The 57,671-nt window shown below is 32.7% G+C and carries 48 protein-coding genes (1 of these 48 running past the window's edge); 20 read left to right on the plus strand and 28 right to left on the minus strand.

All coding sequences use genetic code 11. The annotated features are described in order from the left end of the window. Positions 1-123 precede the first annotated feature (123 nt). The 7 genes from BOW55_RS03895 to BOW55_RS03925 form a co-directional block, all read right to left on the minus strand. Entirely contained in the window at positions 124-870 is a 747-nt protein-coding gene (locus BOW55_RS03895) for a LytTR family DNA-binding domain-containing protein (RefSeq protein ID WP_129023057.1), read from the minus strand. A gap of 1 nt (position 871) precedes the next feature. After that, positions 872-2,599 carry an ATP-binding protein gene (locus BOW55_RS03900; protein ID WP_129023058.1) on the minus strand — a complete coding sequence of 576 codons (1,728 nt, stop codon included), beginning with the start codon at positions 2,597-2,599 and terminating at the stop codon, positions 872-874. A 74-nt stretch (positions 2,600-2,673) separates the two neighbouring features. Then, positions 2,674-3,066, minus strand: a complete 393-nt coding sequence (locus BOW55_RS03905) for a hypothetical protein (protein ID WP_129023059.1) — start codon at positions 3,064-3,066, stop codon at positions 2,674-2,676. Between the two features lie 256 nt (positions 3,067-3,322). After that, complete coding sequence (locus BOW55_RS03910; RefSeq protein ID WP_129023060.1) at positions 3,323-5,458, minus strand: polyribonucleotide nucleotidyltransferase; 2,136 nt, start codon at positions 5,456-5,458, stop codon at positions 3,323-3,325. Positions 5,459-5,635: 177 nt separating this feature from the next. Further along, complete coding sequence (gene rpsO, locus BOW55_RS03915) at positions 5,636-5,902, minus strand: 30S ribosomal protein S15 (RefSeq protein ID WP_007804772.1); 267 nt, start codon at positions 5,900-5,902, stop codon at positions 5,636-5,638. 165 nt (positions 5,903-6,067) lie between these two features. Beyond that, complete coding sequence (locus BOW55_RS03920; RefSeq protein WP_129023061.1) at positions 6,068-7,048, minus strand: energy transducer TonB; 981 nt, start codon at positions 7,046-7,048, stop codon at positions 6,068-6,070. A gap of 38 nt (positions 7,049-7,086) precedes the next feature. Further along, the gene (locus tag BOW55_RS03925; RefSeq protein WP_129023062.1) at positions 7,087-7,542 is read right to left on the minus strand and encodes a GAF domain-containing protein; all 456 of its coding nucleotides are present in this window, start codon (positions 7,540-7,542) and stop codon (positions 7,087-7,089) included. 71 nt (positions 7,543-7,613) lie between these two features. Between BOW55_RS03925 and xrtF the strand changes: the two genes are divergently transcribed. The 6 genes from xrtF to BOW55_RS03955 all read left to right on the plus strand — a co-directional run bounded on the left by xrtF (position 7,614) and on the right by BOW55_RS03955 (position 12,324). Then, the gene (xrtF, locus tag BOW55_RS03930; protein ID WP_129023063.1) at positions 7,614-8,150 is read left to right on the plus strand and encodes an exosortase family protein XrtF; all 537 of its coding nucleotides are present in this window, start codon (positions 7,614-7,616) and stop codon (positions 8,148-8,150) included. Further along, positions 8,140-8,586, plus strand: a complete 447-nt coding sequence (locus BOW55_RS03935; RefSeq protein WP_129023064.1) for an exosortase F system-associated protein — start codon at positions 8,140-8,142, stop codon at positions 8,584-8,586. The genes xrtF and BOW55_RS03935 overlap by 11 nt, the downstream gene beginning before the upstream one ends. 47 nt (positions 8,587-8,633) lie before the next feature. Continuing rightward, positions 8,634-9,032, plus strand: coding sequence for a hypothetical protein (locus tag BOW55_RS03940; RefSeq protein WP_129023065.1), 399 nt, complete (start codon positions 8,634-8,636; stop codon positions 9,030-9,032). A 104-nt stretch (positions 9,033-9,136) separates the two neighbouring features. Beyond that, complete coding sequence (locus BOW55_RS03945; RefSeq protein WP_129023066.1) at positions 9,137-11,143, plus strand: TonB-dependent siderophore receptor; 2,007 nt, start codon at positions 9,137-9,139, stop codon at positions 11,141-11,143. A 25-nt stretch (positions 11,144-11,168) separates the two neighbouring features. Then, positions 11,169-11,510 carry a heavy-metal-associated domain-containing protein gene (locus tag BOW55_RS03950; protein WP_129023067.1) on the plus strand — a complete coding sequence of 114 codons (342 nt, stop codon included), beginning with the start codon at positions 11,169-11,171 and terminating at the stop codon, positions 11,508-11,510. Positions 11,511-11,643: 133 nt separating this feature from the next. Continuing rightward, a complete protein-coding gene (locus tag BOW55_RS03955; protein ID WP_129023068.1) occupies positions 11,644-12,324 on the plus strand; it encodes a DedA family protein in 681 nt (226 codons plus the stop codon). Between the two features lie 421 nt (positions 12,325-12,745). Here the strand turns inward: BOW55_RS03955 and rodA are convergent, their stop codons facing one another. The 6 genes from rodA to purH all read right to left on the minus strand — a co-directional run bounded on the left by rodA (position 12,746) and on the right by purH (position 20,008). Continuing rightward, positions 12,746-13,981, minus strand: coding sequence for a rod shape-determining protein RodA (gene rodA, locus BOW55_RS03960; protein WP_129023069.1), 1,236 nt, complete (start codon positions 13,979-13,981; stop codon positions 12,746-12,748). A gap of 15 nt (positions 13,982-13,996) precedes the next feature. After that, positions 13,997-15,961 carry a penicillin-binding protein 2 gene (gene mrdA, locus BOW55_RS03965; protein ID WP_129023070.1) on the minus strand — a complete coding sequence of 655 codons (1,965 nt, stop codon included), beginning with the start codon at positions 15,959-15,961 and terminating at the stop codon, positions 13,997-13,999. Continuing rightward, positions 15,958-16,464: a rod shape-determining protein MreD gene (locus tag BOW55_RS03970; RefSeq protein ID WP_089052546.1), complete on the minus strand. Its 507-nt coding sequence runs from the start codon at positions 16,462-16,464 to the stop codon at positions 15,958-15,960. The genes mrdA and BOW55_RS03970 overlap by 4 nt, the downstream gene beginning before the upstream one ends. After that, positions 16,457-17,287 carry a rod shape-determining protein MreC gene (mreC, locus tag BOW55_RS03975; protein ID WP_089057432.1) on the minus strand — a complete coding sequence of 277 codons (831 nt, stop codon included), beginning with the start codon at positions 17,285-17,287 and terminating at the stop codon, positions 16,457-16,459. Before mreC ends, BOW55_RS03970 begins: the two co-directional genes overlap by 8 nt. Positions 17,288-17,396: 109 nt before the next feature. After that, positions 17,397-18,425 carry a rod shape-determining protein gene (locus BOW55_RS03980; RefSeq protein ID WP_008466528.1) on the minus strand — a complete coding sequence of 343 codons (1,029 nt, stop codon included), beginning with the start codon at positions 18,423-18,425 and terminating at the stop codon, positions 17,397-17,399. A gap of 56 nt (positions 18,426-18,481) precedes the next feature. Then, the gene (gene purH / locus BOW55_RS03985; protein WP_129023071.1) at positions 18,482-20,008 is read right to left on the minus strand and encodes a bifunctional phosphoribosylaminoimidazolecarboxamide formyltransferase/IMP cyclohydrolase; all 1,527 of its coding nucleotides are present in this window, start codon (positions 20,006-20,008) and stop codon (positions 18,482-18,484) included. Positions 20,009-20,174: 166 nt separating this feature from the next. On the opposite strand from purH, the gene BOW55_RS03990 reads away from it, so the two are divergent. Further along, complete coding sequence (locus BOW55_RS03990) at positions 20,175-21,422, plus strand: ABC transporter permease (protein WP_129023072.1); 1,248 nt, start codon at positions 20,175-20,177, stop codon at positions 21,420-21,422. A 186-nt stretch (positions 21,423-21,608) separates the two neighbouring features. Here the strand turns inward: BOW55_RS03990 and accD are convergent, their stop codons facing one another. The 3 genes from accD to BOW55_RS04005 all read right to left on the minus strand — a co-directional run bounded on the left by accD (position 21,609) and on the right by BOW55_RS04005 (position 26,269). Then, positions 21,609-22,463: an acetyl-CoA carboxylase, carboxyltransferase subunit beta gene (gene accD / locus BOW55_RS03995; RefSeq protein WP_089052550.1), complete on the minus strand. Its 855-nt coding sequence runs from the start codon at positions 22,461-22,463 to the stop codon at positions 21,609-21,611. 104 nt (positions 22,464-22,567) lie between these two features. Further along, on the minus strand, positions 22,568-23,635 hold the full coding sequence (gene fbaA / locus BOW55_RS04000; RefSeq protein ID WP_089052551.1) for a class II fructose-bisphosphate aldolase: 1,068 nt from the start codon (positions 23,633-23,635) through the stop codon (positions 22,568-22,570). 60 nt (positions 23,636-23,695) lie between these two features. Next, positions 23,696-26,269 carry a BamA/TamA family outer membrane protein gene (locus tag BOW55_RS04005; protein WP_129023073.1) on the minus strand — a complete coding sequence of 858 codons (2,574 nt, stop codon included), beginning with the start codon at positions 26,267-26,269 and terminating at the stop codon, positions 23,696-23,698. Positions 26,270-26,306: 37 nt separating this feature from the next. On the opposite strand from BOW55_RS04005, the gene BOW55_RS04010 reads away from it, so the two are divergent. Next, entirely contained in the window at positions 26,307-27,035 is a 729-nt protein-coding gene (locus BOW55_RS04010) for an RNA methyltransferase (protein WP_129023074.1), read from the plus strand. Between the two features lie 9 nt (positions 27,036-27,044). On the opposite strand, the gene BOW55_RS04015 is transcribed toward BOW55_RS04010, so the two are convergent. The 4 genes from BOW55_RS04015 to BOW55_RS04030 all read right to left on the minus strand — a co-directional run bounded on the left by BOW55_RS04015 (position 27,045) and on the right by BOW55_RS04030 (position 29,898). Beyond that, entirely contained in the window at positions 27,045-27,752 is a 708-nt protein-coding gene (locus BOW55_RS04015) for a porin family protein (RefSeq protein ID WP_089052554.1), read from the minus strand. A gap of 1 nt (position 27,753) precedes the next feature. After that, complete coding sequence (ubiE, locus tag BOW55_RS04020; protein WP_089057440.1) at positions 27,754-28,485, minus strand: bifunctional demethylmenaquinone methyltransferase/2-methoxy-6-polyprenyl-1,4-benzoquinol methylase UbiE; 732 nt, start codon at positions 28,483-28,485, stop codon at positions 27,754-27,756. Between the two features lie 573 nt (positions 28,486-29,058). After that, a complete protein-coding gene (locus BOW55_RS04025; protein ID WP_129023075.1) occupies positions 29,059-29,541 on the minus strand; it encodes a dihydrofolate reductase in 483 nt (160 codons plus the stop codon). Positions 29,542-29,553: 12 nt separating this feature from the next. Beyond that, a complete protein-coding gene (locus tag BOW55_RS04030) occupies positions 29,554-29,898 on the minus strand; it encodes a 2TM domain-containing protein (protein ID WP_089052557.1) in 345 nt (114 codons plus the stop codon). 240 nt (positions 29,899-30,138) lie between these two features. Between BOW55_RS04030 and BOW55_RS04035 the strand changes: the two genes are divergently transcribed. Then, entirely contained in the window at positions 30,139-30,435 is a 297-nt protein-coding gene (locus BOW55_RS04035) for an isoamylase early set domain-containing protein (protein WP_089052558.1), read from the plus strand. A gap of 41 nt (positions 30,436-30,476) precedes the next feature. On the opposite strand, the gene BOW55_RS04040 is transcribed toward BOW55_RS04035, so the two are convergent. The 5 genes from BOW55_RS04040 to BOW55_RS04060 all read right to left on the minus strand — a co-directional run bounded on the left by BOW55_RS04040 (position 30,477) and on the right by BOW55_RS04060 (position 34,891). Beyond that, positions 30,477-31,328, minus strand: a complete 852-nt coding sequence (locus BOW55_RS04040) for a thymidylate synthase (protein ID WP_129023076.1) — start codon at positions 31,326-31,328, stop codon at positions 30,477-30,479. A 118-nt stretch (positions 31,329-31,446) separates the two neighbouring features. Beyond that, positions 31,447-32,070, minus strand: coding sequence for a bifunctional nuclease family protein (locus tag BOW55_RS04045; RefSeq protein ID WP_129023077.1), 624 nt, complete (start codon positions 32,068-32,070; stop codon positions 31,447-31,449). A gap of 165 nt (positions 32,071-32,235) precedes the next feature. Beyond that, positions 32,236-33,204, minus strand: coding sequence for an electron transfer flavoprotein subunit alpha/FixB family protein (locus BOW55_RS04050; protein ID WP_129023078.1), 969 nt, complete (start codon positions 33,202-33,204; stop codon positions 32,236-32,238). Between the two features lie 67 nt (positions 33,205-33,271). After that, on the minus strand, positions 33,272-34,018 hold the full coding sequence (locus BOW55_RS04055; protein WP_129023079.1) for an electron transfer flavoprotein subunit beta/FixA family protein: 747 nt from the start codon (positions 34,016-34,018) through the stop codon (positions 33,272-33,274). Between the two features lie 186 nt (positions 34,019-34,204). Next, positions 34,205-34,891, minus strand: a complete 687-nt coding sequence (locus BOW55_RS04060) for a GLPGLI family protein (RefSeq protein WP_164974998.1) — start codon at positions 34,889-34,891, stop codon at positions 34,205-34,207. 365 nt (positions 34,892-35,256) lie between these two features. Here BOW55_RS04060 and BOW55_RS04065 point away from each other — a divergent pair, with 365 nt between their 5' ends. The 5 genes from BOW55_RS04065 to BOW55_RS04085 all read left to right on the plus strand — a co-directional run bounded on the left by BOW55_RS04065 (position 35,257) and on the right by BOW55_RS04085 (position 42,964). Beyond that, entirely contained in the window at positions 35,257-36,234 is a 978-nt protein-coding gene (locus tag BOW55_RS04065) for a pyruvate dehydrogenase complex E1 component subunit beta (protein WP_089052563.1), read from the plus strand. An 84-nt stretch (positions 36,235-36,318) separates the two neighbouring features. Further along, positions 36,319-38,820: a DUF5686 and carboxypeptidase-like regulatory domain-containing protein gene (locus tag BOW55_RS04070; protein ID WP_129023081.1), complete on the plus strand. Its 2,502-nt coding sequence runs from the start codon at positions 36,319-36,321 to the stop codon at positions 38,818-38,820. A 241-nt stretch (positions 38,821-39,061) separates the two neighbouring features. Continuing rightward, entirely contained in the window at positions 39,062-39,661 is a 600-nt protein-coding gene (locus tag BOW55_RS04075) for a DNA-3-methyladenine glycosylase (RefSeq protein WP_129023082.1), read from the plus strand. Between the two features lie 111 nt (positions 39,662-39,772). Continuing rightward, the gene (locus BOW55_RS04080) at positions 39,773-40,303 is read left to right on the plus strand and encodes an inorganic diphosphatase (RefSeq protein ID WP_129023083.1); all 531 of its coding nucleotides are present in this window, start codon (positions 39,773-39,775) and stop codon (positions 40,301-40,303) included. A 114-nt stretch (positions 40,304-40,417) separates the two neighbouring features. Next, positions 40,418-42,964 carry a sodium-translocating pyrophosphatase gene (locus BOW55_RS04085; protein ID WP_129023084.1) on the plus strand — a complete coding sequence of 849 codons (2,547 nt, stop codon included), beginning with the start codon at positions 40,418-40,420 and terminating at the stop codon, positions 42,962-42,964. Between the two features lie 104 nt (positions 42,965-43,068). Here BOW55_RS04085 and BOW55_RS04090 read toward each other — a convergent pair whose 3' ends face one another. Together BOW55_RS04090 and BOW55_RS04095 are read right to left on the minus strand one after the other, a co-directional pair. Continuing rightward, the gene (locus BOW55_RS04090) at positions 43,069-43,683 is read right to left on the minus strand and encodes a deoxynucleoside kinase (protein WP_089052568.1); all 615 of its coding nucleotides are present in this window, start codon (positions 43,681-43,683) and stop codon (positions 43,069-43,071) included. Then, positions 43,683-44,498 (minus strand): hypothetical protein, encoded by an 816-nt coding sequence (locus tag BOW55_RS04095; RefSeq protein ID WP_129023085.1) that lies wholly within the window; start codon positions 44,496-44,498, stop codon positions 43,683-43,685. Before BOW55_RS04095 ends, BOW55_RS04090 begins: the two co-directional genes overlap by 1 nt. A 232-nt stretch (positions 44,499-44,730) precedes the next feature. Between BOW55_RS04095 and BOW55_RS04100 the strand changes: the two genes are divergently transcribed. The 4 genes from BOW55_RS04100 to BOW55_RS04115 all read left to right on the plus strand — a co-directional run bounded on the left by BOW55_RS04100 (position 44,731) and on the right by BOW55_RS04115 (position 52,297). After that, positions 44,731-45,633: a GLPGLI family protein gene (locus BOW55_RS04100; RefSeq protein ID WP_129023086.1), complete on the plus strand. Its 903-nt coding sequence runs from the start codon at positions 44,731-44,733 to the stop codon at positions 45,631-45,633. 39 nt (positions 45,634-45,672) lie between these two features. Continuing rightward, entirely contained in the window at positions 45,673-48,360 is a 2,688-nt protein-coding gene (locus tag BOW55_RS04105; protein ID WP_129023087.1) for a carboxypeptidase-like regulatory domain-containing protein, read from the plus strand. A 92-nt stretch (positions 48,361-48,452) separates the two neighbouring features. Beyond that, a complete protein-coding gene (locus BOW55_RS04110; RefSeq protein WP_129023088.1) occupies positions 48,453-50,687 on the plus strand; it encodes a hypothetical protein in 2,235 nt (744 codons plus the stop codon). 143 nt (positions 50,688-50,830) lie between these two features. After that, positions 50,831-52,297, plus strand: coding sequence for a M28 family metallopeptidase (locus BOW55_RS04115; RefSeq protein ID WP_129023089.1), 1,467 nt, complete (start codon positions 50,831-50,833; stop codon positions 52,295-52,297). Positions 52,298-52,558: 261 nt separating this feature from the next. Here the strand turns inward: BOW55_RS04115 and metK are convergent, their stop codons facing one another. Further along, on the minus strand, positions 52,559-53,809 hold the full coding sequence (gene metK, locus BOW55_RS04120; protein WP_089052574.1) for a methionine adenosyltransferase: 1,251 nt from the start codon (positions 53,807-53,809) through the stop codon (positions 52,559-52,561). Between the two features lie 530 nt (positions 53,810-54,339). Between metK and BOW55_RS04125 the strand changes: the two genes are divergently transcribed. Continuing rightward, on the plus strand, positions 54,340-57,186 hold the full coding sequence (locus tag BOW55_RS04125) for a TonB-dependent siderophore receptor (protein WP_129023090.1): 2,847 nt from the start codon (positions 54,340-54,342) through the stop codon (positions 57,184-57,186). 452 nt (positions 57,187-57,638) lie between these two features. Continuing rightward, positions 57,639-57,671: the 5' portion of a hypothetical protein gene (locus BOW55_RS04130; RefSeq protein ID WP_089057458.1), read on the plus strand. The gene runs 150 nt beyond the window's last position; the window shows 33 of its 183 coding nt (coding positions 1-33); its start codon is at positions 57,639-57,641; the stop codon falls past the right edge of the window.

Below are 57,671 nucleotides of genomic sequence, written 5' to 3' on the forward strand. Positions count from 1 at the left end.
CCGTTTTTCTTGTCATGAAAAGTATAGTATTTGCTTTCGAAGGAATAATAGGCAGTAAAAACGAAAAAATCCCCTTGAAATAAAGAGGATTTTGGAGAGGTATATTTATTTTAAAGTTTTTAATTATGATAAAACGTTCATCTTTTTTATGAAATCTTTATAGGTGTCACTCAAGGTTATTTTGTGGTTTCCTTTTAAAATAATCAAATTATCGGCAAGAATGATTTCTTCTATTTTTTCTGAATTTACAATTGTGTTGCGATGCGTTTTTATGAATTTGTTTTTATCTAATAAATCACTGATTTTGGTAAGCGAAATCAGGATTACAAATTTCTCCTTTTCGGTTATAATATTACAATAACGTTCTTCAACTTCTATATAGAGAATATCAGTTAAAGCAACTTTTTTCAAAGTGTTCTTTTTCTTGATAAACAAAAAGTCGTTACTGATTACTGTGTCTTGTTCTTCGCTCAAAAAAACATTCGTTTGTTCGTAAAACTTTTCAACCGCCATTTCTATAGCATATAGAATTTCCAACTCATTAAAAGGTTTCATTAAAAAACTAAAAGGTTTTGTGAGTTTAGCTCTTTCAAAAATCTGTCGGTCTTGAGAGCTTGTTAAAAACACAAATGGCTTCGATGCATTTGGAATTATATTAATTGATTCTGCAAAAGTAATTCCGTCTGGTTTTCCGTCTAGAAAAACATCAATCACAATAATGTCAACTGTTTTTTCGTAAAAAAGCTGTAGAGCATCTGTAAAATTTCTTGCCACTCCCGCAATTGTATAATTATTTTCAAGCAGTACTTTTATTAAAGCATCACTTTGTTCCGGAGTGTCTTCTATAATTAAAACATTAATATTATCCATACTATTTTGCTTTAGGTAATCTCATTATCATTTTAGTTCCTTTGTTGATTTCGCTTTCAATAAAAAATGTACCGTCATTTTTTTTGATCATTTGTTTACATAATTGTAAACCTAATCCAGTTCCAATAATTTCGGAGTTCTCTTTTTTTGATAATAAGTCAGTATCTTGAAGTAATTCATCAATGCTGTTTTGACTCATTCCAATTCCAGTGTCCTCAATTATAATCTCGCAAAAATCGGAATCTATTTCTTTAGTATAAAATTTAATTTGACCATTTTGATTGCTAAACTTAATGGCATTGTCTAGTAAGTTTCTGAATACAATTTTTAATGAGTCAAGATCTACAAATAAGAAGATGCTTTTTGAAGCCAAATTTTCAAATGTTATTGCTTTGTCAAAAAGTAAAGGTTTGTAGTTATATTCGATTTGTTGTATTATTGAGTGCAAATGAACCGATTCTTTGTGAAAGTACAATTGTTTGGTTTGCAATAATGCCCAGTGTAATAAATTATCTAATAAACTGTAAGTACCGTTTGCGATGCTGCTGTTTTGGATAATTAATTGATTTAATTCGTCGTAATTTTTAGTCTCTAATGTCGCAGATAATTTAGAATTACTGGTTTTTAATGCATTTACAGATGAACGCAAGTCGTGACTGACGATTGAAAATAGTTGATCCTTTGCCGCGTTTAATTCATCAAGTTTGTTTTTTTGTAATAAAATGATTTTGCTGTTTTTTACTTTTTGGGCATAGAGATAAACTCCTCCGGTTATAATTAGCAGCAGACCAATTGCAGAGAAAAACAAACCATTACGCTGTGAGTTTTTTAGTTTGTTTTCTATCTCGAGTACTTTTATTTGTTTTTGTTTTTCAGCAACGGCGAATTTTTTTTCATAATTTGCCAGTGCCCATACTTTATTTTGATTATTGAGAGAATCTTTCCATTGTTCGGATTCTTTTCTGTACTCTAAAGCTTTTTTAAAATTGCCTCTATTTTCTTCTACCATCGCCATGTTGAATGCCGTGTATTCTTTTTGATCGAAATCTTTTGTTTTTTTCGAAAGAACATATGCTTTTTCAAAATATGGAATAGCTTTTTTGTCTTGATATTGAACGTAATATAAATTAGCAATATTCATGTACAGTCCAATTAAAGAAAGAAGATCATCCTCTTTTTCTTTTAACTTAAGACTTTTAAAAAAGTATTCTTCAGCTTCAGAAAATTGTTCGAGATGCAAATAACAAATTCCTAAATTAGAATAAATTGCACTGATTTTGTAATCTTCTTTTGGTAAAGCTGATTTTTGAACTTCTTTAAAGTAATATATTGCTTTTTTGTAATCTTTTAATTGCAGCGAAATCTGCCCGAGAGTTTTGTTGACTAATGGGTAAAATAAAAAGTCTTTAGAAATTAAATGAAGTTCAGTTTGTGCTTCTTTAAATAATGATAGTTTGCTGTATCCGCATCCTCTAAAAAAGCGACAATAATTTGTCAGTTCTTTATTACTGCCTAAACTAATTTGTTTTATGGAGTAAATTATGGTGGAGTCCCATTCTTTTTTAATAAAAAAATGTTGTGCTTTATTGAAATTAATTTCGCTTTTAAAATGAGCTGCTTTTTTTTTAAGGATATCATTTAAGGCATCATTTGTAGATTGCACTTGAGATGAAAGTGAGGAAAAGCTTAAAATAAATAAAAGGACAAGTACGAAATGAGATTTTGACATTACTTTATTTATTTAAAAAAAGACATCCTTTGATAAGATCTAAAGATGTCCTTTGTTTGGTTTTTTTGTATTAATTAGTCATCCACTTTTGTTTTGGTACCTCTAGAAGTTTCAGGGTCAAGATCTTTTAAGTAGGAAACAACTTCGGTAATATTTTTAACAGTATCTGAAGTATAATCTAATTCAACGTACCAAACATCGCAGCTTTCTGGTGTTTCTTCAGAAAAGTCATAATCAAAATAGATTTGCAATGTATCTTCCAATTCGGTTGGTTCCTCTACAGTTGGGTTGTTAGGGTCTAGAGAATTAATGTATAATGTAGCTCTAATTTTTAATGTTGGTACTCCGTTGGGCTCGTACAATTTTACCGAAACTAATGGTTTTACAGGATAGGTAACAGTGTCGGGGTGTAAGAAAATAAAATCATTGGTATTAATTCTAGTGTTTTGTAGAACTTGATAGGCCATAATTATGGTTTTAGGATTAATTATTTGTTATTGGTAGTTAAAGATATTTTTTTTATTTCAATATAGTGAGAAAAAAGAGGTGTTTTTTTTAGTTTGTTTTTGCTTTTTGGTCATTAAAATATTGAAATGCTTGGCTTTTTTATTGAAAAGACAATAATGAAGTTTGAGGGGGTTTGAGATAAAAAACGAAAAACCCCAATTCAACTAAATGAATCGGGGTTTTCTATGAATAAACCTTTAGTAAACTAAGATCTGATTACTCTTTTTTCTCCTCACGTGGAGGTCTTGGAACAAGCGCTTTTTTAGACACTTTTTCTTTTTTAGTTTTAGGGTCAACTCCTAAGTATTTTACTTGGAAAACATCTCCCATTTTAACTACATCAGCAACGTTTTCGGTACGTTCCCAAGCTAGTTCAGATACGTGAAGCAATACTTCATTTCCTGGTGCAGCAGTATATTCTACAACAGCTCCAAAATCAAGCATTTTGATTACTTTAACTTCGTAAGCTTCTCCCATTTGAGGTTTGAAAGTGATAGATTGGATTTTTGCCAATACCGCTTCAATTCCAGCAGGATCTGTACCTAAAATTTCGATAACACCTTGCTCATCAACTTCGTTGATTACAATAGTTGTTCCAGTAGCTTTTTGTAATTCTTGAATTACTTTTCCACCAGGTCCAATTAAAGCTCCAATAAAGTTTCCAGGAATAGTTCTGGTAATGATTTTTGGTGCGTGAGCTTTTACGTCAGCTCTTGGTGCAGCAATAGTTTCAGTTAATTTTCCTAAGATATGTAAACGTCCATCACGAGCTTGAGCTAAAGCTTGCTCCATAATGTCATAACGTAAACCATCAATTTTGATGTCCATTTGACAAGCTGTAATACCGTCAGCAGTTCCAGTTACTTTAAAGTCCATATCTCCTAAGTGATCTTCATCTCCTAAAATATCAGACAATACAGCAAATTTCTCACCGTCAGTAATTAATCCCATAGCAATACCAGAAACTGGTTTTACCATTTGAACTCCAGCATCCATCAAAGCCATTGTTCCGGCACAAACCGTTGCCATAGAAGAAGAACCGTTAGATTCTAAAACCTCAGAAACAACACGAATTGTATAAGGACAATCAGCAGGAATCATATTTTTTAATGCTCTTTGAGCTAAGTTACCGTGACCAACTTCTCTTCGTGAAGTTCCTCTTAGTGGTTTTGCTTCACCAGTTGAGAAAGGAGGGAAGTTATAGTGTAAGTAGAATTTCTCTTCACCTTGTTCAGATGGAGAATCGATTTGGTTTGCTTCTCTAGAAGTTCCTAAAGTTACTGTAGCCAAAGCTTGAGTTTCTCCACGTGTAAATAAAGAGGATCCGTGAACTCTTGGTAAATAATCAGTTTCACACCAGATTGGTCTGATATCTGTAGTTTTTCTACCATCTAAACGAACACCTAATTCTAAAACTACATTACGAACAGCTTCTTTGTTTGTTTTGTAGAAATATTTAGAAACTAAATCACCATCAGCAGCTAATTCTTCTTCAGTAAATAAAGCTTTTACTTCTTCTTTTACTTCAGCAAATGCAGCACCTCTTTCGTGTTTAGCTGAACCAACTTTTGCAATTGCATAGATTTTATCGTATGCTGCAGCTTTTACTTTTTTGTAAATTTCTTCGTTTTCTTTCTCACCTTCGTAAGTACGAATTTCTTTTTTACCAAAAGCTTCTTGTAAACGGTATTGAGCTTGAATTTGAACTTTAATAGCTTCGTGAGCAAATTTAATAGCTTCGATCATTTCAGCTTCTGAAATTTCTTTCATCTCACCTTCAACCATTGCTACAGAATCCATAGAAGCTCCGATCATCATGTCGATGTCTGATTTTTCTAATTCTTCTCTGCTTGGGTTGATAACTAATTTTCCGTCAATACGTGCAACACGTACTTCAGAAATTAAGTTATAAAATGGAATATCTGAAACTGCTAATGCTGCAGAAGCAGCTAAACCAGCTAATGCATCTGGCATAACAGTTTCGTCATGAGACATTAATTGAATCATAACTTGAGTTTCAGCATGGTAATCGTCTGGGAAAAGTGGACGCAAAACACGGTCAACTAATCTCATTGTCAATACTTCGCTGTCGCTTGGACGTGCTTCTCTTTTAAAGAAACCTCCTGGGAAACGACCTGCTGCTGCAAATTTTTCGCGGTAATCTACCGTTAATGGTAAAAAATCAACGCCAGGGTTTGATGTGCGAGCTGAAACTGCTGTTGCAAGAATCATCGTGTCGCCCATTCTTACTACTACCGAACCGTCAGCTTGTTTTGCTAAACGACCCGTCTCGATTGTGATGCTTCTGCCATCACCTAAATCGATCTTTTCTACAAATAATTGTGGAATCATAATTTTTCCTTATTGGTTATACAATGGGTTTTAGTTGTGTTGTAGTTGTTGTTGTGTGTAGTTGTTGTTTCTAAAACCCAATGAAAAACCAAACTTTTTTTCTTATAAATGCTTGTAATTAAATACAATTCTGTAAAAAACAAAAAGAGGCACTCTCGCACCTCTTTTCTATATTGATTATTTTCTGATATTCAATACTTTGATAATCTCACGATATCTGTTGATCTCTTTCTTTTTCAAGTAGTCCAACAAAGCTCTTCTTTTACCTACTAATAGTACAAGAGAACGCTCAGTGTTGTAATCGTGACGATTTTTTTTCAAGTGTTCAGTTAAGTGTGAAATTCTGTAAGTGAACAATGCAATTTGACCTTCTGCGCTTCCAGTGTTTGTTGCGCCACCGTGTTGTGCGAAAATCTCTTCTTTCTTTTCTTTAGTTAAATACATTCCAATATTATTTAATGATTTTTATGTATGTCAATACAACTTTTGTAAGACGGGTGCAAAATTAGATTAAAAAAAGAAAAAAATCAAGCAAAAACAAAAGAATCTATAAAAGATTTCTCTTTCGAAGTTTTTGAGTAGTTAATCTTGATAATTACTTATTATTGTTTAATAATACTTAATCATATTTGTTCTTCCTGTTGATTGTATAGTTATTGGTAATGAGTATAAAACATCTGCAGGGATCCCTCTCATTTTTCCAGGAATCCATTTGCCATAACTAATGATTGTTTTAATAGCTTCTTCTCCGGTGCCGTAACCAACATCTCTTAATATTCTTAATTTGGTTGGATTTCCATCTTCATTTATTACAAAAGTAATGTATACTTTTCCTTTAAGTCCTTCTACTTTGGGTGTTTGATAATGTTTTCCAATAAACTTATAAAAGTGATCCATTCCTTTCGCTGGAATAGGTTTTTCAAGTACTGTTTTATATGTGAATTTGTTACTATTTTCATCGGTACTTGTTCCTGAAATAAAAATTCCTTCATTATAGAATTCTATAAAACTATATTTTCTTTTAAGATTTTTTCCTTCCCAGAGACCATGTTTTTCTCCATTTTTTATTTCTCCTTTTTCATAGAAATAATTATCTGTTTGTTCAATCTGACCATTTCCATTTATAACGGTCTGTTCTTTTTGTGGATTCCAGAAGTTGTTAGTTTTAACTTCGGTAATTTCGTCTTTTCCTTTTTTTACGTTAAAGTATTCCAATTCTGATTTTATCTCCCCATTTTCATACCAATTGAACTCGCGTCCTGTTTTTTTATTATCCGAATAATTAACAGTTGACTGTTTTTTGCCATTTTCGTAATAAGAAATGTATTGTCCATTTCTTTTTATGATATCTTTATTTAATGTGGTGCCTATAGATTTTATAGCTGTTGATTTGTAGTATTCTTTGAAAATATAGCTTTCTTTGCTTGAGAAATAATCTTCAACAAGTCTAGTATATTTATAATTGTCTGGTGTGCCTTCCGCCCAAGTTGAGTCCAGATAAATTAATTTACTAACAGGAGCAGAGGTTTGAGAGAATAGTTTAATTGAAATTAAAAGGAAAAACAATAATAGACGTAAAGCTGATTTCATAGTTTGGTTATGATAATAGGTACGCTAAAGTAATATTTTTAATACAATTTAGCTACTTCTTGATTTACAAATTCTAAAAATCTTTCGTCAGCCTCGGTAAATGGATCGATTACGTGACTGTCAATGTCGATTTGTCCAATATTAATTCCATTTACAAACAACGGAACAACAATTTCTGATTTTACTGTAAAACTACACGCAATATAATTATCCTGTGCTTTTACATCAGGTACAACAAAATTGGCATTACTTTCAGCAACTTGTCCGCAGATTCCTTTTCCAAAAGGAATTACAGTGTGGTCAGTTTCAGCTCCTACATATGGACCTAAATGCAGTGTTTTGTTTTCGTGATTTGCAAAATAAAAACCTACCCAGTTGTAGTATTCTATATTTTCATTTAATAATTGGCAGATTGCTAGTAGTTTTTCATCTCTAACAAGTTTGTTGTCAGATACTATAGCGCTTATTTTTGGTTGTAATTCTTGAAAAGTCATAATTTGAAAATTTTATACAAAAGTATTTAAAGCTGAACTCAAAAAAGATATAAATTTGAAAAAAAAATCTGTTGAAAAAATATTTAATTCAGTTCAAGCCTTTTCTAGTTTTTTTGAGCACTTTTTTTTCGGTTTATATTCTATTGACATTATTGTACAAAGTGTATTTGAATGAGTTTAAAACTTATGAAGTTGACGGAATTACCAGTTTTGTCGGCCGAAATGTTGAACAATTATTACGAGGGTTTAGCTATAATGCTAAAGTTTTGAAAAATTCTTCAGGTTCTTGGTTGGAAGTTTTTTTAAATAATGAAGATGTAGTTCGTATTATTGAAGGTTGTAATGCCGTAAGTATTATGATTCTTTTTATTTCCTTTATAATTGCATTTTCAGGAAAATTTAAGGCTACAGTGCTTTATACTTTGTTTGGAGTTGTATTAATTTACATTTTGAATGTTTTGCGAATTGCAGTATTGACTGTTTTGTTGTTTTATTTTTCTCAGTACGCTCATTTTTTACACGGAGTTCTCTTTCCGTTGATTATCTATAGTTCTGTTTTTATCTTATGGTTTGTTTGGGTCAACAAGTTTTCTAAGTATGCTAAATAGATTTAAAGAACATCAATCTAAAATATTGGCTGCTGTTGTTATAGTGATATGTTTTGTGCTGATAAGAGCTTTTGAAACATCGTTGTTTTATGATCCTTTTTTGCAGTATTTTGAGTCTGATTTTAGCAGCGCTCCATTGCCTGATGTTGATGCTTTTAAACTTTTTTACAATCTTTTGTTTCGTTTTGCTTTAAATACAGTTTTATCTCTAGTGCTTATTTATATACTGTTTAAGGATCTAGAAATTCTAAAATTTACAACCTATTTGTATTTGTTTTTTTTCTTGATGCTTTTCTCGATGTTCTTTATAACTATCGAGTATTTTCAAGACTGCAGTTGGGTTTTATTTTATGTGCGAAGATTTATTATTCAGCCATTGTTAGTATTATTATTTATTCCTGCATTTTACTATCAGCTTCAAGATTTGAAAAAATAACATTTTATTAAGTTTTTAATCTGAGACTTTTTGGATACTTTTGCAGTATGAATTTAAAAAAGTGCACAGTGTTATTTTTAGCGTTCTTGTTGTTGGTTTCCAACGCAGGCTTTGCTTTTGATGTGCATTATTGTGGAGGAGAAGTAGCTTCAGTATCTTTAAATACTGCAGCTTCTGCAGCGCCGCAAAAGAAATGTTGTGAAACGAAAGAAGAAAAATCATCTTGCTGTAAAGATAAAGTTGTTCATTTTGAGAAAAAATCTGACAACGCAACTTTCAAAGTTTTCTTTTTTCAACTTATAGCTCCAGCTATAATTCAAGAGTATGACCCAGTCGTATTTTTGTCTATTCCAAATTTCAAAAGCAATCAGATTACTTCTTATTATTCTGATGCGAATGCACCCCCTTTATTTAAATTATACAATCAATATATTTTTTATTCCTGATTTTAATATTTAGAATCAAGCCTTTGCGGCTTGTTATGTGCTGTTTTGTTGTTTCGTATTGAAACTAAAACAGAAATTTCTAAATAATATTAAAATCTTTTTTTATGCAAAAAAATATCACGCTTTTTGTGATGTTGTTGCTTTCTGTTTCTGCTTTTTCGCAGGAAAATCTTGAGGAAGTAAAAATTACAAAAAAGCAAAAAGGACTTAAAAAGTCTTATACCCTTACCGCAAATACATCATTAATAACTAGTAAAGAACTTTTAAAAGCGGCTTGTTGTAATCTGGCAGAAAGTTTTGAAACTAACCCCTCAATTGATGTTAATTTCTCGGATGCTTTAACTGGAACTAAACAGATAAAAATGCTGGGCTTAACAAGTCCTTATTTGCTGATTACTGAGGAAAATGTTCCATCAGTTCGTGGTGCTTCTCAAGCTTACGGATTGTCTTTTACTCCAGGAACATGGATAGAAAGTGTTCAAATTACAAAAGGAGCAGGAAGCGTTGTAAATGGTTTTGAAAGTATTTCGGGACAAATAAATACCGAGCTTTTAAAACCGTTAAATGACGATCCTTTCTTTTTAAACTTTTACGGATCTACAGATGCGCGTTTTGAATTAAATACTCATTTTAATAAAAAAATATCTGATAAATGGGCAACAAGTTTGTTTGTTCATGGAAATGCCCGTGTAGCTAAAAATGATATGAATAACGATGGGTTTTTAGATAATCCGTTGGGAAAACAAATCAATGTTTTAAACCGTTATCAATATTTTAATCCAGAGAGCGGCTTCGTTAGTTTTATCAATTTTAGATACATGAATGATAAAAAACAAACTGGCGAATTGGATTTTGATAAGGATACAGATCGTGGTACAAAAAATCACTGGGGATCGGAAATCAACACAGAGCGTTTTGATGTTTCTACAAAGGTTGGATATGTTTTTAAAGATATGCCTTATCAAAGTATTGGTTTTCAAAATGCCTTCAATACTCATAATCAAAACTCTTACTTTGGTTTAAATCAGTATAATATTAAGCAGAATAGTTTTTATTCTAATTTAATTTTCAATTCGATTATCAGCAATACAATGCATAAGTTTGCAACGGGTTTAAATTTTACATACGATCAATATCAGGAGTTTGTAAATGTAAATGATTACAGTCGTATCGATAATTCTGTTGGAGCCTTCTTTGAATATACTTATGATAATACAGACAATTTTAGCTTGGTTTTAGGAGGAAGGGTCGATAATCATAACCGACTTGGTTTTTTCGTAACGCCAAGATTACATATGAGATATAATCCTTGGAAAAATGGAGTAGTTCGTTTTTCTGCTGGTAGAGGAAAACGTTCAGCTAATATTTTTGCGGAGAATCAGCAGCTTTTTGCAAGTTCAAGAACATTCTCGATTTTAGATAACGGAGGAAAAATCTACGGTTTAAATCCTGAAATTGCGTGGAATTATGGTGTTAGTTTCTCGCAAAAATTCCGTCTTTTCAATAAAAATGCAGAAGCTGGATTTGATATCTATCGTACCGACTTTAAGAATCAGGCAGTTGTTGACTTAATGCAGAGCCCGCAAGAAGTTTTGTTTTATGATTTAAAAGGAAGTTCATTTGCGAACAGCCTTCAGGTTGAGTTTAATTATGAGTTGATTCATAATTTGAATTTAAGAACGGCATATAAATATTATGACATTCAAACAGATTATTTGAGAGGAACATTTCAGCGTCCGCTTCAAGCCAAACATCGTTTCTTAGGGAATCTTGAATACGAAACTAATTTAAATAATAATAAGCAATGGAAATTCGATTACACTTTCAATTGGTCGGGTAAACAGCAATTACCTTATACAGCGTCAAATCCAACCGCAGATCAATTTCCTAATTACTCGCCTTCTTATGCAGTGATGAACGTTCAGGTAACAAGAGTTTTTTCTCCTGTATTTGAAGTGTATGTAGGTGGAGAAAACATTGGTAATTACAAACAGGAAAAAGCTATTCTTGGAGCCAATGATCCTTTTGGACCAAATTTTGATGCTTCTATTGCATATGCGCCAATTTTTGGGCAAATGTATTACGCAGGATTACGTTTTAGAATAAAATAAATTTTAATATAAAAATAAATAAAAAATGAGAAATATCGTATTAATCGCAATAATGGTTTTTTTAGGTTTTTCAGCTCAAGCGCAATCTAAAAAGAATAAAAATTTAAAATATAAAACGGAGGTAAACGGCAGTTGTGAACTTTGTAAAAAACGAATTGAAAAAGCGGCTTATAATGTTCCAGGTGTAAAAATGGCTACATGGGATATTGGCTCGCACGAGCTTGCAGTAATTTTAAATGAAGAGAAATCATCAACAGCAGACTTAAATGCAGCTATCGCAAAGGTTGGGCATGACACCAAAGAGGTAAAAGCGACTGATGCTGATTATGAGGCTTTGCATTCTTGTTGCAAGTATGTAAGAGAATAGTAGAATCTTTTAAGAGCCCAAGTAAATCTTGGGCTTTTAATAGTTAATTTATCTTTAAAATATGGCATTTAATTGTGGTTAAAACAATTTATTGTTAATTTCACGAACTTATAAGTATAACCAAATTCTTTTTATGAATAATTTTGATTGGACGCAGTTAATAAACCCTGAATTTTATATAACGTTAAATATTGGAGGTTTTGAAATTGGGTTATTTATTGTTCTGTTTATAGTTTATGCTGAAACAGGACTTTTTGCAGGCTTTTTTCTGCCAGGAGATAGTTTACTTTTTTTAGCAGGTATTTACAGCCGTGATTTAATTCAAAATGTGGCATATATTCCAGGCGATTTTTTAAATGTATTTTTGCTTGCATTGGGAGTTGCTGTAATGGGAGTTTTGGGTAATATGACAGGCTATTGGTTTGGTGCTAAAAGCGGTTACTATTTATTTAAAAAAGAAGATTCATTTTGGTTTAAAAAGAAATACTTGCTGCAGTCAAAAGATTTCTTTGAAAAATATGGTGGTAAAGCAATTATTTATGCTCGTTTCCTGCCAATTTTTAGAACTTTCGCGCCAATTGTAGCCGGGATAGTTTCTATGGATAAAAAGAAATTTATGTTTTACAATATTTTAAGTTCTTTCTTATGGTCGTTTATCTTGATTTTTGCAGGACATTATTTATACGGTGTCTTCTTGAAACAAGGAATTGATTTAAAACACCATATTGAATACATTATCATTATTATTGTTATCATTTCTACTTTCCCTGTTTTGGTTAAACTTTTAAAGAAAAGACCAGCTGAGAAAATCTAAAGAAAAATATATAATACAAAAAAGTCCGAAGCTTAAACTTCGGACTTTTTTTATATCTGCTATTTAGGTGTTAAAGTTTTTGTGAGTAGGCTCCAGCTTTAGCTGGAGTTTTTATAAAATCAATTATGAATGGCTTTAGCTAAAAACGTCAGATTTGGCTAAAGCCCTTATTGTTGCACGTATTAAGTATCTCCAGCTAAAGCTTGAGCCTATTCAATAAATTTAATATTAAAGAAAACTTAGCTTAATGACTTAATGGCATTGGGGTAAAGTCGATGGTAATGATAATAAGCTAAAGGAATAAAAAAAACTACAACTCAGTTTCAAAAAACCTGAGTTGTAGTTCTATATTAAATGTTTATCGTTGATGCAGAATACATTTCTGCAATTGGAATTTAGCTTTTGTAGTTTTAACCTACAACTACCATTCATTTACTTTATTAGCATCCATCTTTAAGAAAATGAACAACAAGATCGTGAATCCCCATAAACCAGAACCTCCATAAGAGAAGAAGGGTAATGGAACTCCAATGGTTGGAAATATACCAATAACCATGGCAATGTTTACAAAGAAATGGGTGAATAAAATTCCCGCAACACAATAGCCATAAACACGGCTGAATTTGGTTTTTTGCCTTTCAGCTAAATAAATTACTCTCAAAAATAAACCCACAAAAAGTAAAATAACGACCAAAGAACCTGCAAATCCCCATTCTTCACCTACAGTTGTAAAAATGTAATCGGTATGCTGCTCAGGAACGAATCCTCCTTTAGTTTGTGTGCCTTCTAAAAAGCCTTTTCCAATCCATCCTCCAGATCCAATTGCAATTTCAGATTGGTTGGTGTTATAACCAATACCTTTCATGTCTACAGTTTTTCCTAAAAGAATGTTGAAACGATCTCTATGGTGTTGTTTAAAAACGTTATCGAATACATAATCAACAGAAAGAACAAAACCTGAAATTATGACTAATAAAATTGCACTTAGAATAATGTTTCGGTCTACCGCTCGTCCTTTAAAATGGATAATGATAAGAACTCCTAAAGCTATCAAAATAACAGCGTAGGGTTCTAAAACGAGAGTTAATACAAATAAAAGAATAGTGATAAAACCTGTCCACACGTACCAAGAAGGCAATCCTTCTCTAAACAAAACAAGGATAAAGACGCTGTATATTAAAGCACTTCCTGGATCGGGTTGAGGCAGGATCAGCATTACAGGTAAAAAAACTATTGCTAGTGCCTGCAGTTGTCTATTGGTTTCTTTAAGGTTAATTTGTGTGTCGCTCAAATATTTAGCTAATGCTAATGACGTAGCTGCCTTTGCAAACTCAGATGGCTGTAAAGTAAAGCTTCCGATGGCATACCAGCATCTTTGTCCTGCAATCGTTTTTCCAAACAGAAATAAGCCTGCCAATGACAATAAGGATACACCAAATATTATACTGGCGTATTTTTCGTAAAATTTTCCATCAACAAAAAGCACAACAAAAATTAAAGGAATAGTACATCCAATAAAGATTAATTGCTTCTGGTATGTCCCGTCAGTTGATAATAGTGATGACGAATAAATATTCAGCCACCCTAATATTACCAATGCAATATAGATAAAGACACTTATCCAGTCGATGTTATTTTTTACACTTTGATTTTTCATTTGAAATAATCTTTCTTAGTTCTTTTTAGTAGTGTCTATTGTTGTTTTTTTAGTCTCTGTTTTTGGAGCGGTCGTTTTCGGAGCAATAATTTTAGCTTTTAAAAGAGAATCTTTTGGTGTAGATTCTATCGCACTCGCTTCGCTCATTCCTCCAAGTTTAGCATATTCGCTCGCCAAACTTTTATTTAAAACACGAATCTCTAAATCAGTTCTCGTTATTTTTTTTCTTAAATATTTTTCTATCATTAAACTCGCAATTGGACCTGCTACGGTAGCTCCAAAACCTCCATTTTCAATCATAATCGCAATCGCAATTTTGGGATTGTCTTTTGGTGCAAATGCCACAAAAATAGAGTGGTCTTTAAGCTGTGTTCTCTTGCCGTTAATTTTAGCAAAGTTTTCTGCTGTACCCGTTTTTCCGCAAATATCAATTCCTTCAACTCTTAAAGCATGTGCTGTACCTTTATTGTATACGTCAAACAAACCGCTTATAACTGGCGGAAAGTACTTTTGGTCAATTGAAGTAGTGTGTTTGGTTGTAAATTTTGAATCAATTTTTTCACCCTCAATTTTTTTAATGATATGAGGCGTGTAATAGTATCCTTGATTTGCAACAGTTGCCATCATATTAGCAAGCTGAATAGGTGTCATTAAAACCTCTCCCTGACCAATTGCATTCGATACAATTGTTGTGCTTCTCCAGCCTCCGTTAGGATAAATTCTTTTATAAGTTTTAGAGTTTGGGATATTACCTCTTTTTCCAGTTGGTAAATCATATCCCATAAATTGACCTAAACCAAAACTTCTCATATGATCACTCCAAACATCTACTGCTTTGCCTGGATTTGCATATTTGTTAATCGTTAACATATATGCTTGGGCAAAATAAGTGTTGCAAGAGTTGTAGATACCGTTATGTAATTGATGAGGTCCAAATCCGTGACATTTCATAAAGCGGCCGCGTCCATAACTAAATCCATGATGACACATAAAGGTTGTTTGCTCGTTGACAACACCTTCTTGCAGAGCCACTAAACCTGTTAAGATTTTAAAAGGAGAACCAGGAGGATACTCGGCTAAAAGTCCTCTGTCGTACAACGGTTTTGCAATCGAATCATGATACAAAAGAGTATAGTTTTTAGAACGTTGTCTTCCAACTAAAATTCCTGGGTCATACGATGGAGCGGTTACTAATGCTAAAATTTCACCAGATTTTGGTTCGATAGCAACAATTCCACCTCTTTTATTAATCATTAGCTCTTCGCCATACTTTTGAAGTTCAGCGTCGATTGTTAAATTGATGTCTTCACCAGCAACGGCAATCGTGTCGTATTTGCCTTCTTTATAAGAGCCAATTTCACGATTGTATTTATCTTTCTGAATGTATTTTACGCCTTTTATACCACGTAAAATTTCTTCATAACTTTCTTCAACTCCTTGTTTTCCAATTAAATCACCACTGTTGTAATAGGGGTTCTTTGCAATTTGTCGCTCGTTTACCTGCGTTATGAAACCAAAAATATTAGCGCCATAATCTACTTCGTAATCACGAAGTGAACGTTTCTGAAAATAAAAGCCTTCAAATTTTCTGATTTTTTCCTGAAAAGCAGCAAATTCATTTTTATTTAATTGAGATAAAAATACAGACGGTAATCGTGGACTGTAAACTTTTGCTTTAGCAACTCTTTTTTCGTAATCTTCGGGAGTAATATTTAGTAATGCGCAAAACTCTGGAATATTAAGATTCTCTTTAATATCTCTAGGAATTACCATGATATCGTAAGAAGCCTGATTGGCAACCAGTAATTTGCCATTTCGGTCATAGATGTATCCTCTTTCTGGATAATCGTAGACTTTTTTAATGGCATTATTTTCTGATTTCAATTTAAACGAATCATCAATGATCTGCAGATAAAATATCCGCATTACTAGCAAAGATGCTGCAATAATAATTAAAGAGGGCAGCAGAACTTTTCTCATCGTTTATTGGGCTTAATAAGATAAATTATTATAATTGAAGTGATTATTGTAAAAATGGTGCTGAACAAGGTTCGCAGTAAAATGTCTAGTATAAATTTAAATTGAAAAGCTTCTAATGTAAATAGTATAATATGATGCAATAAAACAGATACTAGAATAAATGAAAACCTTTCGGGTGTTAAAGATTCATTTAGTTTAATGGTTTGATATTCATAACTTAAACCAAATGAAAATTTAAAGATGTAAGGCCTGTAATAGGCTAGAATTACACAAGCTGTTGCGTGAATTCCGCCAGAATTACAAAACATATCCATTATCAATCCTAATAAAAAGCTAGAGATAATTAATCCCGCTCTATTACTGTTTACAGGATATAAGATAATATACAAGATATATGGGAAGGGACTTATGTACCCTAAAAAATTCATATTATTGAAAATAACAACCTGAATTGCTAGTAACATAATAAAACGAAGAATATTGACTAATAAAGCGCTATTCATCTTTTTCCTTGTTTTTGTTTTCTAAATTAATAAGTTCTTCTCTGTCCTTACTTTTGATAATATAAACGTGTCCTAGATTTGTCATATCGTTAAATAGTTTAACGTTTATAACATAGTAACTTGTATTCTTTTTAATGTAAATTTTATCTACAGTTCCAATGTTTATGCCTTCAGGGAAAATCACTGACTGTCCGCCTGTAACAATGGTATCGCCTTTTCTAATAGAAGCTAATCTTGGAACATCTTCAAGTTGAACAAAACCAGTACTTTTTCCGTCCCAAGTTAAAGAACCAAAGTGATTTGATTTTTTAATTTTAGCATTAATCTGAGATTTCATGTTCAAAATACTCACAACAGTCGAATATCTTGGAGATGTATTATCTACAACTCCAATAATTCCTAAACTGTTAATTACTCCCATATCTTGTTTAACTCCATCGTTTGCTCCAGAGTTTAAGGTGATATAGTTTTCGTGAGTATTATAAGAGTTGTGAATTACTTTTGACACAATAATATCTGCAGGTTTTACTCCTTTTATACTATCGGCCAAAGGTATTTTGGTAGTATCCTCTTTGTTGAATAAAAGACTTTTTAATCTTGCATTTTCAAGTACAAGTTCATCATTTTCAGATCTTAAATTCAAATATTCGTTGATGTGATTAATTCTTTCGTAAACGCCTCCGCTTAAAAAATTTGCGGAACTGATTACTCTGCTTCTGTGATAGGAGTGTGACTGAATTGTGAGCGTCAACGAAATACCTAAAAGCAGCAAAAACAGCAATCGATTACTGTTTCTTAAAATGAAATTAAAAATTTGCTGCATTTCTTGTTTGGTTATTTTGTTTCAGGATATGCTTTTGGTTTCAAATTTTATTAGAGTCAAATAGTGAAATTTGACTCTAATAAAAGTAAATTGATTACTATTTTGAATCTTATTTGATTAAGATACTTTTAAATTTTGCAATGTTTTTAAGTGCCATTCCAGTTCCACGAACAACAGCTCTTAAAGGATCTTCGGCAATATAAACAGGTAAATCTGTTTTTTGAGAAATACGTTTGTCAAGACCTCTTAACATAGATCCTCCACCAGCTAAATAAATACCTGTATTGTAAATATCAGCAGCTAATTCAGGAGGTGTTTGAGATAATGTTTCCATTACAGCATCTTCAATTCGTTGAATCGATTTGTCTAGTGCTTTTGCGATTTCGCGGTAAGAAACATCTACTTGTTTTGGTTTTCCCGTAAGTAAATCTCTACCTTGAACAGACATATCTTCTGGCGGCCCGTCTAAATCTTCGATAGCCGCTCCAATTTGAATTTTTATTTTTTCAGCAGTACTTTCACCTACAAAAAGGTTGTGTTGTGTACGCATATAATAAACGATATCATTTGTGAAAACGTCACCTGCAATTTTTACAGATTTATCGCAAACAATTCCGCCTAAAGCGATAACAGCAATTTCTGTTGTACCACCTCCAATATCAACAATCATGTTTCCTTTTGGCTGCATAATATCAATGCCAATACCAATTGCAGCAGCCATAGGCTCATGAATTAAGTAAACTTCTTTTCCGTTTACTCTTTCACAAGATTCTTTTACCGCTCTCATTTCAACCTCAGTAATACCAGAAGGAATACAAACCACCATTCGTAAAGCTGGAGTAAACATTCTTTTTTTCAATGCAGGAATGCTTTTAATGAACATATTGATCATTTTTTCCGAAGCATCAAAATCAGCAATTACACCATCTTTTAAAGGCCTTATGGTCTTGATGTTTTCATGCGTTTTACCTTGCATCATGTTGGCTTCTTTACCAACAGCAATGATTTTGCCTGATACTCTATCACGTGCAACTATAGATGGACTATCAATAACGACTTTATCATTATGTATGATTAAAGTGTTTGCGGTACCAAGGTCTATCGCAATATCCTCGGTCATGAAATCAAAAAATCCCATAAGTTTTTTAGGGGTTTAAAATGTTATAAATTATTTATCGAACAAAGTTAAACAAATTAATGTTTAAAATGACGAGTTCCTGTAAATACCATTGCAACATTATTTTCATTGCAATAATTTATACTTAATTCGTCTTTTATTGAGCCTCCTGGCTGAATTACAGCAGTTATTCCTGCTTTTTTGGCTAATTCTACACAATCCGGAAATGGAAAAAATGCATCACTTGCCATCGAAGCGCCGGTTAAATCAAATCCAAATGCTTTTGCTTTGTCAACAGCCTGCATTAAAGCATCAACTCTTGAAGTTTGACCTGTACCAGATGAAATTAAAGTTCCGTTTTTTGCAAAGACAATTGTATTTGATTTTGTGTTCTTGCAAATTTTTGATGCAAAAATCAAATCTTCTATCTCTTGAGCAGTAGGTTCTGTAATTGTAACGGTTTTTAAATGCTCTTTATTATCTGTAATATTATTTCTGTCCTGAATTAACAAACCATTAAGACATGTTCTTACTTGTCTTGAAGGTAATTCAACTTCATTTTGGACTAAAATAATTCTGTTTTTCTTTTCTTGTAAAACTGTAATTGCATCATCATCATAAGCTGGAGCAATAACTACCTCACAGAATAATTTGTTGATTTCTTGTGCAGTTTCCAAATCAATCTTAGTGTTTGAAATCAAAACTCCTCCAAATGCAGAAGTTGGGTCGCAAGCTAAAGCTGCTAAATAAGCTTCGCTGATTGTTTTTCTTGAAGCTAAACCACAAGCATTATTATGTTTTAGAATCGCAAATGTTGGTCCGTCAGTTTTGAATTCAGCAATTAAATTTACTGCAGCATCAACATCAAGCAAGTTGTTGTATGATAATTCTTTTCCGTGAACTTTATTGAACATCGCATCAAAATCACCAAAGAAAAAGCCTTTTTGATGTGGGTTTTCACCATATCTTAAAACTTGACCATTATCAATGCTTTCTTTGTAGATCGTTTCGTCTGTATTGAAATAATTAAAAATAGCTCCATCGTAATGAGAAGATACGTGGAAAGCTTTTGTAGCTAACAATCTTCTGTTTTCAATAGTTGTAGAACCATTTTGTTCTGTAATCATATCTAAAAGCAAACTGTATTCATTAACAGAAGCAACAATGACTGTATCTTTGAAGTTTTTTGCACCAGCGCGAATCAATGAAATTCCGCCAATGTCAATTTTCTCGATAATATCTTGCTCGCTTGCACCAGAAGCAACAGTTTTTTCAAAAGGATACAAATCAACAATTACTAAATCAATCTGAGGAATATCAAATTCCTTCATTTGTTGAACATCACTTTCGTTATCTTGACGGTTCAAGATTCCTCCAAAAATTTTTGGGTGTAAAGTTTTAACTCGCCCTCCAAGAATTTCAGGGAAAGAAGTAATATCTTCAACAGGAACTACCGGAATACCAAGATTTTTAATGAAATCTTCAGTTCCTCCAGTTGAGTAAAGTGTAACATTTTGTTCGTGTAATTTTCTAACGATTGGTTCTAATCCATCTTTAGAAAAAACAGAAATTAATGCCGATTGTATTTTTTTAGTTGTGCTCATTGTGTAGTTATGATTTTTGAGACTGCAAAAGTAGTTTTTTTATATATTATTTTAAAGAAAATTAATGTAACATTATGCTAAAAAAATCTACTGATGAGTAAGTTAACTTTTATTAGGTTTTTGTTTTTAAATTATTGAATTTTACTTTGTTGAAAAATACTACTATATGCTTCTTTATCTAAGATTATTAAAAGAAAGTTTAAGCTTTGCTATAAGCGCTTTGCGAAATAATAAACTGCGAACTTTATTGTCGCTTTTAGGTGTTACTATTGGTATTTTTTCAATTATCGCTGTTTTAGCTGCTGTTGATTCTTTGGATAGAAAAATTTCAAAAGATTTGAGCAGTTTAGATAAAAATACGATTTATTTAATGAAATACTGTTTTGGACCTTCTGAAATTCCACAATGGAAGAGAGAGCAGTTCCCAAATGTGAAGTATGATGAATATATTGCTTTAAAAAACTCACTTAATAATACAGATCAGGTTGCTTATCAGCTTTTTGTAAATCATGAAAGTTTGAAATACGATTCAAAAACCGTCAGCGATGTGAATATTGTGCCGTCGTCAAGCGAAATGGTCGATATTGACGGATTGAGTTTTGATAAAGGAAGGTTTTATAATGAATCTGAATCGAACTCAGGAACTGCAGTAATAGTTTTAGGATATGATATTGCCGAAGGGCTTTTTGGAAGCAGTGATCCTATTGGTAAAAATATACGACTTTATGGTCAGCGTTTTACTGTAATTGGTGTAATCGAAAAACAAGGTGCTGGTTTTTTTGGAGACAGCAACGATACTTCGGTTTATCTGCCAGCTAATTTTTTGCGTAGAATGTATGGTGACAGCGATGCAATGACACCTGTAATTGTATTGAAACCAGAAAAAGGTGTCGATATGGATGCTTATAAAGCTGAAGTTGCACAAAAACTTCGAGCAACTAGAGGAATGAAAGCAGGAGAGATTGATAATTTTTTTGTAAATGTTCTTTCTGGTTTTACAGATTTTATCGATGGAATTCTAGGTCAGATGAATGTTGTAGGCTGGATTATCAGCGGATTTTCTCTTTTAGTCGGTGGTTTTGGAATTGCGAATATTATGTTTGTTTCAGTAAAAGAAAGAACGAATTTAATTGGGATTCAAAAATCATTAGGAGCAAAAAACAGATTTATATTATTTCAGTTTTTGTTTGAAGCAATAATTCTTTCAGTAATTGGCGGAATTATTGGTTTATTGATGGTTTGGGGAATTGCGCTTATTTTGACAAAAGTTCTAGATTTTGAATTTGTTTTGAGCTTTGGGAACATTATGTTAGGAACAACTTTAGCAGCGCTTATTGGTTTGATTTCGGGAATTTTGCCAGCAATATCTGCTGCAAATTTAGATCCAGTTGAAGCAATTCGTACGGGGATGTAGGTTTTTTCTAAGGTTCAAAGGTTCAGAGAAGCAAAGGAGTAGAGGTTTTTTCTGCTTTAAAACTTTGTGCTATTCTTAAAAGCATAATAGATTTTTTAAATTCTTTATGGTATATTTTGACTGCGTGATATAAAAAAATCCCAAGAAGCAATTTCTTGGGATTTTCTATTTTAAGTAGTTTTAAAACTATCTAATAGTATTATTTTGAATCAAATCGATATATAAGTTGATCTTATCTTTCAATTCTTTTCTAGGCGTGATAAAGTCTAAGAAACCGTGTTCTAATAAGAACTCAGCAGTTTGGAAACCTTCTGGTAAATCTTTTCCTGTAGTGTCACGTACAACACGCGGTCCAGCAAAACCAATCAAAGCACCTGGCTCAGAGATATTGATGTCTCCTAACATAGCGTAAGATGCTGTTGTCCCTCCTGTTGTTGGGTCTGTACAAAGTGAGATATAAGGTAACTTAGCTTCTGCTAATTGAGCTAGTTTTACAGATGTTTTTGCTAATTGCATTAAAGAATAAGCAGCTTCCATCATACGAGCCCCGCCAGATTTAGAAATCATTACAAAAGGCAGTTTGTTTTTGATTGCGTGATCAATACCTCTTGCGATTTTTTCACCTACAACAGCTCCCATAGATCCACCAATAAAAGCGAAATCCATACAGCAAATTACAAGTTCTTTTCCTTTAGATTTCCCTACTCCCGTACGTACAGCGTCTTTAAGATGAGTTTTTTCCATTACATCTTTTAATCTTTCCGCATATTTTTTTGTATCAACAAAATGCAAAGGATCTTTTGATGTCATGTTTTTGTCTAACTCAACAAACTCGTTGTTGTCGAATAAAATTTCAAAATAGATTGCGCTTCCAATTCGAACATGAAAATCATCTTCAGGACTTACGAATAAGTTTCTTGCTAATTCGTCAGCATCAATAATTTTTCCAGTAGGAGATTTGTACCACAATCCTTTCGGAACGTCCATTTTGTCTTCTGTCGCGGTCGTAATTCCTTTTTCTTGTCTTTTAAACCAAGCCATTTCTTTAGTATTCAGTGTTCAGTAATAAAAATTTCAGTGTTCAGTGGTATTCAGTTTTAAGTACTCAGATATTGAATACTTAAAACTGTAAACTGAATACTTTTTTATAACGTGTTTACGTTATTCAAGTCAGCAAAAGCTTGTTCAAGTCTTGCGTTGAATGTTACTTCGCTCTCACGAACCCATTTTCTTGGGTCATAATATTTTTTGTTAGGAACATCAGCACCTTCTGGGTTACCAATTTGAGTTTTTAAATACTCAATATTGTTTACCATATAATCACGGATTCCTTCAGTATAAGCAAACTGTAAATCAGTATCGATGTTCATTTTGATAACTCCGTATCCAATAGCTTCTCTAATTTCTTCAAGTGTAGAACCTGAACCTCCGTGGAAAACGAAATCTACTGGATTGTGACCAGTTTTGAATTTGTCTTGAACGAAATCTTGAGAATTTTTTAAGATTTTTGGAGTTAATTTTACGTTTCCTGGTTTGTATACACCGTGAACGTTTCCAAAAGCAGCAGCAATTGTAAATTTAGGACTTACTTTAGATAATTCTTCGTAAGCGTAAGCTACCTCTTCTGGTTGAGTATATAATTTTGAGCTGTCTACGTCTGAGTTGTCAACGCCATCTTCTTCTCCACCTGTAATACCAAGTTCGATTTCTAATGTCATTCCCATTTTGCTCATTCTAGCTAAATATTCTTTGCAGATTTCGATGTTCTCTTCGATTGGCTCCTCAGACAAATCGATCATGTGAGAACTAAATAATGGTTTTCCTGTTTCTGCAAAATGTTTTTCAGAAGCATCTAATAAACCATCAATCCAAGGCAAAAGTTTTTTTGCACAGTGGTCAGTATGTAAAATTACAGTTGCTCCGTAAGCTTCTGCTAAAGTGTGAATGTGTTTTGCTCCTGCAATTCCTCCTGCAATAGCTGCTTTTTCACCTGCATTTGATAATCCTTTTCCAGCGTTGAATTGTGCTCCTCCGTTAGAAAATTGAATGATAACCGGTGCATTTAATTTAGCTGCAGTTTCTAGAACTCCATTAATTGTACTAGATCCTGTAACGTTTACAGCAGGTAAAGCAAATCCTTTTTCTTTCGCATAATTAAAAATCTCCTGTACTTGATCTCCTGTAGCTACTCCGGGTTTAATATTGTGTGCCATTGTAATTTTTTTTATAGTTGTTTTTAGTTTTTAGGTTGCAAAAATAAGAATTAATTAGCATTAGAACGGATAATTTATTCCAAAATTTAAAACCGAGTGCCCAAAATTGTACTCTTTAAACCAACGGTCACCCTTCTCATGCGCCGGATTATAGGTCTTAAAGCCTAAATCTAATCGAATAACAAAAAAGCTTAAATCGTATCGTAAACCAAATCCTGAACCTAAAGCGATTTCAGCTAAATCGTTTACGCCAGAAAATTTTGCCTTCTCATCGATGACATTATCGAGCACATTCCAGATATTTCCGGCATCTGCAAAGATGGCTCCTTTGACATCTCCAAATACTTTAAATCTATATTCTGCACTAAAAGCAATTTTCATATTTGCCTCGTTGAAATCATTTACAGCATTCGTGCTTCCAGGTCCAAGAGAGTAAGGCTGCCAAGCACGATTGTCATTTGATCCTCCTGCGTAATAACTTCGAGAGAAAGGAATATAATTTGAATTTCCAAAAGGAACTGCTATTCCAAAAAAGCTTCGTACCGCTAATACTTTCTCTTTTCCAAAATCCCAGTGTTTAATATAGTCAAACTCAGTTTTTATATACTCTGAGTATTCTAAGTTGAAAATTTCGTAATTGCCATTTGCATTTTTTGGCAGATTTCCTAAACTCGAAATTGCTGATAATAAAGTTCCTGCAGATTCTATTTTAGTTTTAAATTGATAAAAAGTATTGTCTGCTAAATCCTTTTTAGTTGTTTTAGTAAAAGTATAGCTGGTTGCTAAAATGAAGTCGTTTTCAGTTAAACGAACCCTTCTTTCTTCTATACTTTGTACATCTTTATATTGTGGGTCGCCTGGTAGTAAAGCTGTCTGATTGGTTAATACATCGTTTGTAAAACCTGTGGTTCCGTTTGGAATAGTTAGATCTCTTCTGATTTGTTGTTCTGGTGTATCTCCCCAGTTGATAGGCTTTTGATTGTAAACTTTACCAATTCCGTTCAATTCATCATAAGAAGAAGTATAAACATTAAAATAATTATTAGGATTTAGGTTCCTAACGAATTGAGCGTTAAGTAAATCAAATTTAACCGAATTATGTCTTTTTGGTGACCAGTTATAAGATATTCCTCCTGTAAAGTTTTCTTTGTCTAAACCTATATTTCGTTGTTTAGAGAAACCTCCAGAAATACTGGTAGATGGAATCATTCTTTTTGGGATAATCTTTTCCGTACCAAAAGGCATCAGAATTCTTGGGAAGTTAAGTTTTAAATCAACCCCATATTCAGAAACGTTAAAAAAGTTATCGTTAGGATTTGCCATGTCTTTAGAAGATCCGATGTTTAAACGGGTTGAGATTTCTAAAGTTTCAGCTCTGTTGAATACATTTCGTATAGTTTCAGATATACTGGCTCCAATACCAAAATCTTGAATATTTGAGTGTGTTACGTCTAAAGTTGTACCAAAACTATATTTTTTTCTAGGAGTTAAATAAACTTTTGCAATTAAAGACTGTGCAGTCGAGTCGCGTTTATCTACCTCATATTGTATTGATGGGTAATTAAATATTTTAAGATTATTTAAATATCGTGATGAAAGGGTTGTTCTAGTATCAGAAAAAGTGCTTCCTTTATTTATAAAAACGGCATCAGTAATGGCACGAGGCTTATATTTTAGTTTTTTATAACTGTATAAATTGAAGTTGTTATAAGTAGTACTGTCACTGATTTTACTTTTAGCATTTGCAGCGGAGTAATCAGTAAAAATATTTACATCGCTGATCGTATATAGTTTAAAAGGTTCTGTTCTGCTGGAATCTTTTTCCTGTATATTATTGTTGCTAATAATAAGAGTCACATTGGCTTTGTTTTTTTTGCCAATTGTATCAATGTCAAAGGTGATGTAAGTAGGCTGAAAAAAATAGGCACCATGATTTCTAAAATAGGTTGTGATACGATTTTTTTCTTCCTCGAAATCGGAAGTTTTATACTGATTTCCAGATTTTAAAATCGAAGCCTCGGGATTGTTTTTGTATAATGAATCAAGGGCAGGAGTCATTATTTTAGTTCGAATAGTGTCTATAGTAAAACCAGGACCGGTAGTTATTTTATAATTTATCTGCGCCTTTTTTCGAGCAATACTGTCAATAGAATAATCTGTTGAAACATTAAAATAACCATTGTTAAAATAGTAATATTTTAAGCGTAACAATGACTTTTTAGCTTTTGATGTGTCAATTATTACTGGTGCTTCACCAGTATTTTTTAAAAATTCATTAAGTCCTTTGTTTAAAAAAGATTGTCCAAGACGATCAACTTGCTTTGCAGATAATACTTTAGACCAACGATCATATCTGTGCGGGTGTTTTATAAATTGAGCCTTATAAGTTGAGTCTGGATTTAAGTTTGCTAAGTTGTATAAATTCAGACGAAGTTTGTATCCTAACAGTTTACCATTAGGTTTTTGATACATTTGATTTAAAGCCGTTTCATCATTTGTAGATTTCCCGTTTACAAGAATATTGTTTTTTACAAGAAGGTTTTTTCCGTCAGGAACTCTTTTTACAGCATTACAAGCGCAAATAAGTATTGCTATTAGAATAAATGCTGTTATTTTTGTAGAATTCTTTTTCAAGTGTTTTTAAAAATTTAATTCAAAAGTACATTATTTTATGGTTACTAAAAACCAAATAAAGCTTATCTCAGGTTTGCATCAAAAAAAGCAGCGTTTTGTAAATCAATTGTTTTTTGCCGAGGGGGTAAAGGTAATTCAAGAATTACTGCAATCCAATTTTGAATTAGAGCATTTATACACCACATTAAATGATTTTCAAGAAGTTCAAACTTCAAAGCGAACTCTTATTAATGATCAAGAACTAAAAAAAATAAGCGCGCTGACAACTCCAAATTCTTGTTTAGCAGTTTTTAAAATGCCTGTTGAAAACGAAATCAATAGTACCGGTTTAATCCTCGCTTTAGATGATATTCGTGATCCAGGAAATTTAGGAACCATTTTGCGTCTTTGCGACTGGTTTGGAATTAAACAAATTGTTTGTTCTAAAGAAACAGTCGATATTTACAATCCAAAAGTTGTGCAGGCTACAATGGGATCTATTACCAGAGTAAATGTAAATTATGTTGATCTCAAAACGTATTTAAGTCAAACAAAACTTCCTGTTTTTGGAACTTTTATGGATGGCGAAACTATTTATAAAAAAAATCTGCCTGAAAATGGAATCATTATTATGGGTAATGAAGCCAATGGAATTTCGGCAGAAATTGAAAAAACGGTTACCGCACGATTAACAATTCCTAGGTTTGGAGAGCTGCAAAAAACAGAAAGTTTAAATGTAGCAACAGCAACCGCGATTATTCTTAGTGAGTTTAAACGGAATAGTTAGAAATTTGTTTTAGTGAAAAGTAAAATTTATTAAAAGAGCTCTTGATTTCATAGAATCGATGTTACTTGTCCAAGGGCTTAACGGATCTTTGTCTTGTACTAATTCGTTTGTAATACCAAACATACCTCTAATAGAAGGAGAGAAAATAAAATACTCAGTAAAGAAGTCTATTCCAAAGCCAAGTTCATAAGCTGCAGTCCATGGTTTTACCCTGAATTTTCCTTCGGCATTGTCATCCGTAGACTTAGAGTTGCTGGATAGGTTTAGAGTTGTAGACATTCCGCCAACTAAATACGGACGGACATTTCCTGTACGTAATGATGAAAACTTCAACAATAAAGGAAAATGAATATAGGTGCTGTTTACCTCTCTCAAATAATCCGTTTTAGAAGTAAAGTTAGGGTAATACAAATCTCGTTTTGTATAATATAGACCCGGTTCAAAACGCAAATTAATGTATTCTTGTAATCTTAAATCTGCGACTACACCAACATTAAAACCAGTTGTTTTTTTTACTTGAATATCTTGATTTACTACATTTTTATAATCAAATTTGAAGTCAAAGCTGTTGAAACCCAAATAGTAGCCAAAATAAACACGCTGCTTTTGCCAGTTTTCAAGATTTATAATAGGATCTTTGCTAAACATGCTTTTAGCAAATTGAGAATATCCTTTTGTCGATAAGACTAATAAAAATAAGATTACAATTTTTTTCATACTACTTTTTAGATGCTGAATAAATGGTTGCTACACCAAAAGTCTGAGGCATTGCTACAACATCTATAAACCCAGTTTTTCTTAAAATATTGTTTAATGCTTCTCCATATGGGAAAGCTGCCGCAGATTCAGATAAATAACCGTATGCTGAATTGTCTTTAGAAAACAATTTTCCTATAACTGGCAATATATTTTTGCTGTAAAATTTATATCCTTGTTTGTATGGTGTTTTGTCAGGAACGGAAGTTTCTAAAATTACAAATACACCGTTTGGTTTTAAAACTCGTAAAATTTCAGAAAAACCTTTTTCTAGATTCTCAAAATTACGAACGCCAAAACCAACTGTTATTGCATCAAAATAGTTATCATCAAAAGGAATGTTTTCAGAATCTCCTAATACTAAATCTATAACAGAAGATAGATTTTTTTCTTCTACTTTTTTCTTTCCAACTTCAAGCATTCCTGCCGAAATATCCAAGCCAATAATTTTTTCTGCTTTAGTTTGAGCCATTAAAATGGCTAAGTCGCCAGTTCCTGTTGCAATGTCAAGAATGACTTTTGGTTTAGTATCTGAAACTATTTTTAATACTTTTTTTCGCCATTTGACATCAATACCAAATGAGATTACACGATTTAAATTGTCGTAGTTCCCAGAAATGTTGTCAAACATTTGGGCTACTTGTTCTTTTTTACCTAAAGAAGAATCTTTATATGGGGTTATTTTTTCAGACATTATTTTTATTTACGCAAATATAAACAATCTGCTTTAACTGTAGTTGAGTTTTTTAAAGTGTAAATTAAATGTTTTGAAATGGAGGATAAAAATCACTTTTAATAAAAATTTTTGCCATCACCAAAAGTGGGTATTTTTAAAAAATCACTAAAAGTGGGTATTGTGTGATGTGTATTTTATGTACAACTTTGTTAAAGTAAAAATGATAAAAATTTAATGATTGATTTATCATATTGACTTAATCAAACAGCTGTTTTTTTGCACTGCAGCTAATTTGTTCAAGTAAGTAGTTTTAAAAGTATTGTTCTTGGGGGGATACTATTTTTAAAGTGCGAAATACGTTCTTAGGATTAAATTTGTTTTTGGAAATTTTAATTTTCTGCCTTTAATATCTTAGTGGTATTTGTTATTAAGGGCCTATTGAGATTCGTTCTCAATTAACAGTAAATGTTATTCAGTTATTTCAGATGCACTTTGCATTTGTGATTTTTACAAAAACTATTTCTTGAATTAGTCAAGGCTAACAATCAGTCATTTTTAAAAAACATCCTTCAAAAGAGGATGTTTTTTTATTTATTTTCTAATGTAAGTTTCATAAGTATAATCGTAAAGATGTTTTTCATCTTTAAAATTTTCTTCAGATTCTACTAATAACCACTCACTTTTATTGATTTTAGGAAAAAATGTATCAGCGTCAAATGTGTGATGCACTTTGGTTATTTCGATTATATCCGTATAAGGTAAAGCTAAATTGTAAATTTCGCCGCCTCCAATAATATATGAATCTTCATTTTCAGGGCATAATGCGATAGCTTTTTCTATGCTGTCGACAACTATGCAGCCTTCAGGGGCATAATCTTTTTGTCTGGTTATAACAATATGTACTCGGTTAGGTAATGGTTTAGGGAAGCTTTCAAATGTTTTTCTTCCCATTATAATATGATGATTCGTTGTTAGTGATTTAAATCTTTTAAAATCATTTGGCAAGTGCCATACTAAATCATTATTTTTTCCAAGAGCATTGTTTTCGGCTACAGCCGCGATCATAATAATCATAATATGCTAAAACTAAATTTTATTTTCGGTATCCTCATTAATCCTTGATTCTAGTTGACTGATTCTCTTTTGCTGTAAAGCAACTAACCTGTCAATTTGTTCCCTTTCCCATTTTTTGTTCATGAATCGATCTGTAATGTAAACTTTTATAAAGTGCAGTATAAAAATGAAGAACCATAAAGTAATGCCCCATAAGCACCAGTTTTGCTCTGTTGAAGCTCCAAAACCAAAAAATCTATTTGCGATGAAAATAAATAAACTTCCCAGTAGAAAAAGTACAAAATGAAAATAAAGGATTTTTTTTTGTCTTATACGTCTTCTTGCATACTCGTATTGTTCGTGCACTTCTTTTTCCATACCGATATAAATGAGATTATAAAGTTAGAATTTATTTTTAAAACACCGTATTCTGACCGCAGAATATTTGTTTGAAAATGAGTTGTAAATAAATATACAAAAAAAATATACTCTTTAAATTGTTGATGCAATTAAAAAAACGGACTGTTTTTGCTATTATCACAAATCGGAATTGTATTGTGAAAAGTTTAGTTGAATTTATGTAATTTTAGTTTATATAAATCTAAAAACTAAATAGTTATGTCTTTAAAGAAACAATTTATCAAAACAAAACCAGTTGTAAAAGTTACTTTTTCTATAGATGCCAAAGATGCTGATTCGGCAGCGGTTGTTGGAGATTTTAATAACTGGAATCCTGAAGAGGGAACTTTGAGTAAACTAAAGAATGGAACATTTAAGGCTACGTATGACTTGGTAAAAGATGCCATTTATGAATTCAAATATGTAATCGACGGCATTTATATTAATGATCCTGAAGCAGATTCATACAAATGGAATGATTTCGCCGGCAGTGAAAACAGTGTTTTAGTAGTATAAAAAAATCCGCTTAAAATTTTAAGCGGATTTTTTTTTTGCTTTTATACAGCAACACTTCCTTTTATGCCCGCATGCGGTTCATAATCAACAAGTGTGAAGTCGTTGTAATCAAAATCGAAAATATTTTTAACAGCAGGATTTAAAATCATTTTTGGAAGCGGTTTTGGCTCACGAGTCAATTGTAATTCCAATTGTTCAAAATGATTGTTGTAAATATGTGCGTCACCAAAAGTATGAATAAAATCGCCTAGTTCTAAATCGCAAACCTGTGCAATCATAATAGTTAATAGTGCATAAGAAGCAATGTTGAAGGGAACACCCAAAAATATATCAGCGCTGCGTTGATACAATTGACAAGATAATTTTCCTTTTGTCTCTCCTTTTTCTAAATCTGGTGTTGCTACATAAAACTGAAAAAAGGCATGGCAAGGAGGTAATGCTGCCTTATTGTTGGCCACATTTTCTTCAAAAGATTTTTTTGTGTCTGGCAAAACAGATGGGTTCCATGCTGATACCAACATTCTACGGCTGTTTGGATTAGTCTTTAATTCAGTAATTAATTCTGAAATCTGATCAATTTCTTCGCTGTTCCAATTGCGCCATTGGTGCCCGTAAACAGGTCCTAAATCTCCATTAGAATCTGCCCAAGCATCCCATATTTTTACTCCGTTTTCTTGTAAATATTTAATATTCGTATCACCTTTTAAAAACCAAAGCAGTTCATAGATGATCGATTTTAAGTGTAATTTTTTTGTTGTAACCATTGGGAAACCTTCACTTAAATCAAAACGCATTTGGTATCCAAAAACGCTTTTGGTTCCAGTTCCAGTTCGGTCTCCTTTTTGGCATCCGTTTTCTAAAACGTGTTTTACTAAATCTAAGTATTGTTTCATTATTGCTTTAGGCTTTAGGCTTTAAGCTTTAGGCTTTATCCTAAATGCTTAAGCTTGTTTTTTTTATGTTTTGCACTTTAAGCTTATTGCTTAAAGCTTAAGGCTTACAGCCTAAAATTTATCTTTTCGAGATTTCGTCTCTAATTTTTGCAGCTTTTTCATAATCTTCCTGAGAAACTGCCTGATCTAAAAGTTCATTTAGTTCTTGCAGGCTGTGTTTTGCATAAACATCTCCAGATTGATTACTTTCCTCTTCGTGTCCAAAAGTTTCTGGGTTAGAAAGTACGTCGTCAATTTCCTGAGAACCTTGATCTGTATCAGCTGTATTTGATTTTAAATAAATTCCAGCTTTATCCAGAATGTTTTTATAAGTAAAAATTGGAGCATTAAAACGTAATGCTAAAGCGATCGCATCTGATGTTCTAGCGTCGATTATTTCTTCAATTTTGTCTCTTTCGCAAATTAAGCTTGAGTAAAAAACGCCGTCTACTAATTTGTGAATAATGACTTGTTTTACAACAATGTCAAATCTTTCAGCAAAGTTTTTGAATAAATCGTGAGTTAATGGGCGAGGAGGTTTTATCTCTTTTTCTAAGGCAATAGCAATTGACTGGGCTTCAAAAGCGCCAATAACAATAGGTAATTTTCGTTCGCCGTCAACTTCATTCAAAATCAAGGCATACGCGCCATTTTGAGTTTGACTGTATGAAATTCCTTTTATGGATAATTTTACTAGACTCATATATGTTTGTAAAACGGGCACTTAGCACCGCATTTTAATACTTTTTTTGATTGAAAAATAAAGGTGCAATTTTAATCAAAAAATATGGAACAAAAAAGCTGCCTTAAAACAAAGATACGATTATCTTGTTTTTAGGCAGCTATATTTTTAAAGAGAATTCTTGAATTAAGAATGTTGTGCTTTGAAAGCTTTTAATTTCTCTGTTAATTGAGGTACGATTTCAAATGCATCGCCAACAATACCATAATCAGCAACTTTAAAGAAAGGAGCTTCTGGATCGTTATTGATAACTACTTTTACTTTTGATGAGTTGATACCTGCAATGTGCTGAATTGCACCAGAAATTCCTATTGCAATATATAAATTTGTAGCAACTGGTTTTCCTGTTTGTCCAACGTGTTCGCTGTGAGGTCTCCATCCTAAGTCAGAAACTGGTTTAGAACATGCTGTTGCAGCGCCTAAAACTTCAGCTAAATTTTCAACTAATCCCCAGTTTTCTGGACCTTTCAATCCGCGTCCGCCAGAAACTACAATATCAGCATCAGCGATAGAAACTTTTCCGCTTACTTTCTCTACAGATTCTACTTTTACACCAAAATCGTTATCTCCAATTGATGGATTAAAATCTTCGGCAGCTGCACCTCCTGCGCTTTCGAAAATTCCGTAAGAGTTTTTAGCTAAACCAAGAACTTTTACATCTGTATCGATTTGTGTAATATTGAAAGCTTTGTTTGAAAAGGCGTTTCTTTTTACTTGGAAAGGCGAGGTGCTTACCGGTAATCCCACGACATTAGAAGCGAAACCAGCATTTAAAGCGACCGCAACTAATGATGAAAGATAAATACTGTCTGTTGTAGAAGAAAGCAAAACTACTTTTGTTCCTTCTTTTTCAGCAGCTTGTTTGATTACATCGGCGTAAGCCTTAGCAGTAAAACCAGCTAATTTATCGTTGTTTACTTTTAAAACTTTATCAACTCCGTATTTTGCTAATTCGCTTACATCACTGATGTTTACAGTTAAAGCTGTAACGGTTGTTCCTAGACTTTCGGCTACTTTTTTTGCATAAGAAGCTAATTCGAAAGCTACTTTTTTAAATTTTCCTTCTGCAGATTCTGCGTATATTAATATTGACATAATAATTTTAGATTTTAGATTTTAGAATTCAGATTGAAACTGAATACTTAAAACTGATTACTGAATACTAGATTACTTTCGCCTCGTTGTGTAATAAATTGATTAACTCATCTAGGTTATCTGCAGAAACTAATTTTACTGCTGATTTTGGAGCTGGTTTTTCAAATTTTACTGCTTTTGTATTTACAGGAGCGTCAACTGGTTCAAGAATAGTTAAAGCTTTAGTTCTTGCTGTCATAATTCCTCTCATGTTAGGAATACGTAAATCTTTTTCTTCAACAAGTCCTTTTTGACCACCAATGATTAAAGGAAGAGTAGTGCCTATAGTTTCTTTTCCACCGTCGATTTCGCGAACCGCTTTTACATTATTTCCGTCAACAGTTACTGCTGTACAAGAGTTTAAGAAGTTGTAACCCAAAATACCAGCGATCATTCCAGGAACCATTCCTCCATTATAATCTAAAGATTCTTTTCCTGCAATTACAAGATCATAACCTCCGTTTTTAATTACTTCTGCTAATTGTTTTGCAACAAAAAATCCGTCTGTTGGGTTTGCGTTTACACGAATTGCTTCGTTTGCACCAATTGCCAAAGCTTTACGTAAAGTTGGTTCAGTGTCAGGACCTCCAACATTTACCACTGTTACATTTGCATCTTGTTGCTCTTGAAACCAGATTGCACGAGTCAATCCAAATTCGTCATTAGGGTTAATTACATATTGTACACCATTGGTATCAAATTCAGAGTCACCATTGGAGAAGTTGATTTTTGAAGTAGTATCAGGCACATGGCTGATGCAAACTAGTATTTTCATAAGTATATATTTTGAATTTATAATATGCTTTTACAAATTTAGAATTTAATTTGGAATAATTATACTATGCATGCATAATATTTTTAAAAACTATTACGATTTCGAAGATTGTCAAAATCTATTAATGATTTCTTGCTTTTAATACAGAAAATGAGCTGCTTCAATTATTTTTTTGAAAAATTAGAATTAGTTAACTTGTTTTAAACCTGTTTGGTATTCTTCAAAGCTTAATTCCTTTGCACTGTTATTTGGTATTTCAATTTTGGTATTCTCATTCTTAAAAGTCAGTTCTTGAAAGACCAAAATTGAATTATCGTCAATTTCAAGTTGAATAATAAAGCCAGGCAATCCGCTGTAAAACATTGGACCATCTTTTATCGGAATTTCTTCGGTATACCAAGCCGTAATATTTTGTTTGGTAATAAATGCGGTATTTTGTGTTGTCGCTTTTTTACATGAAAAACCATTTATAATTTTAGTTTCTGGTAAAAGCTCCCATGTATATGTTGGAAGTTTTGTTTTTACATTTGAATCAATCCCGTCATTTGTCATAAGAACTTTGTATATTTTGGAGTCAAAATCTTTGTAATTAATTACTTCTGAGGATCGGCGAATAGTACGGCTTGCAAAAATTTTACCTCCCGTATTTTCAATAACAGTGTTATCAGTGGTTGTTTTTTGAATAGTAGTTAGTCTTTGTATCGACTTATTTTTAGAATAAGTATAGCTAAATACTTCAGGTGTTTTAACTTTTTCTAGAATTCTGCCATCCTTGGTTTTTAGCTGTTGTCTAGTGTAGGTGCCAACTAGGCTCTGAGATTTTGCTTCGATTGAAAAAAATATAATAATAAATAATAATAGATTTATTTTCATGGCTTTGGTGTTAAGATTATCCTTACGAAGTAAAGTATATTTAAAGAATAAGCCAAGTGAAAAACTCAATTTTAATAAAAGGTTATTACTTAATTGAAATAATTTTAGATTTCAACCGTTTTGATGAAAGAATTTGATTGAGGAAAATTAACAAAAGACTTAAAGTTTGTCTGAAAAAAGTTTCACATAGTTTAAGTGTTAATTTTACGTGTATTATATCGATTTCGTAAATATCACAATAAAGCTAAAAAAGTTAAAACCTATAGAGAGAAAGAAGTTCATGCGATTTTAAACTTAATTTATGCTTTTAAGTGATTTAAAATATTTATTTTTGCTCTTCAGAAAATTCAACATACAATATAAATATGAGAACAATACAATTTAGAGAGGCCATTTGCGAAGCGATGAGCGAAGAGATGCGTCACGATGAATCCATATATTTAATGGGCGAAGAAGTTGCAGAATACAATGGAGCATACAAAGCTTCAAAAGGAATGCTTGCTGAGTTTGGCGAAAAAAGAGTAATCGATACTCCAATTGCTGAGCTTGGTTTTACAGGAATTGCAGTAGGTTCAGCAATGAACGGCTGTCGTCCTATTGTAGAGTACATGACTTTCAACTTCTGTTTAGTAGGTATTGATCAAATTATAAACAACGCTGCGAAGATGCGTCAAATGACAGGTGGACAATTTAATGTGCCTATCGTTTTCCGTGGACCAACAGCTTCTGCAGGTCAATTAGGAGCAACACACTCTCAAGCTTTAGAAAACTGGTTTGCAAACACTCCAGGTCTTAAAGTTGTTGTGCCGTCAACTCCTTATGATGCAAAAGGACTTTTAAAATCTGCAATTCGCGATAATGATCCAGTAATTTTCATGGAATCTGAGCAAATGTATGGTGATAAAGGTGAAGTGCCAGACGGAGAATACACTATTCCATTAGGAGTTGCTGATATTAAACGTGAAGGAACAGATGTAACTATCGTTTCTTTTGGTAAAATCATCAAAGAAGCTTTTATCGCTGCTGATGAATTAGCTAAAGAAGGAATCTCTTGCGAGATTATCGACTTAAGAACAGTTCGTCCTATGGATAAAGATGCAATTCTTAAATCGGTTAAAAAGACAAACCGTTTAGTAGTTCTTGAAGAAGCTTGGCCGTTTGCTAGTATCTCTTCAGAGATTACTTATATCGTTCAAGAGCAAGCTTTCGATTTCCTTGATGCGCCAATTCAGCGTATTACGACAGCAGATACTCCAGCACCTTACTCTCCAGTTTTATTAAAAGATTGGTTGCCAAATGCAGGTGATGTAGTAAAAGCAGTTAAAAAAGTATTGTACAAATAATACACTTATAAAATACACATAAAGCTTCATCAGTCATATTTATTGATGAAGCTTTTTTATTGATGAAGCTTTTTTTGCCAGATTATGAAAAGAATAATTTTACTCAGCCTGTTTTTTGTATTTGCTTTTGTAAATATTGCTGCTGCGCAGACAAAAGTGAGTGGAATTGTTTTAGATAAATCTAATCAGCCGGTTCCGTTTGCAAATGTTGTTTTTAAAGGATCCAATACAGGAATAGTCTCTAATGAAGATGGTCGTTTTTATTTGGAATCTCCAAATACATATACCGCTTTGTTAGTTTCTTCTGCAGGATTTTCAGATCGCGAAGTACCTTTGGAAAAAGCCGTAAATTATGATTTTAAAATAGTTTTGAGTGAAGCCGAAGTGCTTAACGAAGTTGTAATTTATACTGGAAAAACATCTAAAAAGAATAATCCCGCATTAGACATTCTTCGAAAAATATGGGAAAGAAAGCGTAAAAACGGACTTTACCAGTTCAATCAATATCAGATGCAGAAGTACGAGAAAGTGGAGTTCGATATGAACACAATCGATAGTGCTTTTATGAAAAATAAACTCTTTAAAGGAATGGAGTTTGTTTTTAATCATATTGATACATCAGATGTTACAGGAAAAACGTATCTGCCAATTTTTATCAACGAATCAGTTTATGATGTTTACGGCGATAATAAAATAAAGAAAGTAAAAGAAAATCTTACCGGAAATAAAATGTCTGGTTTTAATGGTAATCAGCAGATTTTATCTTTCGTAAAAGATCTTTATTCAGATTATAATATTTACGATAATCACCTTAAGTTTTTTGATAAAAGTTTTACAAGTCCACTTTCTAAAACAGGAATTGATGTATATAATTATGTCCTAAAAGACAGTGCTTATATAGACAAAAAATGGTGTTATAACATTGTTTTTTACCCAAGACGTAAAAACGAATTAACTTTTAAAGGAGATTTTTGGGTAAACGATTCTACTTTTGCAATCAAGAAAATTAATATGGGCGTTACTAAAAGCGCCAATATTAACTGGGTAAAAGATATTTATATTGAGCAGGAGTTTGAAGTAGAAAACGATTCGGTTTTTCTTTTAACTCGTGATTATATGATGTCTGATTTTGCTTTAAACAAAAAAGAAAAATCAAAAGGGGTTTACGGAAAACGAACCACTTTATATCGAAACCATAAATTCAATATTCAGAAACCAGAGAAATTTTACAAGGAAGAAGTTAACTTTATAGACAATGCAGTTTATGAGCGACCACCTGAGTTCTGGGAAGAAAATCGTTTTGAAAAGCTAAATAAAGATGAAGCAGGGATTTATAAAATGCTTGATACCCTGCAAACCGTCAAGCGATTTAAGCAGTTGTATAGTCTCGTCTCGATTTTAGGAAGCGGTTATGTTGAATTTAAAAATTTCGATTTTGGACCTATTTTTTCTACGTTTGGCTACAATGAAGTCGAAGGTATACGAATAAGAGCCGGAGGAAGAACTTATTTTGGACCAAATGACCCTTGGCGTCTGCAGGCTTATACAGCTTATGGTTTTGACGATAATAAATTCAAATACGGTGTTTCGGGAAAATGGATGATCGACAAAAAAAATAGAATCATTATTTCTGGAGGAAATAGGCGCGATATTGAACAAATTGGAGCCAGTTTAACCACAACAAATGATATTTTAGGACGAAGTTTTGCATCATCGGCATTATTTACAACAGGAAGCAATGGAAAATTAACCAATATTAATTTGAGTAATGTTTCTTTTGAAATGGAACCTAAAAAGAATTTTATTGTTCAAGCAGGGTTTTCTTATCGAACATTAGAATCAGCTTCAAAGACTTTTAGTTTAGACTATTACACGACATTACCAAGTTCAGCAAATCCTGCTGGTGTGGTCGAAAGTATGGTAAAACAGTCAGAAGCAAATATTCAATTTGAATATATGCCAAATCGTAAAACAATTGGGTATGGCGTTGAACGCAGTTTAGTTGACAGCCCTTTTAGTCATTTCTTTGTTAACTTTAGTTATGGTATTAAAGGCGTTTTTGACAGTGATTTTGCTTACGAAAAAATTCAATTATTTTATAAACAGCCTATTATTATTGGACCATTAGGAAGATCAAATATTATTCTTGAAACTGGAAAAACATGGGGTACAATTCCGTTAGGATTAATGAGTGTAATTCCTGGAAATCAGACTTATTTTACAATTGAAAATACGTTTAGTAACTTGAATTTCTATGAGTTCATTACTGATCAATATACTACTTTGCAATGGAATCATGATTTTGGAGGAAGGTTATTTGCCAGAGTTCCTTTTATGAGAAAACTAAATTGGAGAGAATTTGTTGGTATAAAAGCAGTACACGGAACCATTTCAGATGCGAATCGCGCTATAAATGCTTCAGGTCAGCCTTATAATGCGCCAGAAAATGTGTATTGGGAATATAATGCAGGAATTGGGAATATTTTCAAAGTATTTAGAATCGATTTCTCTTGGAGAGGAAGTTATTTAAACACTCCAGATGCTAATAAATTTGCAGTAAAAGGATCTTTCGGATTCTATTTTTAATTTTAAAGTTACAAAGGTTCAAAGTTACAAAGTCGCAAAGTTTTAATTCTTTGCGACTTTTTTTTTTGGATGTTTTTCACGTAGATTCTACGGATTTAAGCAGATTTTTTTAAACTAGAAATTTTAAAGTCTGCTTTAATCAGCTTAAATACTTAGAATCTGCGTGAACTAAAACTTTGTGTCTCTGTACCTTTATGAGATTCTTTTTTGTTTAATTTTGAAATGGACTAAAAAACATTTTATGCAAGAAGCCATTGATTTTCTATCGGCTAAAAATCCTGTATTTCTTCAAATTATCGAAAAATATGGATTGCCGCCAATTCCAAAACGTCCACAAGGTTTTGAAACATTGGTATTGCTTATTCTCGAGCAGCAAGTTTCGATAGATTCGGCGAAAGCCACATTCTTAAAAATCAAAGCCTATACAACGTGTAATCCAGAAACGATGTCGGTTTTATCAGATGAAGAATTTCGGAATCTTGGTGTCAGTCGTCAGAAAACCAAATACATTAAAATTTTAGCAGAAGCCGTTTTAAACAAAGAATTAGATATTGAAAGTTTAGCTCTAAAAACTGCGATTCAAGTTAGAGAAGAACTCATTAAACTAAAAGGAATTGGAAATTGGACTATCGATATTTATTTAATGTTTTGTTTGCAAGAGCCTGATTTAATTCCGCTTGGCGACATTGCAGTAGTTAATACGATTAAAGAATTACTTGATATTCATGATAAACAAGAAATGGAAATTCATGCACAGCAATGGAGTCCGTACAGATCTTATGCAACATATTTACTGTGGCATTATTACTTAAATAAACGAAATCGTAAGATTACCTATTAACTGCCTGTTTTTTAAAACAAAACTAGGCAGATTAATGTAGTTTTTTATTGTGAAAAAAGGATTCTTTAGTTACTTTTGCAACCGAATTTATAGAAACAATAAAAAACGAAAATGACCGCAGACAAACTAACAACTTTCGATGTATTAATCGAAATACCAAGAGGAAGCAGAAATAAATATGAGTACGATTTTGAAATCAAAAGAATGCGTTTCGACAGAATGTTATTCTCTTCAATGATGTACCCTGCTGATTACGGATTTATTCCTGAAACTTTAGCTCTTGACGGTGACCCTCTTGATGTATTGGTTTTGGTAAACGAACCAACTTTTCCTGGATGTGTTATGGAAGTAAAACCAATTGGTGTTTTCCACATGGCAGACGATAAAGGACCAGACGAAAAAATTATCTGTGTACCAGTTTCAGATCCAATCTGGAATTCTTTAGGAGATCTTTCAGATATTAATCCTCACTTAGTAAAAGAAATCGAGCATTTCTTCCAAGTGTACAAAGATCTTGAAAACAAAAAAGTAGATGTTGAAGGATGGGGAGACGTAAACGAAGCTTATGCAATTATTGCTGAGTGTACAAAACGTTTTGATGATATTGAAAATAAACCAGAGGGATTATTTAGCATTAAATAATTTTAACCCTTTTCTAATATAAAAAAAGCAATACTACCGTCAGGAGTATTGCTTTTTTGTTTAAATTCGTTTTAGTTAGTTTGTTGACTATTAACCAAAAACCATTACTGTATTATGAATTCATTTATGATTTACCTGCCAATTGTTATGGCAATTTTAGGATTACTTTTCATGGGAATAAAAAGGGCTTGGGTTTTAAAACAAGATGCGGGCGACGGTAAGATGAAAGAGATTTCAGATTACATTTATGAAGGAGCATTAGCCTTTTTAAAAGCCGAATATAAATTATTAACCATTTTTGTAATTATTGCCAGTATTGCGTTGGCAGGAATTACTTTTATTCCAGGAGTACAAACTCATTTATTAATCGTAATAGCATTTATTTTTGGTGCTTTATTTTCTGCTTATGCTGGAAATATTGGAATGAAAATAGCGACTAAAACAAACGTTAGAACTACTCAGGCAGCACGTACTAGTTTGCCGCAGGCATTAAAAGTTTCTTTTGGCGGTGGAACTGTTATGGGATTAGGAGTTGCAGGTTTGGCGGTTTTAGGTTTAACGACTTTCTTTATATTATTCTTTAATCTTTTCTCTGACGGAGTTTGGAAAGATACTGAAACAATGACTGTTGTTTTAGAGACTTTAGCCGGATTTTCACTTGGTGCTGAATCAATAGCTTTATTTGCAAGAGTTGGAGGCGGAATTTACACTAAAGCTGCCGATGTTGGAGCTGATTTAGTGGGTAAAGTTGAAGCTGGAATTCCAGAAGATGATCCTCGTAATCCTGCTACAATTGCAGATAATGTTGGAGATAATGTTGGAGATGTTGCGGGTATGGGAGCTGATTTATTTGGATCTTATGTAGCAACCGTTTTAGCGGCAATGGTTCTTGGTAATTATGTTATAAAAGATATGGGTGGAAGTATCAATGATGCTTTTGGCGGAATTGGACCAATTTTACTTCCAATGGCAATTGCTGGTTTCGGAATTTTATTTTCGATTATTGGTACAATGTTAGTTAAAATCTCTGATGATAATGCAAAAGAAGCACAAGTACAAAAAGCATTAAATATAGGAAACTGGATTTCTATTGTTTTAACAGCGGTTGCTTGTTTCTTTTTAGTACAACATATGCTTCCAGAAGTAATGACAATGGAATTTTTTGGAGAAGGAGCACAGCAAATATCTTCAATGCGTGTTTTTTATGCCACTTTAGTTGGTTTGATTGTTGGTGGAGCAATTTCATCAGTAACTGAATATTACACAGGATTAGGAACAAAACCTGTTATGGCAATTGTTCAAAAATCATCTACAGGAGCAGGAACAAATGTAATTGCTGGTTTGGCAACTGGAATGATTTCTACTTTCCCAACAGTACTTTTATTTGGTGGAGCAATTTGGATTTCTTATGCTTTAGCAGGATTTTATGGTGTTGCTTTAGCAGCTTCAGCAATGATGGCAACAACAGCAATGCAATTAGCAATTGATGCTTTTGGACCAATTTCAGACAACGCTGGTGGAATTGCAGAAATGAGCGAATTGCCAAAAGAAGTACGTACAAGAACAGATATTTTAGATTCTGTAGGTAATACAACTGCAGCAACAGGAAAAGGTTTTGCAATTGCTTCTGCGGCTTTAACTTCATTAGCTTTATTTGCAGCGTATGTAACTTTTACTGGAATTGACGGAATTAATATTTTTAAAGCGCCAGTTTTAGCGATGTTATTTGTCGGTGGAATGATTCCAGTAGTATTCTCAGCATTAGCGATGAATTCTGTTGGAAAAGCAGCCATGGATATGGTATACGAAGTGCGTCGTCAGTTTAAAGAAATTCCTGGAATTATGGAAGGAACTGGAAAACCTGAATACGGAAAATGTGTTGAGATTTCTACAAAAGCAGCTTTACGCGAAATGATGCTGCCTGGAATTTTGACAATAGGGTTTCCAATCGCAATTGTACTTTTAGGAAAATTAGTTTATGCAGACAATAATCAGTTAATAGCTGAAATGTTAGGAGGATACATGGCAGGAGTTACTGTATCTGGAGTTCTTTGGGCTGTTTTTCAAAACAATGCAGGAGGAGCTTGGGATAATGCTAAAAAATCTTTTGAAGCTGGAGTTATGATAAACGGCGAAATGACTTATAAAGGTTCTGATGCTCACAAAGCAGCGGTAACTGGAGATACAGTTGGAGATCCGTTTAAAGATACATCTGGACCGTCAATGAACATCTTAATTAAGTTAACTTGTTTAATTGGTTTGGTAATTGCACCAATTTTAGGTGCAGGACACGCTGATGCTGGAATGGCAGGAAAAGGTTCTTGCTGCGCTAAAACAGAAATGCATGCAGGAGTAAATTCTAAATGCGGTGATATGTCTGGAATGACAAAAGAAGAATGCATTGCAATGTGCAAAGAAAAAGGATGTTCTGAAGAAGAAACTGCAAAATGTTTGGCTCATTTTGATCAAAAAGGAAAATATCAAAAAACAGATTGTTTTGATACTAGTAAATATGAGAAAAAATCTGTTCGAGTTGAAATTACAAACGTAAATGGAAAAACTAAAGGAACTGTAACAAAAACCGAAAATGGTAAAACAACCACAGAAGTTTATGAAGGAACCGAAGAAGAAGTTCAAGCAAAAATTGATGCTGCGAAATAAAGAGTATTAACAACTTTGTCAAAAAAGTTTCTTAAAAACAAAAATGCCTCTAAAATTATTAGAGGCATTTTTTTATTTCGTGTAAAATCGGTGCAATTCGTGTTCTAAAACAATCCGTTCAATTCAGCATCAATTCTATTGATAATATTTCCTAAATCTTCTGGATTATCAACGAAATTGATATTATCAACATCAATAATTAATAATTTTCCTTTAGTATAAGTCTGAATCCACGCTTCATATCTTTCGTTCAAACGGCTTAAATAATCAATAGAAATTGAGTTTTCGTATTCACGTCCGCGTTTATGAATCTGTCCAACTAAATTAGGAATAGAACTTCTTAAATAAATCAATAAATCTGGTGCTTTTACCAAAGATTCCATTAATTCAAACAAAGACGTATAGTTTTCAAAATCACGACTGGTCATTAATCCCATCGAATATAAATTGGGAGCAAAAATATAAGCGTCTTCATAAATCGTTCTGTCTTGAATGATTTTTTTTCCGCTTTCTCTAATTTGCTGTACCTGACGGAAACGACTGTTCAAGAAATATATTTGTAAATTAAACGACCAACGTTCCATTTGATGGTAAAAATCATCTAAATACGGATTATCAACAACATCTTCATAATGAGGTTCCCATTTAAAGTGCTTCGCTAATAATTTAGTCAGAGTAGTTTTTCCTGCGCCTATATTTCCTGCTATTGCTATGTGCATTACGGTGTTACGATTTTATAATTTGCAATTTCTTTAGCTGTAAAAATAGATAAAATTTGGTCTTTGTAATAGAATTTGTTGAACGTTTTTTCTAAAATTTCAATTTCAAAATCTTTGGCAGTATTTACTTTGCTAATGTCTTTAAAAAACAACAAATTAGCTTTGCTGTAAATGTATTTTTGAGGGCTTATTATTTCAATTTTATCAAAGTCTGGCACATTTCCTAAACTTGAAATTTTTCCGAAAATATCACATGAAAACCAATTGTTTTTTTTATCAATCCAGTAAAAAGTGTTAAAATCAGTTTGGTAATACTTTATGCTTTCGGTCAGCGGAATTGAAACTGTTTTGTATTCATTTTTCAAATAATCAAAAAGACCTATCTGCTGATTTAAAGTATTGAAAATCCAAAGCTGATTTTGGGTAGACATTCCTATTGCGCCAGCTATTATTGGAATTGAATTTTGAGAAAAATTAATTTCCGTCATTTTATTCAATTGATTGTCTAATAAAACAACGCTATTAAAGTCTTCGTAGTATAAAACCATTTTAAGTGGATTTTGAATATCAACTTTGCTGATGTTTCCCAAAGACACATTTTTATATTCAAAGATTTCACTGCCTTTTACTTTTCTAAAAACATTGTTCTTTATATCATAGCCATACCCAAAAGAATCAAAGCCAATAAAGTCATCAACATCAGCCTCAAATTTAGAAACAACATCGGGTTTTATTTTTTGGATTTGCCCAAAAAAAGTCGAAAACGAGCACGAAATAAAAAGCAGTAAAAAAATAAGACGATGTATTTTGCTCATAAAAGATTGGGTTTCGAAATGCCAAAGTACAAAAACCACGTCAAAGAATCTCTTAAAATTAGAGTTTTAGTTGTTTTAAAGTTTATATCTTTCTAAATTCTAATAGTCTTACAAAAACTTAATTTTGTCGATGACATTCTAAGATTGATATATTTAATTTTCAGTATTTTAAAATTAATAATACATTTGAGTGTAAGTTTTGAAAAGCTTACCGAATTACAAAAAGAAAGAAATGAAAAAAGGATTTTACTTGCTTTTGATTCTTGTTTTTAGTCAAGTACAAGCACAAAAAGATTTTCAAGGATTAGCGGTTTACGAATCTAAAACTCAAGCGCCTAAATTTGAAGGTGTGAGAACCGGAAATCGCGATATAACACCAGAAATGCAAAAAAGTATGGAAGAGCGTCTGAAAAAAATGCTCGAGAAAACATTTATTTTAAATTTTGACAAATCGGCATCCATTTATAAAGAAGAAGAAAAACTCGAAACTCCCGGACAGCAAGGCGGCGGAATGCGAGTTATGATGAATTCGTTTATGGGCGGCGGCGGCACTTTTTATAAAGATGTTAAAACAAAATCGTACACGGTTGATAAGGAATTTATGGGAAAAGAATTTCTAGTTGTAGATTCCCTTCCAAAATTAGAATGGAAACTAGAGCAGGAAACCAAGCAAATTGGAGGTTACAACTGTTTTAAAGCAACAGCGGTTAAAGAAGCCAGTAAAACTGATTTTAGAAACTTCAGACCTAAAAACAATGATGATAAAAAGGAAGAGGTAAAAAAGACGTCAGGAGAAACTAAAACAAATTTTGAAGATAATTTTGAAATTCCTAAACAAATCGTAGTTACGGCTTGGTATACACCAGAAATTCCAGTTAATCAAGGACCAGAAAATTATTGGGGACTTCCGGGTTTGATTCTAGAAGTAAATGATGGCAAAACTACCATTTTATGTTCCAAAATAGTGTTGAACTCTAAAGATAAAGTCGAGATAAAACCCTCAAAAAAAGGAAAAGTTATTTCTCAAAAAGAGTACGACGCAACAGTGATTAAAAAAATGGAAGAATTTAGAGAAATGAATCGCGGACGCGAAGGTGGTCCAGGTGGAGGAAATACAATAATGATCAGGCGATAAAACGCTAACTCTAAAATATTTATCCTAATTATTTTCTTGATGAACAAGACGCTTTTTTTATTCGCCTTATTTTTTACTTCTATATCCTTTTCTCAGAGTGTTCGTTTTGATGGAGTTATTCAGGACGAACAAAAAAATCCGTTGGAAATGGCCAATATTATGGCAGTTAACAACGGAACAAAAGCAATGGATTCTTATGGGATTACTAATGATAAAGGGAAGTTTCAGCTTACTTTAAAATCGAATACCTCTTATACAATCAAAGTAAGTTATCTTGGAATGAAATCTAAGGAAATTGCCGTTTCGGCCAAAACTGAAAATATCAGCCAGAATATTGTTTTAGATGGAGCAGGAATTGAATTGGAAGGAGTAGAAATTGTGCGTGAAATGCCAGTTTCTATAAAAGGAGATACAATTGTTTATAATGCCGATTCGTTTAAATCTGGAACAGAAAAGAAACTTGAGGATGTTTTGAAGAAACTGCCGGGAGTGGAAGTAAATGCCGATGGAGAAATTGAAGTTGAAGGAAAAAAAGTGAGTAAATTGATGGTTGAAGGCAAAGACTTTTTTGACGGTGATACCAAATTAGGTGTTAAAAATATTCCAGCAGATGCCATTGATAAAGTACAGGTTCTTAGAAATTATAACGAAGTAAGTGCTTTAAAAGGCTTAGAAAACGATCAAGATAACGTAGCGATGAATATCAAACTAAAAGAAGGAAAGAAAAACTTTTGGTTTGGAGATGTTACCGCAGGAATTGGAGTTGCAGAACTAGACAGTCGATATATTATTAACCCAAAATTGTTTTATTACAGTCCAAAATACAGCATTAATTTAATCACCAATTTTAATAATATTGGAGAGCTGCCGCTTACCGCACAAGATTATTTTAAGTTTACCGGCGGTTTTAAAAATATGATGAAAAAGGGAGGGAGTTCTTTTAATGTTTCTTCAAATGATTTAGGAATTTCTATTTTAAGAAATAATCGCGCCAAAGAAATTGAAACCAAATTTGGAGCAACAAACTTCGCTTATTCCGTTTCAAAAGCATGGAATATTAGCGGTTTTGGAATACTTTCGACTTCAAAAACAGATCTTGAAACCAAATCACAGACTACAATTCTTGATTCTGGAGATCAGCAGAAAAGAGATGAATTAACGCATCAAAAGAATAATTTGGGGCTTTTTAAATTAAGTTCAACCTATAAACCAAATGATAAATTTCAGTTTGATTATGATATTTTAACCAAATTATCAAAACAAAATGAGGATACTGATTTGCTGCGCGAATCAATTGTAAATAATGCCTCAACAGTTGAAACTATTTTGACTGGCAAAAAACAAGATCCGACATCAATAAATCAAAATTTGAGTTTGTATTATACACAAAGTACCAAGAATATATTTGCTTTTGAAATGCAGCATCTATATCAAGATGAAAATCCGTTTTATAACGCCAATTTGCGCACGCAGCCATTTGATTTGTCAGGCTATATTTCTGGTCAAAAAAGGAATGATCTCAATCAAAACCGATTTGTAAAGACTAATAAACTAGATGCTAAGTTGGATTATTATTATATGGTAACACCAAAAAGCAACATCAATATTACTTTAGGAAATACCTATTCGTATCAGGATTTTAATTCTCATATTTTTCAGATGTTAGATAACGGAGATAAAAATGATTTGAATGATGCGGCCAATAATAATGATGTAAATTATAATTTTAATGATGTCTTTCTAGGTTTTCATTATAAAATCCTAACAGGAAAATTTACTTTGACTCCTGGAGTAAGCGTACATTCATACCAAATGACAAATACGCAGTTAGGTACAAACTACTCGCAAAATTTTGTAAAAGTACTGCCTGATTTCTTCGCTTTATATCAAATCAAAAAATCAGAAACGCTGACCTATAATTTCTCTTTAACCAATGATTTTACAGATATTAATCAGTTAGCTGCGGGTTATGTTTTGTCTGATTACAGCAGTTTATTTCGCGGTAATAGATTTCTGGAAAATGCGACTTCTCAAGTACATTCGCTTCGTTACTTTAAATACAATATGTTTAATTTTGAGAATATTTTTGCCAATGCATCTTACACTAAAAAAGTAGATGCTATAAAAACCAAAGCCGATTTTGAAGGAATTAATCAATCATCAACACCATACAATTCAAATTTAGCCGATGAAACTTTTAGCGGAATGGGAACTTACGGACGTTCTTTCTTGAAAAATTATAAAGCGTCGGCAACTGCAAGTTTAAACTGGTCGAAATTCAACAATATTCAAAATGATAAACTGGCAACGACAGAAAGTTTTGTGCAGAGCTACACATTAAAGGCATCGACAAATTATAAAAACTTCCCCAATATTGAATTTGGATACAATGCGTTAATCAACAAATACAGCGGTTCTACTTATTATACAGATAAGCCATTTGCCCGACTAGATTATTACTTTTTAAAAAGTTTTTCGTTTGTTTCAGAATATGAATTCTACCATTATTATAACGGAAATAAAACCGTAGATAACGAATATGATTTCTTGAGCGCCAGTTTAATTTACCAAAAAAAGAACAGTAAATGGGAATACAAAGTTTCTGCAACAAACTTATTAAATACAAAATATCTTAACGACGACAGCTTCTCGCAGTTCTCTACAAGGGTTTCTCAATATACCGTTCAGCCGCGATATATCATATTCTCAATGAAATACAATTTATAGTATTTTAGTTACATTATTTTAGATTTAAGTGTTCCGATTCAGACAATAAAGAAATACCTTTGCGCAACAAAATTAACCACAAAATTTTAGTCATGCGCAATCTTATTTGGAGTTTAATGCTCTTGTTTAGCGGAATGTCTGCATTCTCCCAGACAAAAACAATTGAAAAAGGATCATATCTATCTACAGATAAAGGTCAAAAAATCAAGCTTAATTTATTAGATAATAATAAATATGAGTTGATTCTATATTCTGGTGATTATGAAATCAAAGGAGATTCATTACTTTTTGTACAAAATGGAAAAGATAAAAATATTTTTGATCTTTCTTTTGTAAACAATAGTAAAGCAAAAAAGATCAAAGTAAAATTTATAGATCCAGCCTATTATCCTTTTTATATTGGAACTCAAAAGGGATCAGATTCAGTTCAATATCAAAGTTTGATAGATATAAAAACCAAGTTAGACCCTAATTGGATCAAAGCCGATTTAGAGTTTGAAATTGATAAAGCAAATTTTTTGTATTTAGTGTATGAAGGCTACGAAGGAAGTTCTAGTGTTTATAAATATGCTTTACCAAAAGAAGTTTCAGAAATAACAATTAAGTATGAATTGCCAGTTTTAGGTGATTTAAAGCTGTCTGGTTTTTTTGATCAAAAGATTGGCGGGTTGAAAATTTCTGAGAAAGCAGGAAAAAATCCGTTGACATTTTTTAATGAAAAAAATGCTCAGCCAGAGAAATCTCAAAAAGTTATTCCGCTCGAAAGTAAAACTGTTTCAAACTGGACTTATCCAGGAAAAGAAGAAGCTTTAGCAGCATCAGCTGCAGCAGACAGCGTTGCAGAACCTCTTTCCCTTGATAGTATTGCAGCGGTAAGCCAAGTAGATTTTAAGCTTAAGATAGAAAATAATCTAAAAAATGCACTTGCAGCAACCAAACAAGTCAAAGATAAATTTTTAGTAGTTGTAGTGAATGGCAAAGATTCTGCAAAAACTGATTTTGATTTCTTTATAAAAGGTCAGGAAACACAGATTGGATATAATATGTATACCGAATACAATCCTCAATATGATGTGTACAATTTTTATTTGGCAGGAGCCGAAGATAAAAAATGGCTGAAAAACAATAAAATTGCAAACGATCCAGCTATAATAGTTTTGAATGGTGATGGAGAAGTATTAGCACAAGCAAAATCAGATTTAGCAGGCAAGGAATATCAATTTGGATATTACAGTGATTTTTACCGTCAGTTAAAACGTGCAGATGCTTTTTTAGTTTTTGATAAAGCAATAAAAAATAAAAAAGCAACAGATGCAGATTTGATAAACGCTTTTAATAAAGTTTCAGCTTTAGAAGTTTCATACGATTATGATACTAATGATGTAACAGATCCTAATTCAACAGATTTTGTAGTAACGAAAGCAGTCCAAGATAAAAAAGGAATCGAAAAGATTTGGAAAAAACTTATTGAAACACATCAAAAAGATACCAAACCAAATATGCTTTTGGTAGAAACGATTTTAAAAGAAATCAAAGATCAAGGATTTACTAAACAGCTTTTTAAGGAAGAAAAGATTCTTAATGACACCGATTTCTTAGCAATAGATTATTTGATAAAACACTATGATGCTATTGAAAAAATAAACAAAGAGGTTGAAAACAGTACAGTCGAATCGGCTGACGGAATGAAAATAGGAAACCTAAGCGCCGAAATTTCATTTGCTTTACAGCAAGATACTTATGCAGCACAAGATGAAACCGAAGGGAAGACAAGTCAAGATAAAGCTATTGCGGTATACAAAAAGTTAATTGCAGCAGGAAAAGGTGGTTTTGACTGCTACAAAAATTATTTAAACTATCTAAGTCAAGAGGCGGAAAAGAATGGTAATGATGCTGCTCTTTTAAAAGAATTCAGCGCTTATTTTGAGACTTATTTGTCAACAGAAAAAGGAAATGCAATTCAGCGCTTAGACGATTTATTTGCAACAATCGATTATAATTCTGATTATTCGTATAACGGATGGAATTCATTCAAAGAATATAATTCAAACCTTTGCAACTCGGCAGCGTGGGCAGTTGTTTTAAAACCTGAGAATGCTGATTATATAAAATCAGCAATCAATTGGTCAGAATATAGTTTGGTTGTAACCAAGAATAATCCCTACTATTTAGACACTTTAGCACAATTATATTATAAAGACGGGCAGAAACAAAAAGCAATTGAAACGCAAACATTGGCTGTGAAATATTTGAATCCTCAGGTTGAAGCAGAAACGGCTGCAGAAATTAAAGAGACATTAACTAAAATGCAAAACGGAACGTATTAAAATCAATATTTGATAAAAATGAAATGGCTGTCTATATTGACAGTCATTTTTGTTTATTAATCGTTGCTATTTGCTGTTTTTGATGTAAAAAATTGAAAAAATTGCCTCGAAATGCTTAAGTTTGAAATACTAAATTAAAATGTATGAAAAACAAAATGCTCCTTGTTTTACTTGCCTCTGGCGCACTGACTTTTGCACAGGCAATTAAAAAACCGTTAGTTTCGGCAATAACAGATAAAGATCTTAGAACCGATATGTATCAAATGGCTGGAGATCATTTTAATGGTCGTGAAGCCGGAACACTTGATGAACTAAAAGTATCGATGTGGCTTGCTAATAAAGCTAAAGAAGCCGGAATGGCTCCAGCTGGAGACGATGGAACTTATTTTCAGTTTTTTGATTTGTACAGACATCAGGTTACGCCAAATACAAAATTTAAAATAGGCAAGAAAGAATATAAATTATGGAAAGATGTTCTGGTTGCAGAAACAACTAATGTAAAAGTTGAAGGTTCTTTAGTGTATTTGGGAGCCGCAACAAAAGAAGAAATCGAAAAAGCCGACATTAAAGGAAAAGCAGTTGTTTTACTGGCTTCAAAAGAAGGAATTGCTGATGATATTTCGCTTTTCGACAGAAGATATCCGGGTTTAGTTCGAAATAAATATTATGATCTTGTTGTAAAAAAAGGTGCCGTAGCGCTTATTATGGTTGCTGACGAATTAGCAGAACAAAGCTGGTCTCAAGTTGAACCACAAATGACAAGAGGAATTTACGGAATTGAAGGTTTCCGTGACAAAATAGGTGCAACAATGCCAGTTTTTTGGGTACACGGAGATCAATTAGAATATTTAAAAACGACAAAAGATATTTTGTCAACAGAAGTAGTTTCTGAAACCTATAAATATCCTTCAGTAAATGTTGTGGGTACAATTGCAGGAACTGACCCTAAGCTGAAAAATGAATATGTACTTTTCAGTGGTCATCAAGATCATGACGGAGTACGTCAAAAATATGGTCAGGATTCTATTTATAACGGAGCAGATGATAATGCAAGTACTTGTGTAGCAATGCTGGCAATTGCAAGAGCCTATAAAAAACAGCCGGGAAAAAGAACAGCTTTGTTTGTATTTCATGGTTCTGAAGAACGCGGATTGTTAGGATCGAGATGGTATGCAGCACATCCGACAGTTCCAGAAAAAGACATTGTAGCAGTTTTAAACGGTGATATGATTGGAAGAAACAATGTAAATCAAGCAGCATTGCTTGGCTCTAGTTCTCCTCATGAAAATTCATCTGATTTAGTAGCCATTGCCAAAAAAGCAAATGATGAAGGACCAAAATTTGATTTAGATAAACTTTGGGACAGACCAGAACATCCAGAGTATTTTTACTTCCGTTCAGATCATTTGCCTTATGCGAAAAGAGGAATTCCTGCCGTTTTCTTTACAAGCGTGCTGCACAGCCAATATCATACTCCAATGGATGAGTCTGAAAATATTGATTACGTAAAACTGCGTAAAATGACAGAATGGATGTATCGTACAGGTTGGATTTTATCAAATGATGCCAATCGTCCTAAAACGTTGCCAAATGTGCAATTAGAGCGATAAACGATTTTTATAGATTAGGTTTGATCTGTATTATTGTTTGAACGCAGATGACACGAATTTACTTCGTAAAGACGCGGATGAAAACGGATTTTATTTTATATTCTGCTCAAAGCAGAAAATAAACAAAGAAAAAAAATCCGTGTCATCTGCGTTTTCGCGATAGCGAATCCGTGTCATCTGCGTCCAATTTATATGCTGTAAAAAAAGAATGGCTGTCTAAAATTAATAGACAGCCATTTTTATATTAAAGAATCTGAATTATTACAATCCAAATGCAGCTTTTACTTGGTCAACAAAATCAAGTTTTTCCCATGTAAACAAATCAACAGTAACTGTTTTTGTGTTTCCTCCAGGAGCAGAGAAAGTTTTAGTAACCGTTTCTGGTTTACGTCCCATATGTCCGTAAGCAGCGGTTTCACTGTAAATAGGATTTCTTAATTTTAATCTTTGCTCGATAAAGTAAGGACGCATATCAAAGATAGCTTCTACTTTTTTAGCGATTTCACCGTTAGTTAAGTTTACTTTAGAAGTTCCGTAAGTTTCAATGAAAATACCCATTGGTTCAGCAACTCCAATTGCGTAAGAAACCTGTACTAAGATTTCGTCAGCAACACCAGCAGCAACTAAGTTTTTAGCGATATGACGAGTTGCGTAAGCAGCACTTCTATCTACTTTACTTGGATCTTTTCCAGAGAATGCACCACCACCGTGAGCACCTTTTCCACCGTAAGTATCAACGATGATTTTTCTTCCAGTTAAACCAGTATCTCCGTGAGGACCTCCAATAACGAATTTTCCTGTTGGGTTAATATGGTAGTTGATTTTATCATTGAATAAATGAGCGTGAGCTGGGTTTTTAGCAATGATTCTTGGAATTAAAATTTCAACAATATCTTTTTTGATTTTAGCAAGCATTGCAGCTTCTTCGTCAAAATCATCATGTTGAGTTGAGATAACAATCGCATCAATACGAGTTGGTTTGTTATCGTCGCTGTATTCTAAAGTTACCTGAGATTTAGCATCTGGACGTAAATAAGTGATTTCGTTATTTTCGCGTCTTAAGATTGCTAATTCTTGTAATAATTTATGAGATAAATCAAGCGCTAATGGCATGAAGTTTTCAGTTTCGTTTGTAGCGTAACCAAACATCATTCCTTGGTCACCAGCACCTTGCTCTTCTGGCTTAGCTCTGTCAACACCTTGATTAATGTCTGCAGACTGCTCGTGAATTGCAGAAAGAATTCCACAAGAATTTGCTTCAAACATGTACTCGCTTTTAGTATATCCAATTTTACGGATTACGTCGCGTGCAATTTGCTGTACATCAAGATAAGTATTCGATTTTACTTCACCAGCTAAAATTACCTGACCAGTAGTAACAAGAGTTTCACAAGCTACTTTTGAGTCAGCATCAAATGCCAAAAAGTTATCAATTAATGCATCCGAAATTTGATCTGCAACTTTGTCTGGATGCCCTTCACTAACAGATTCTGACGTAAATAAATAAGCCATAATAATGTATTAAATTTAAAATTAAGCGAGAAAAATAATTGCTAAAAAGGGCTAAAGGAGAGTTTCTGCTTTAGCATTTTTTACTACTGAAATATTTGTTTCAGCATCCATAACGAACCGTTTCATTATGAAGAGGTTGCAATCAGTTCAAATTTTTCCTCTGTATTCGCGTGCAAAGGTATAAAACCATTTTGATTTGCAAATCAAAGTTTTGATTTTTTTGTTTTTTTAGGCGTAAATTTAACATAACATACTAAATTGATAGGGTAGTAGAAATTATTTCTGTTTTTGTTTGGTCGATTCAAAAATAGTTTGCAACTTTGCCCCATCAAAATAACAAAAAAATGAAAACAACAGTTTGCAATATGATGTCTTGTAAGATGCCGGAGTTATCCGCAGAGATACTATTGTAGTTTTTTTTCAAAAATATATACATAGAACCTCTGCAGATTGCAGAGGTTTTTTTTTGCACAAGAACGACTGTAATTCTTTTTTAAAACCAAACAAAACACTAATTAATCAGAAAAACAATGAAAAAAAATGTATTAATCGCCTTAGGTCTGCTGACTTTTTCAGGCATTCAAGCTCAGGAAAATAAAAAAGAGCAGGATAGTTTGAAGAATAATGAACTGTCAGAAGTTACCATAATAGGTTCAAGAAGTAAAAATAGAGTTAAAACAGATGTGCCGGTTCCGGTTGATGTTTTTAATGTATCTGAAATAACAAAAGGAGCGCCGCAAACCAGCGTAACTCAAATATTAAATTATGTTGCACCATCGTTTACTAGTAATGCAACATCTACAGCTGATGCAACAGATCACGTTGATCCTGCACAATTAAGAGGTTTAGGGCCAGATCAGGTTTTGATCTTGGTAAACGGAAAACGAAGACATACAAGTGCTTTAGTAAATATAAACGGATCACCAGGAAGAGGTTCAGTAGGAACCGATTTAAATGCAATCCCATCTTTTGCAATCGAAAGAATCGAAGTTTTAAGAGATGGTGCGGCAGCTCAATACGGTTCAGATGCTATTGCCGGAGTAATTAATATAGTACTTAAAAAGAATGCTAATTATCTATCAGGAGGTATTCAGTACGGTGCAAATTTATCTTCAGGATCTAACAACTTTAAAGGCGGTGCTGACGGACAAACTGCACAGGTTGATTTAAATTATGGAACTTCTTTAGGAAAACCGGGAAGTTTTTTAAATATTACTGGTACAGCCGTGACTAGACAGGCAACAAGCCGAGCAGGAATTAGAAGTAATGCTATTTTTAATGCTTACAATGCTGTAGAGAACAGAGCGGCGCAAAACGGTGTTGAAATTAACTCGCTGTTTAGTAATATAAATACAACTCCAAACTCAGCGCAAATTTTGACATCATTAAAACAATATGCGCCACAAGTAAGTTATTTTACGCCGGCACAGCAAAGCGCTATTGCTTCGGCATCAACGCTTACGCAAATGCAGACTGCTTTGAATTTTGATGTAACTAATAATGAATTGGCTTACAGAGGCCAGCAAAGAAGTGATTATAATATGAGTGTTGGTCAGTCAGAACTGGTATCTGGACAAGCATATTATAATGCAAAATATCCTTTAAGCGAAATCACATCTTTATATTCATTTGGTGGAATCTCCTATAGAAATGGTAAATCGTATGCTTTTAACAGGCTTCCAAATGGTTCAGGAACTTTTACACAAGTGTACCAAAATGGATTCTTGCCTGAGATAGAATCAGACATTCTAGATGCTTCGGCTGCAGTAGGGGTTACTACAGAATTATTTGGTTTTGATACAGATTTGAGTTCAAATCTTGGAACAAACTCTTTTAAATATGATGTAAACAATACTATTAATGCAACTTTAGGAACCAATTCGCCATTTAGTTTTGATGCAGGTAAAGTTTCATTTTTACAAAGCACAACAAATTTAGATTTTAGTAGAAAGTACGATGTTCTAGCAGGTTTGAATGTCGCTTTTGGCGGAGAATTTAGATATGAAAATTACCAAATTAAACAAGGTGAAGAAGCTTCATACGGATTGTATGATGTAAACGGAAATGTAGTTTCTGGAATTCTTCCAAGTAATTCACCTTTAATTGTTACTGATTTTTTTGGCAACAAACGCGGTGCTGGAGCGCAAGGATTTTCTGGATTTCAACCTTCAGATGCTAAAGAAAGAGATAGAAAAAGTGGAGCGGCATATATAGATTTAGAATTGAATGCCACAGAAAAATGGCTGGTAAATGGAGCGGCGCGTTATGAAAACTATTCAGATTTTGGAAGTACAGTTACTTTTAAATTAGCCTCTCTTTTAAAATTAAATGAAAACATAAATTGGAGAATTTCTGGACAAACTGGTTTTAGAGCGCCTTCGTTACAACAAAAATATTTTGAATCAAGTTCAACACAATTTATTAATGGCTCACCTTATCAAGTAGGTTATTTTACAAATGATTCACAAGCTGCAAAAAGCATTGGAGTAGAAAATTTAAAACCAGAAAAATCAAAAAGTATCAGTACAGGATTTACATTTAAAATTCCAGCAGCAAATATTACAATTGCAACAGATGCTTACTTTACCAGAATTAATGATCGAGTTGTATTGTCAGGACAATATGCAAGACCAACAGATGCACAGATAAATGCGGCAACTTCACAAAGTCAAAAAGACGCCTTGACATTGTTTCAACAAGCGTTTGATCTTAAAGGTGTAGAAAGAGCTTCGTTTTGGACAAACGGAATTGACTCTGAAACGAAAGGAATTGACTTAGTAATTTCTCAAAAATATGATGTAATTCAGGATTTCATCATTCGAAACGATTTAGCATTAAGCTATAATGAGACCAAGAGAGTAGGTGATTTACATATTCCAAAATCTATAATTGATGCAGGTGGAGACCCTTATATTTATTCCTTTTTTCCTGAATCAAGCCGAATTTATTTAGAAGAAGCAATTCCGAAGTTGAAAGCAAATTTAATGACAACGTTCAGCATTAAGAAATTAGATATTTATTTAAGAAACAGCTATTTTGGAAAAGTTACAGATCCAGGAGCAACAGATGTAAACTTAGACGGATTTTCATCAGTATACGAACATCCAGAATATAGTGCAAAATTGGTTACAGATTTATCTTTAGGATATCAAATCAATGAACATTTTAGAGCAACAATTGGCTTTAATAATATAGGAGATGTTTATCCGGATAGAAATAATCCCGCAACTCCCGCATTTACAAATACAACTCCAACATTGTCGCCTGCGCCAAGCACAGATTTGAGCAACGCAAATCAATTTGCATACTCAAGAGCAGTGTCTCAATTTGGATTAAACGGTAGATTTGGTTTTGCTCGTTTGAGCTTTAAATTTTAAAAGTTGAAAGAGTCGGCTGCTCCCGATAGGTATCGGGATGTACGGATTAACCGAATTAGCATTGATTTTTTTGAATCTTTGTAATCTGTTATCCCGATACCTATCGCGAGCAGCTAAACTTTTTAATCTTGATTTTTAATGCTGATTATTTGATTTTCAGTACTAGAAGAAAAAAATATATAAAATGTCAATTTTTAATTTGGTAGTTAAATAAATACTTATTACATTTACTCTATCGAATTAGTAGAATTTAAAATAAGACTTAAATTTTAATTAAAATGAAAACAATAGCAAGAAAAAATATGATGTGTTGTAGTATGATGCAAATGTGCATCCCAACTTGCTGTTGCCAAAAGTGAAAGATAAAATCTTTGTTATAGTTAGAACTATAAGCCCTTTTGGTCGCCATCCGAAAGGGCTTTTTTTTAATTCACACATTTAAAATTAAAATTATGAAAACACTAAATTCAATCGCAATAGAATAT

This window comes from Flavobacterium sp. YO12 (genome assembly GCF_004119495.1).
Lineage (GTDB): Bacteria > Bacteroidota > Bacteroidia > Flavobacteriales > Flavobacteriaceae > Flavobacterium.

Coding starts and splice junctions, on each gene's coding strand:
- BOW55_RS03895 (WP_129023057.1), bottom strand. CDS start 870: ATGGATAATATTAATGTTTTAATTATAGAAGACACTCCGGAACAAAGT.
- BOW55_RS03900 (WP_129023058.1), bottom strand. CDS start 2,599: ATGTCAAAATCTCATTTCGTACTTGTCCTTTTATTTATTTTAAGCTTT.
- BOW55_RS03905 (WP_129023059.1), bottom strand. CDS start 3,066: ATGGCCTATCAAGTTCTACAAAACACTAGAATTAATACCAATGATTTT.
- BOW55_RS03910 (WP_129023060.1), bottom strand. CDS start 5,458: ATGATTCCACAATTATTTGTAGAAAAGATCGATTTAGGTGATGGCAGA.
- rpsO (WP_007804772.1), bottom strand. CDS start 5,902: ATGTATTTAACTAAAGAAAAGAAAGAAGAGATTTTCGCACAACACGGT.
- BOW55_RS03920 (WP_129023061.1), bottom strand. CDS start 7,048: ATGAAATCAGCTTTACGTCTATTATTGTTTTTCCTTTTAATTTCAATT.
- BOW55_RS03925 (WP_129023062.1), bottom strand. CDS start 7,542: ATGACTTTTCAAGAATTACAACCAAAAATAAGCGCTATAGTATCTGAC.
- BOW55_RS03935 (WP_129023064.1), top strand. CDS start 8,140: ATGCTAAATAGATTTAAAGAACATCAATCTAAAATATTGGCTGCTGTT.
- BOW55_RS03940 (WP_129023065.1), top strand. CDS start 8,634: ATGAATTTAAAAAAGTGCACAGTGTTATTTTTAGCGTTCTTGTTGTTG.
- BOW55_RS03945 (WP_129023066.1), top strand. CDS start 9,137: ATGCAAAAAAATATCACGCTTTTTGTGATGTTGTTGCTTTCTGTTTCT.
- BOW55_RS03950 (WP_129023067.1), top strand. CDS start 11,169: ATGAGAAATATCGTATTAATCGCAATAATGGTTTTTTTAGGTTTTTCA.
- BOW55_RS03955 (WP_129023068.1), top strand. CDS start 11,644: ATGAATAATTTTGATTGGACGCAGTTAATAAACCCTGAATTTTATATA.
- rodA (WP_129023069.1), bottom strand. CDS start 13,981: ATGAAAAATCAAAGTGTAAAAAATAACATCGACTGGATAAGTGTCTTT.
- mrdA (WP_129023070.1), bottom strand. CDS start 15,961: ATGAGAAAAGTTCTGCTGCCCTCTTTAATTATTATTGCAGCATCTTTG.
- BOW55_RS03970 (WP_089052546.1), bottom strand. CDS start 16,464: ATGAATAGCGCTTTATTAGTCAATATTCTTCGTTTTATTATGTTACTA.
- mreC (WP_089057432.1), bottom strand. CDS start 17,287: ATGCAGCAAATTTTTAATTTCATTTTAAGAAACAGTAATCGATTGCTG.
- BOW55_RS03980 (WP_008466528.1), bottom strand. CDS start 18,425: ATGGGATTTTTTGATTTCATGACCGAGGATATTGCGATAGACCTTGGT.
- purH (WP_129023071.1), bottom strand. CDS start 20,008: ATGAGCACAACTAAAAAAATACAATCGGCATTAATTTCTGTTTTTTCT.
- BOW55_RS03990 (WP_129023072.1), top strand. CDS start 20,175: ATGCTTCTTTATCTAAGATTATTAAAAGAAAGTTTAAGCTTTGCTATA.
- accD (WP_089052550.1), bottom strand. CDS start 22,463: ATGGCTTGGTTTAAAAGACAAGAAAAAGGAATTACGACCGCGACAGAA.
- fbaA (WP_089052551.1), bottom strand. CDS start 23,635: ATGGCACACAATATTAAACCCGGAGTAGCTACAGGAGATCAAGTACAG.
- BOW55_RS04010 (WP_129023074.1), top strand. CDS start 26,307: ATGGTTACTAAAAACCAAATAAAGCTTATCTCAGGTTTGCATCAAAAA.
- BOW55_RS04015 (WP_089052554.1), bottom strand. CDS start 27,752: ATGAAAAAAATTGTAATCTTATTTTTATTAGTCTTATCGACAAAAGGA.
- ubiE (WP_089057440.1), bottom strand. CDS start 28,485: ATGTCTGAAAAAATAACCCCATATAAAGATTCTTCTTTAGGTAAAAAA.
- BOW55_RS04025 (WP_129023075.1), bottom strand. CDS start 29,541: ATGATTATTATGATCGCGGCTGTAGCCGAAAACAATGCTCTTGGAAAA.
- BOW55_RS04030 (WP_089052557.1), bottom strand. CDS start 29,898: ATGGAAAAAGAAGTGCACGAACAATACGAGTATGCAAGAAGACGTATA.
- BOW55_RS04035 (WP_089052558.1), top strand. CDS start 30,139: ATGTCTTTAAAGAAACAATTTATCAAAACAAAACCAGTTGTAAAAGTT.
- BOW55_RS04040 (WP_129023076.1), bottom strand. CDS start 31,328: ATGAAACAATACTTAGATTTAGTAAAACACGTTTTAGAAAACGGATGC.
- BOW55_RS04045 (WP_129023077.1), bottom strand. CDS start 32,070: ATGAGTCTAGTAAAATTATCCATAAAAGGAATTTCATACAGTCAAACT.
- BOW55_RS04050 (WP_129023078.1), bottom strand. CDS start 33,204: ATGTCAATATTAATATACGCAGAATCTGCAGAAGGAAAATTTAAAAAA.
- BOW55_RS04055 (WP_129023079.1), bottom strand. CDS start 34,018: ATGAAAATACTAGTTTGCATCAGCCATGTGCCTGATACTACTTCAAAA.
- BOW55_RS04060 (WP_164974998.1), bottom strand. CDS start 34,891: ATGAAAATAAATCTATTATTATTTATTATTATATTTTTTTCAATCGAA.
- BOW55_RS04065 (WP_089052563.1), top strand. CDS start 35,257: ATGAGAACAATACAATTTAGAGAGGCCATTTGCGAAGCGATGAGCGAA.
- BOW55_RS04070 (WP_129023081.1), top strand. CDS start 36,319: ATGAAAAGAATAATTTTACTCAGCCTGTTTTTTGTATTTGCTTTTGTA.
- BOW55_RS04075 (WP_129023082.1), top strand. CDS start 39,062: ATGCAAGAAGCCATTGATTTTCTATCGGCTAAAAATCCTGTATTTCTT.
- BOW55_RS04080 (WP_129023083.1), top strand. CDS start 39,773: ATGACCGCAGACAAACTAACAACTTTCGATGTATTAATCGAAATACCA.
- BOW55_RS04085 (WP_129023084.1), top strand. CDS start 40,418: ATGAATTCATTTATGATTTACCTGCCAATTGTTATGGCAATTTTAGGA.
- BOW55_RS04090 (WP_089052568.1), bottom strand. CDS start 43,683: ATGCACATAGCAATAGCAGGAAATATAGGCGCAGGAAAAACTACTCTG.
- BOW55_RS04095 (WP_129023085.1), bottom strand. CDS start 44,498: ATGAGCAAAATACATCGTCTTATTTTTTTACTGCTTTTTATTTCGTGC.
- BOW55_RS04100 (WP_129023086.1), top strand. CDS start 44,731: ATGAAAAAAGGATTTTACTTGCTTTTGATTCTTGTTTTTAGTCAAGTA.
- BOW55_RS04105 (WP_129023087.1), top strand. CDS start 45,673: ATGAACAAGACGCTTTTTTTATTCGCCTTATTTTTTACTTCTATATCC.
- BOW55_RS04110 (WP_129023088.1), top strand. CDS start 48,453: ATGCGCAATCTTATTTGGAGTTTAATGCTCTTGTTTAGCGGAATGTCT.
- BOW55_RS04115 (WP_129023089.1), top strand. CDS start 50,831: ATGAAAAACAAAATGCTCCTTGTTTTACTTGCCTCTGGCGCACTGACT.
- metK (WP_089052574.1), bottom strand. CDS start 53,809: ATGGCTTATTTATTTACGTCAGAATCTGTTAGTGAAGGGCATCCAGAC.
- BOW55_RS04125 (WP_129023090.1), top strand. CDS start 54,340: ATGAAAAAAAATGTATTAATCGCCTTAGGTCTGCTGACTTTTTCAGGC.